The organism is Frankia sp. AvcI1 (assembly GCF_001420875.1).
Taxonomy (GTDB): Bacteria; Actinomycetota; Actinomycetes; order Frankiales; family Frankiaceae; genus Frankia; species Frankia alni.
The window spans coordinates 1-57,671 of the sequence record NZ_LJFZ01000012.1; the positions used below are offsets into that span (position 1 = coordinate 1).

The window sequence follows — 57,671 nt, forward strand, 5'->3', positions numbered from 1 at the left end:
CCGATGCCGCGCTTCACCGCACCACCACCAGTACCCGGAGGTGAGCGGCCGTGACGCATCCCGTCCACATACCCGCCGATGTCGACCGTGAGGACCGGATCGTCGCGAACCTGACCGCCCGNCAGGTGCTGATCCTCGCGCTGACCGCCATGGTGCTCTACCTCGCCTGGGCCGCGACCCGCAGCCTGGTGCCACTGCCGGTGTTCGCGGTGCTCGCCGTGCCGGTCGCGGCCGGCGCCGGCGTCCTCGTGCTGGGCCANCGCGACGGGCTGTCCCTGGATCGGCTGCTGGCCGCCGCGATCCGCCAGCGGACCAGCCCACGTCACCGGATCAACGCCCCCGAAGGTGTGATCGCACCACCGTCNTGGCTGGCCGCCCGTGCCACCAGCGGCGCCGGTGACCGACGGCCGGCCGCGGACGCACAGANCGCGGCGCCGCTGCGGCTGCCGGCCCGCACCGTCACCGGCCAGGCCGGGGTCGGCGTGATCGACCTCGGCGGCGACGGGCTGGCAGTGGTCGCGGTCGCCTCCACGATCAACTTTGCGCTGCGCACGCCGGATGAGCAGGACGCCCTCGTCGCCGTGTTCGCCCGCTACCTGCACTCGTTGACCGCCCCGGTACAGATCCTCGTGCGAGCCATGCCCGCCGACCTGAGCGGCCAGATCCAGCAGCTCGACGACGCCGCCGAGCAGCTTCCCCACCCGGCGCTGGCGCACGCCGCCCGCGAACACGCCACCTACCTGGCTCACCTCGCCGCCGAGATGCAGCTGCTGACCCGCCAGGTGCTGCTGGTCCTGCGCGAGCCGCTGGTCACCGCCGGCCCGGTCGACGGGCTCGGCGGTGCCTCCCCCCTGGCCGCGTGGTCGGGCCGGCGGGCCGCGGCCCGCGACGCTCGCCGTGCCGGACAGGCGATCAGACGGGCCGCGCACACCCGNCTCGCCCGCCGTCTCGCCGAGGCCACCGATCTGCTGGCACCGGCCGGGATCGTGGTCACGCCGCTGGACGCGGGGACGGCGACCAGCGTGCTGGCCGCNGCCTGCAACCCGGCCGGTCTGGTGCCGCCGGCCGCGCTCGCCGCGCCCGACGAGGTCATCACCGCCGACCTCCCCGAGGACTACCCGGCCTACCAGACCGCCCCCGACAACGACGGCGGCTTCCCCGACGACGGGTTCGACGACCCGGACGTGGCCNGACCGGGCTACGACGACCGGTTCGACGACGCCGACGGCCCGCCCGACACCGACGATCCCGACTTCTGGGACCCGCCCGACCTCCGCCCGCCCGCCGGGCGCTCCGACGGCGGCTCCCGACGGCCAACACGACCCACGCGACGGAGGGGACACGCCCGATGAGCAGACGAGCCCGACGCCGGGCCTCCGCGCAGGCCCCCAGCCCGTCCACGGTGGACGCCGCCGCGGCGGCGTTCGTCCCGGACGCGCTCACCGTCAACGCCCGGCACCTGGACGTCGGCGGGGACTACCTGGCCACCATGGCGATCACCGGGTATCCCCGCGAGGTCCACGCCGGCTGGCTCGCCCCCCTGCTGACCTACCCGGGCCGAGTCGACGTCGCCGTGCACGTCGAGCCGATCGACCCGGTCACCGCGGCCCGCCGGCTGCGCCGCCAGCTGTCGAAGCTGGAGTCCGGCCGGCAGGTGGGCGACGAACGCGGCCGGCTGATCGACCCGCAGGTCGAGGCCGCGACCGAGGACGCCTACGACCTGTCCGCCCGCGTCGCCCGCGGCGAAGGCAAACTGTTCCGCCTCGGCCTNTACCTCACCGTCCACGCGANCAGCGAGAACGAGTTGGCCGACGAGGTCGCCGCCGTNCGGGCGCTGGCGGCCAGCCTGCTGCTNGACGCNAAACCNGTCAGCTACCGNTCCCTGCAAGGCTGGGTCAGNACCCTGCCGCTCGGNTTGGACCAGGTGCGGATGCGCCGCACCTTCGACACCGCGGCCTTGAGTGCGGCGTTTCCGTTCACCAGTCCGGACCTGCCGCCCGCCGACCCGACGTCGTTGGCNCCGACCGGGGTGCTCTACGGGCTCAACGTCGCCAGCAACGGGCTGGTGCACTGGGACCGGTTCGGCGACNTCGACAACCACAACGCCGTGATCCTCGGCCGCAGCGGCGCGGGGAAGAGCTATCTGGTCAAGCTCGAACTCCTGCGCAGCCTCTACCGGGGNATCGAGNTCCACGTCGTCGACCCNGANGANGAATACGCNCGGCTGGCCNNCGCGGTCGACGGCAGCTACCTGCACCTCGGCGCCGACNACGTGCGGATCAACCCGNTCGANCTGCCCATCCAGACCACCCCGGACGGCCGTCGGACCGCGCCGCGCGACGCGCTGGTGCGCCGCAGCCTGTTCCTGCACACCGTCATCTCCGTCCTGGTCGGACAGCTGACNCGGATGCGCCGCACCTTCGACACCGCAGCCCTGTCCGCGGCGTTCCCCTTCACCTCCCCGGATCTGCCGCCCGCCGACCCGACGTCGTTGGCGCCNACCGGGGTGCTCTACGGGCTCAACGTCGCCAGCAACGGGCTGGTGCACTGGGACCGGTTCGGCGACGTCGACAACCACACCGCCGTCATCCTCGGCAGAAGCGGCACAGGGAAGTCCTACCTGGTCAAGCTCGAACTGCTGCGCTCGCTGTACCGGGGCATCGAGGTCCACGTCGTCGACCCCGAAGACGAATACGCCCGGCTCGCCGCCGCAGTCGGAGGGACCTACCTGCATCTCGGTGGCGATGGGGTGCGGATCAACCCGTTCGATCTGCCCATCCAGATCACCCCAGACGGCCGTCGGACCGCGCCGCGCGACGCGCTGGTGCGCCGCAGCCTGTTCCTCCACACCGTCATCTCCGTCCTGGTCGGACAGCTGACCCCGGCCGAACGGGCAGCCCTCGACGTCGCGATCACCGCGACCTACCAGGCGGCAGGGATCAGCTCCGACCCGCACAGCTGGAACCGGCCAGCACCCCTGCTGACCGACCTCGCCGCAACCCTAGCCAGCTCCACCGACCCGGCGGCGGCGGCACTCGCCGCCGGGCTGCACCCATTCACCCAGGGGGCGTTCTCCGGCCTGTTCGACGGCCCCACCAGCGCGCCCGGCGACGGCCACCTGGTCGTCTACTCGCTGCGCGACCTGCCCGACGAGCTCAAAGCCATCGGCACCCTGCTCGTCCTGGACGCGATCTGGCGGCGGGTGTCCAACCCCGCCGACCGCCGGCCACGCCTGGTCGTGGTCGACGAGGCGTGGCTGCTGATGCGCCAGCCCGCCGGCGCGGACTTCCTGTTCCGGATGGCGAAGTCNTCCCGCAAGTACTGGGCCGGGCTCACCGTCGCCACCCAAGACACGGCTGACGTGCTGGCCGCCGATCTCGGCAGGGCGATCGTCACGAACGCCGCCACCCAGATCCTGCTCCGCCAGGCACCGCAGGCCATCGACGAGATCACCACCGTGTTCGACCTGTCCCAAGGCGAACGGCAGTTCCTGCTGTCCGCCGACCGCGGACAGGGACTCCTCGCGGCGGGGGCACAGCGGGTCGCGTTCCAGGCCCTGGCGTCACCGGTCGAACACCGCCTCATCACGACGAATCCGGCCGAACTTGCCACCGAACCCGCCGACACCGACGACGGCTTCTTCGACCTCGCCGTACCCGCTGACCCGGATGACCTCGACGGCCAGATCTACCTCGACCTCGCCTGNCCCCTATCCCGCCACAGGGAGATCGCCATGCAGGTTCTCGCAGCAGCGACGTCTACACCGTTGCCGCCGATCATCATCACCTACCTGACCGACCCCGGGAGCGTCCTCCACCAGATCCTGACCCAGCTCCAGGCATGGGGACCCCTCGCCGGCCCACTGGCCATCCTCGACGCCATCGGTGTCGTCGTGCTCCGCCGCTGGCTACGGCGCCGCTACCAGCAGCGGCTGACCGCCGGCGCCNGGCTCGTCACCGTCCTTGCCCCGCCCGTCGTCGACCCGGCGGGCGCGAGTGCGCTGTGGTCAAACCTGCTCGGTCTGCTCCGCCCCGGCTGGCGACGCCTGGTCGGCCAGCCGCACCTGGTGTGGGAGTACCTATTCGACGCCGATGGGGTCCGCATCCAGATCTGGGTCCCCGGCGTCGTCCCCGCCGGGTTCGTAGAACGGGCGATCGAGGCGGCCTGGCCCGGGGCGCACACCCGGACCGTCCCCGCGCGAGCGCCGTTGCCCGTCGTGGCCCCACCCGGCCGGCGGCTGCTCGCCGCCGGCGGCGAACTGCGCCTGGCCCGGCCAGAAGCGCTACCGATCCGTACGGACCATGACGCCGACCCGGTCCGCACGCTGCTCGGCGCGCCCGGCGGCCTAGCCCCCACCCAGCGGGCGGCGGTGCAAATCCTGGCCCGGCCAGTCACCGGCCGCCGCGTCGCCCAAGCCCGCCGCGCCGCCCGCCGGGTCCGTTCCGGCGGCTCGACCACCCTGCTCGGTGGCCTGCTCGACCTGCTCACCCCCCACACGGGCCGCAGCCGGCGCACCCGTCGGACCCCCGCGCCAGCGAAGGTCGACCATCAGACCTCTCTCGCGCTGTCGGCGGAGGACCGCGCGATCGTCATGAAGGGCCGCGGCGCCCAGTTCGAGGTCCGCGTCCGCTACGCCGTCGTGGCCGTTCTCGACGACACCACCGACGAGGACACCGCCGTGCGGGTCGGCGGGCAGCTACGCGGCCGGGCCNACGCCATCGCCAGCGCCTACGCGGCCTACGGTGAACACAACTACTACAAGCGAGCCCGGCTCCGCCGCCCACTGCCTGTCCTTGCCGCCCGCTACCTCGGCCACGGCGACCTGCTGTCCGTCGCCGAGGTCGGTGCACTGGCCCACCTGCCGATCGATGAGGNGACCCCGGGTCTGCAACGCGCTGGTGCCAAAGCGGTCGCCCCGCCGCCCGGCGTCGCCACTGACGGGTCGAACGTCCGCCCNCTCGGCCGTTCCGACGGCGGACAGGCCCNCCCGGTCGGCCTGCGGGTTCCTGACGCCCGCCACCACCTGCACATCCTCGGCGCCACCGGCTCGGGTAAGTCCGAGCTGCTNGCCCGGATGACGTTGGACGACGTCGCCGCGGGCCGGGGCGTGGTGAACGTCGACCCGAAGGGCGACCAGATCATCGACATCCTCGCCCGCTACCCCCTCGACGCCCTCGACCGCCTCGTCCTGTTCGACGCGGAATCGTCGGGCCGGCCACCGTGCCTCAACCCGCTGGACCAGCCCGACCGGGCCCGCGCGGTCGACAACCTGGTGTCGATCTTCAGTCGGGTCTACAGCGACAACTGGGGGCCACGCACGGAGGACATCTTCCGCGCCGGGCTTCTTACCCTCGCCGCTCAGCCCGAGGTCCCCGTCCTGACCCAGCTGCCCCGGCTCCTAGCCGATGGCGCCTACCGGGAGCGCTTGGTCGGCGAGATCAGAAAAGGCGACGGCAACGAGATCCTGGCCGGCTTCTGGCAGTGGTACGAGGCGCTGTCCGAGCCGGCACGGGCGCACGCCGTCGCCCCGTTGATGAACAAGCTGCGCGGGTTCCTGCTGCGCCCGTTCGTGCGGGCCGCGATCGCCGCCGGCCCCAGCACGGTCGACATGGACGCCGTGCTCAACGACGGCGGGGTGTGCCTGGTCCGCATCGCCCAAGACGCCCTCGGGGTCGAGACCGNCGCGCTGATGGGCTCGATCGTCGTCTCCGCGGTCTGGCAGGCCACCACCCGGCGCGCCCGGATGCCCCAGGGGAAACGGCCTGACGCCAGCCTGTACCTGGACGAGGCCCACCATTTCCTCACGCTTCCGTACGCGCTGGAGGACATGCTCGCCGCCGCCCGCGGCTACCGACTGTCGATCTCCATGGCGCATCAGAACCTCGCCCAGCTNCCGCGGCACCTGGAAGAGAGCATCGCCGCGAACGCCCGCAGCAAGATCTACTTCACGATGTCGCCGGCCGACGCGAAACGGCTCGTCCGCCACGTCGAACCTCGCCTGTCCGAGCACGACCTGGCCAACCTCGGGGTCTTCCACGCCGCCGCCCGCCTCGTCGTCACCGGCGAAGAGGCACCGGCCTTCACCCTGCGCACCGAGAAGCTGCCCGCCCCGATACCCGGCCGCGCCGCGCAGATCCGCCGCGAGCTGCGCCGCCGGACGCCCACCCCCGCGCCGACACCGCCGGACCCGGCGGCCCCGCAGCCGCAGGCCGACCCCCGCCGATCCGCCAGCTGACCACATCGGAGCTCTCATGGTCGCCTACCCACAGCCACAGCGTGCCCTGCGCATCCCACCCAGAGCCCCCGGCCGAGTCGTCGCCGACGCCGCACTTGTCACGTTCCTCGCCCNCCACCTCTCCCTCCGCGACCGGTGGATCGCCCGGCTGGCCCACGAACACCGGGTGTTGACCACCCACCAGATCGTCGAGGCCGGCTGGTCCAGCCGACGGNCCGCGAACCGCCGGCTGCTGGAGCTCTACCGGTGGCGGGTCCTCGACCGCTTCCAGCCCCTGGTTCCCGTCGGGCAGGGACTACCCCCAGCGCACTACGTCTGTGACATCGCCGGCGCCAGCGTGCTCGCCGCCGAGGACGGCATCGAGCTGAAGGAGACCGGCTACCGCCACACCCGTGCGATGGCCATCGCGCACTCCCTGCATCTGGCACACACCGTCGCCGTCAACGGCTTCTTCACCGCCCTGATCGCCCACACCCGCCGCCCCACCCCACCCGGCACGCTCACCGCCTGGTGGTCGGAGACCCGGTGCCTGCGCGCGTTCGGGGACCTCGTCCGCCCCGACGCCTACGGCCGCTGGACGTCGCCCCGAGGTGAGATCGAATGGTTCCTCGAACTCGACTGGGGCACCGAANCCCAGCTCAACCGCNTCGCTCTGAAGATCAGCGACTACGGCCGGCTCGCGGCGGCGACGAGGATCAGCACACCGGTCCTGTTCTGGTTCCCCACCGCCCAGCGTGAGACCAACGCCCGCCGCGCACTCGCCGCAGCGCTGACCGGGCTCGACCAGCCCGACATGGTCCCAGTCGCCACCNCCGCCGCCNCCCTCGCACCCGCCGAGGCCCAGCTCGATCCCACCCTTCCCCGCTGGCTGCCCCTGACCGCCACCCCCGGCGGCCGGCTCCCCCTCGACCAGCTGACCCGCGCCTGGCCCCGGCTACGACCCCCCGACCCGGTCGACGGCCGACCCGGCGACACCCCGACCGGGCCGGGCCTGCGCCCACCCGCGCCGATGCCGCCCGAGCAGTACCGGGGGTGAGCGGCCACGACCAAATACCTCGCCGCCGCCGTCGCCGCGGTGGTCCTGCTCATCGTGCTCATGGGCGCCGCCGCCGCCCAACTGGCAGAACGGGTCCTGTGCGCGCCGGTCGTCGGCTGGTTCCTCGGCTGCGGCAGCGGCGGCAGTCCCAGCCAGACCGCGCTTGACGACGTCCCCGCCGACTACCTGACCCTCTACATGCAGGCCGCCGCGACCTGCCCCGGCCTGTCCTGGACGACGCTCGCGGCCATCGGCAAAGTCGAATCAGATCATGGTCGCAGCCGGCTGCCGGGCGTGGCCAGCGGCACCAACAGCGCCGGGGCCGGCGGTCCCATGCAGTTNCTCGCACCGACGTTCGCCGACATCGTCGCCCACCACCAGCTACCAGCAGGCGGCGCCAACCCGCCATCGCTTTACAACCCGTCCGACGCCGTCTACGCAGCTGCGGCCTACCTGTGCGACAACCGCGTCGGGACAGACCTGACCGGCGCCCTGTGGCACTACAACCATTCCGGCGCCTACATCGCCCAAGTCGTCACCCAGGCCACCCAGTACGGCTCGACTGACGGCTTCGGGGCCGACACTGCCCCGTCCGACGCCGGCTACGCCGCCGTCCTCTACGCCCAAGGGCAGCTCGGCATCNCCTACCTGTGGGGCGGTGACGGGCCGNCCGAGGGCGGTTTTGACTGCTCCGGGCTCACCAGGGCCNCCTACCTGGCCGCCGGGATCGACCTGCCCCNCACCGCGCAGACCCAGTATGAGGCCGGACCCGTGGCCCCACCCGGGGACCCACTCCAGATCGGCGATCTCGTCTTCTACGGCACCGCCACCAACATCCACCATGTCGCGATCTACATCGGAAAAGGGCAGATGATCACAGCTCCGGGACGTGGGAAAGTGGTAAAAATCGCCCCGTATAGGTGGCAAGGGGACGACTATTTCGGGGCAACAAGGCCGGTCAACTAGGATTTATTAGGTCTGGGACTTAACCCGCATCTGAACCATGTAGTATTGGGCGGCTAGAGTAGTTGATCTCCAGTGTCGGCGTTACCTGTAGTTTCGCCTCATTCGGGACCGCCAAACTCGGCGGCATAGTACGCGAACGCTTCGTCGTCGAATTCAGCTGGCGCCAGGTTTGGACTGGGTGTCGATTCNAATTTCTCAGTCTTTTCNCTTTGGGCAATAATTTGGGTGACATATGCCATGGAGTCTTTAACAAAGGAGTGGTCGGCGACGGCTACCGCCGACTCGGTGTGCAGGCGTTCGGCTTCCCTAGTCCAATTGGCGCTACCTATCCACACCAAATCCGGGCGGAAGGTGACCCCTGTGAAGAACTCGTCGTCCTCATAGATGCCNCCAAGCACGAGGACCTTGGAGTGCAGCAACGGTAGTGATTCACCGGTAGGGGTGTGGCCATAAACTCGAAGCGGTCCCAGGGAGCTGCCCATCGCATCCCCAGGGCCAACGACGCGGGGGCGACCGCCGAGCTGTTTAGGCTTGAGGCCGCGGAGCGCAGGAAACCATTCCGTCGACACTGGCCTGCCGCTGTGATGTAACGCCTGCGCTGCGGGAGAGGGACTGGATCGGGGTTTGTTGATGACTATGCAGCACGGCATGGCCGCGAGTCGCCTGGCGATTCCTATATGGTTGAACCACGGAACACAGCCGATCGCGGCTGGTCGGAACCAGCCCTCCGGCCTCGCCAGGTGGNGGTCCAGTAGTTCGCACATCCCGGCGACGANCCCCTCCTCTCCGCCTCCGAACCAATGCCAGCGCTGTTCGGACCGCTCGCGACCGTGAACACCCAGGTCCCACCTCTTTAGTGCTTCGGCAGATGCACGCTTCTGCCGTTCGAGTATCGAAGGCGAGCTTTCCTCATCCTGCTGTTCTACATAACGGTCTCCCTGCTTCATCCGCTTGCCTCCTCGTACCTCNCACCATTCCCGGAATCCTAGTTTATCTACTTGATTCTCTCCAAGAGACGCGCGGCGAGGCCCTCGACAAGCCGGCACCGGGTGATGTCTGTGACGCGACCCGTGGGGTTAAGGATCGCACGCGTGGCGGTGGGCGGAACCATGCCCACGATCACGAGACTGCAACTGGCCGTGCCCGCCGNGGCGTGGACGGCTACTGGCGCCATGTCATCGACCCGGTCGGGTCAGCGTGACCTTGCGGACAGCTTCATCAGTGGTCGATCGGCCTCCTGCGATCAAGAAGAGCGCCATGATCGACGAATACCGCAGAACAGCAGTCCGCCAGTCAAAATGAGCTTTATCCGCCAGCGTATCCGCGGCGCACGCTCAAGCTCTGGACGACTGCACCTGTCCGGCCGGCAGGGGATGTTGCGATCCTCGCCGGGCGCCGTGGTTACCCCCACGGGCGTGGGGAGTTTTTTTAATAGACCGTCCGTCTCGAACTGTGATCATCGCTGTTAGTAGCGTCGCNCAGAGCAGACTTGTGATCTGGAATTGTGTCGGCATCGAGCCGAACCCTGCCATGCCAGCAGTCAGCGCTGCCAGCGCGGCGAGCAGGGCGCGAACCACAATGCGATACATCCCCTCGACACAGGCCAGTCACTGACAGTCAGAGTACTCCTCCGCCCGTGGGCATTGCAGCGANCCTGCGGACTCGTCGGATAGGGGCCTACCCAGTCGGCGGCTCGTCCTGACCCTTCAGGCCGCGTCGTTGCGGAAGACTTGGCGGTCGTGCCAGGCGATGTGCTCGGCGTCGATAAGGGGTTCGCCGGAGCGGGGCGAGGCGAGGGGGCGTCCAGCGAGGTCGTAGACCGCCCGTCCGGCTGGTGCCTGCGCGAGGTAGATCTCGGACACTTTGAGCCGGCGGTCGGGGGTGAGGCCGAGGACGCCGAGGTCGAGCAGTGTGTGGTGCAGCGANCACAGTGCCAGACCGTTGGTGACGTCGTCGGGCCCGTGTTGACTGTGCCAGCGAACATGTGCGGCCTCGATNCCGACGGGGACCGTTCCGATCCGGCCGTCGAAGCCGCAGGCGGCGCAGGAGTGGGCGTAGACCCGCAGCACCCGTTCGGTGAACGCGGCGCTGCGTCGGCGTCGGCTCACCACCGCCAGCCGGGAGTCCTCGGATGGCGTGGCGACGTTGAGGCCGACGGTGTCGCAGATGACTGGTGCCAGGGCGGAGGTGAAGTGGCGGTCGAGCAGCATCCTGGTCGCAGCGGCAAGCACCGCCGGATCGGCGAGTAGCCGCTCGACATGCTCGTGTAGCCGGCCGGTCGCATGGAGATCAATCAGCAGCCGACGTCGCTCCGGCGTCTCGGTGCCGAGCGGGCCACCGGTCGCGTTGCGGAGATCCCACAGTTCGCGTTCCAGATGCACGAACGGCATCGCTGCCCGCTGCCGCGCCGCCGCGCGTCGCACCGGTGGACCGAATTGGTTGATCAGGCGGCTGACCGGCTCCTCGGCGTCGGCATAGCTCGCGACGCTGCTTCCCGTCGTGGCGAACCGGCCAAACAGCCACAACAGCAGCAGCGGCTTGTGAGGCACTCGGACCGCACCCACCTGGGCCCGACGCAACCGCCCCAGACGATCAAGTAACTCGACGCTGTCCATCACCGCAATTCAACATCACCCGTGCGACGGCAGCACGNGGCCCGGCGCCTGGTCCCCGGCGNCAGCCCCGATACCCTGGCCACATGCACTCAAGATCGCCGACCTGCGAGGAATACGACGGGGTTCGGATAACAGCACCCTGCCAGTTAACTGAGATCTATTCGAACAATCACCTGTGAGGCGATGACCCGCTTTCATGACGGGAGACTGTGCCGATCTCGGGGCTGTCTCGCCATCAAAAGGATTAGCGGGCGGGCTCGCCAACGTGGATGTAGAAGGTTCGCGGCTCCGCGAGGTCCTCAAACGACAGCCCGAGCCGCTCCCACATCTGGATGATTGCCTCCTCGCCTTCGCGAAGCAGCGCATGTTCCTGCTCCCGGAACTCCGACAGCGTAGGGAGCGGATTCTGTCGTCCCGCACCCAAAATTGCTCCCCACGCTGGCCCAAGGTACAGACAAGTCCCTCGATGGCCGGCAAACTCGGCCTCCAGTGGGCCCGTGCGATCAGTCCCAACCGCCTGGGCCTCGACATGGGCAAGAAGAGTCATAGCTTGGTCCGTCTGGCTGACCAGAGTCGACCACATGCGCTCCAAGTCAATTCGGCGAGTGCGAAANGACTGGACAAGATCTGGCCATCCAGGATAGACGACATCGTCGAGGACCTCTCCGACGCTCAGTCGCTGCCCATCTCCGATCACGTCCACAATTGTCATGGGGCGCGGCGCGCCGTCCTGCGGTGTGGCTGTAAACATCTGGCCGAGCACCATACCAGCCACAAGGTCGGCCCGCAGCTCGTCGAATGCGCAGCGACTGATCGAGCGGGCGTACTCGCTAGGCGTATGCGAGGGAAAATTTACTCCCTCCATCGCTCCGCTAGCCCACCTCAGTCGTTCAAGGAGGGGATGCACCAACTCATGGGCGATCAAGGTGGTTGAATAAGCCCATTCTTGCGGATCGAGGAATTCTCCCAACTGCATGCCGTCGATGACGATGTGGAACCGTGAGCGATCGCTGGTCATCGGAATGGTCTTGGCGACGGCTAGACCGCCACCGACGCGGTCGACCGTATATGGGTGACCGTCGCCCCCGCCAAAGGCATCCGACTCTGCCCAAGTCCGCTCGACCTCCGCCCGGAAATCGTCAGCCACCGCTGCCGTCACGGCGACAGCGGGAACATCCAGACGCTCGGCGAGCGCAGCTAGAAAGTGGCTACAGATCTTGAATGGTCGGGGTCTGGTTACGGGGGTTCCGGGTCGAGGGTCAGGTCGGTCTGGCCGAGGAAGCCGGTGATGAGGTCGGGCCTGTACTGGATGCGTTTGAGCAGGGTCTTGATCGTGGTGGTGAGCTGGTCGGCGGTGACGCGGAGGTGGTTGCCCAGGTCTCGTTTGACGTGGGCCCACACGCCTTCGACGGGGTTGAGGTCGGGGGCGTAGGCAGGCAGGGGCACCACGGTGAGCCAGCGGGTGTGGNGGGTGAGGAACACGCGCATGGCGGCGCTGTGGTGGGTGTTGAGGTTGTCCCAGCACAGGATGATCGGGGCGTTCAGCTGGTGGTGCGCGGCGGCGATCAGGGTGGCGTAGTCGTCTTCGGAGAAGCTGCGACGTTCACCCTTACGGCCGTGGTGGGTCAGGACCCGGTAGAACAATCGGGGCCGCTGGCCGGGCCGGTAGCAGACCAGGGCGGCCATCGAGACCCGCCCCGAGNCCTTCCCCGACACCCGCACGGTCGGGGTGTGTCCCCGCGGTGCCCAGGTCCGGGCCTTCGGGGGTCGCAGGCTCTGCCCGGCTTCGTCCTCGAAGACGATCCACGCGCCGGTCGTCGCCGCTAGCCTCGTACCTTCGCCCAGGTCTCGGCCCGCCACGCGGAGATCTTCTGGTCGTCGCGTTCGGTGGCGCGACGGGCGGGGGCCTGGGGGCTGTATCCCAGGCGGTGCAGCAGATACGACGTACCGCGCAGGGTGTAGCGGGTGTGGAACAGCCGGCCGATCACAGTGGTGACCCGGGCCAGGGTCCAGCGCTGGTCGGGCCAGCCGTGCGCGNCTGGACCGCGGTCCAGTTCCACCCGTAGCCGGTCAAGCTGTCGGTCCGACAGCCGGCACGACGCCCCACTCGGCCCGCGTGAGGCCAGTGCCGCCATGCCACCGGCCTGCCAGCGCCGTTTCCACTGGTAGGCCGACTTCGTGCTCACCCGCAGCCGCCCGGCCACCTCCACCGGGTCGACCCCGGCGGNGAACAGGTCCGCCGCCTGCACCCGGACCGCTTCCCGACGAGCACGACCCTGCGCGGTAAGCCCGCCACCATCCGCATACCTCATGCCAGCGGTAAGGCCCCAACACGGTCAGGTCATACCCGGACAGACCGGATGTGATCAAACAGNCCCCGACCATTCAAAATCTGTACGTAGACAGCCCCGCCTGTTCGCCCACTGGGCATGGGTCACCAGTTTCTGACGGACTGGATGGGAAGAGCGGAGTGACAGGAGACCGTCACGCTCCGTTCTGTGGGGNCCTGGGGGTGAGATCCCCCCGGGCTACCCGGCCCTCCTGACCGACCCCCGCGGCCAACGCGCCCGCCCACAGTCGGAACGTGAGACCAGGAAGGCGACCCCGACCTCGCATCACGAGCCGAAGGGCCTTACAGCGACGGCAAGCACGGCTCGGGCGGGTGGATCCGGGGCTGCTGGCCGCGTGCGTCGCGCGTTGGTGCGCGCGGCTCGACCGCATCGGCTACGCCGCGAGACCAGACCGCCGCACCGTCCAACGGGACGCGGCGGCCGGCAAGGAGGGGAGTGCGTCCCAGCCCTTTCCTTCAACCCGAAAGACGGGGATAAGACCGTGGCCCTTCCGCCTCCCACCGTCCCGCTGCCGTGTCCTCTCCTCCGACCGGCCTGGGCCGACCGCTCCGTGGTGACCGACGAACGGCCCGTGCACAACCTGACGGATCTCGCGCATGCGCTCGGCGAGAACGTGCTCGGCTGGACCNACCTCCTGCTGACTCTCATCGACCGCAGTGACGCACCACGCCTCGCGCTCCTCGCGCAAGTCTTCCCCTGGCACGTCCACGCCTACCAGTGGTGGCGCGGCACCTACCCGTCTCCGACCGTCGGCGCGCTGCGCGCGGAGATGGCCCGCGCGGAACAGTCCCGACCCGACTCAACCGACCCGGCCGGCGACACCGACCGGATCATCACCATCAGCGCGGCGGCGCCAGCCGACCGAGCGGACGCCATACTCGACATGCTTACCTGCGCGGCAGAACGCCTCGGCATCGACGTCATCGGCGCCATCGACAGCCCCGAGGACTGACGGTGACGAAGAGAGAAGCCGCCGCGCGCCGGCCAATCCGACCGCCGCCGGAATGAATCAGCCGAATCGGGGGGTGCAATGGACGATGCTTTCGCGGCATTAACTAATCGAAATTTTCGGCTGTATTTCGTGGCGAAGTGCATCTCGCATGTGGGTACCTGGATGCAGCGAATCGCGCAGGACTATCTGGTGCTGCATCTGGGGGGTGGGGGCACTGCGCTGGGCGTCACCGTGGCCGTGCAGTTCGCGCCGACGGCGTTGGCCGGAGTCCACGCCGGCGTGTCGGTGGATCGACTGGCAGACCGGCGCCGGGCGATGGATTCGGAAAGATCTGATCAGATCTTCCCTGGCCTCGGTCGGGACCCTTGCGAGCACTCGTCGGATCTCTTCTCGGCGCCGACGGGTCACGTCCGTGACCAGCTGGCGTCCAGTCGGGGAGAGCGTCAATCGCACGGATCTGCGATCGTCGCGGGGGCGGGCTCGGCGGATCAGTCCTTTGGCATCGAGCCGGTCGCACATCCGCGTCGCCGTGGAGGGGAGCATCGCCAAGGACTCCACCAGATCGACCATCCTTTGCGGTCCCNGGGACGCGAGAACGACGAGGAGCCGGTACTGCGGAAGTGTGACATCCTCACCGACCTCGGCGAGTGATCGGGCCGCGACGGCGACCAGTGCGNGGGAGGCACTCAGTACAGCGTCGACGACCTCGTCCTCGACGCCGACCTCATTCTGGGCAGCGGATGGGGACCACCCGGCCGACTCCTGCGCAGCCATGACCTCTTCCTCGACGCGTTCTCTACCAGGCCCCGTAGTGCGGCCGAAGGTTAACGTCATGGGCCCTGGCGGGGCGGCCCGCGCGGGTCCGGGTCAGCTCCAGCCTAGGGCGCTGGNGTCGCGGCTGGAGTCGACGCCCGGTTCGCCGCCCGCCCGCGCGAAGGCGCGTAGTGCCGCGACCAGGCTGCCGCGCAGGTGGGGGTCCATCCTCTCGACGATTGCCGCGATCTCGGATCGGCGGCGGCGGGTCACGTCGTCGACGAGCTGCTGGCCGGTCGCCGTGAGCTGAACGATGACCTCTCTTCGGTTCTCCGGGTTGCCGAGGCGGTCGATCAGGTCGGCGGCGACGAGGCGGTCGGCCATGCGGGNGGCGGTGGAGGGATGGACGGCGAGGAGGTCTGCGAGTTCACCGGCGCGCAGCGCGCCGCGGCTCGCGAGAACTACGAGCATCCGGAACTGGGGCAGGGTGACGTCTTCTCCAACGGCCGTCAGCGAACGGGCAGAGACCGCCACCAGCAGGCGGGACGCCGTGAGGACGGCGTCGGTGACCTCGTCCACTCCCCCGTCCGGGCTGCCGGACGGGGGAGTGGAGGCATCCGGTGTCCCGGTCATGCCACCGTTTTACCGTGCGCCGCGACCAGTGTGTCGACCAGGACACCACAATGTCGATCGTCGACGGCAACTCTTGTATCATGCAAATGTGTGTGGGTTGACGCGATGAGCGAGGTCANGGGTGGCTTCCAGGCTTGGATCGAGCGTGCGGCCAGATCGGGTCCGCATTCGGCTCCGGGCTCGGACAGCTCGCTCGGGTCGGGACCGAGCGGCTGCCCGTCCTCGTCGCCTGTGGGGTCGCGGGCGGGATCGCCGCGGCCATCGACGCGCCGCTTGCCGGAGTGGTGTTCGCCCGTGAGCTGATCCCGGCGTCCTTCACGGCGGAGGCGTTCGGAGTCGTGGTCCTGTGCTGCGTGTGCGCCAGCCTCGCCGGGCGGGCCCTGCCGATCAAGATCGTCGCTACCAGTCCGACCATCGGTATCGGCGGGTCTGGCGGGGTCTTTGCACCCTCCCGTTTCGTCGGCGCGATCACCGGGGCGACGTCCGGTGTGTGCGCCCAGCCGTCTCGCGTCTGGTCGTGCCGGTCGGGGCCGAGGCGCTGATCGGCAGGGAGGAGTCCGCCCTGTCGCGTATCCNCTGCCGGCGGTCATCGGCGCGTCCGAGGCCGGCAGAGACCTGACATCGGGAGAGACGTGAGCCACGATCACCAGCAGGCACGGCGCCGGCGGCTACTGCTCATCGATGAAGACACGATTGACGCCGCACTGTTACGAGAGGCGCTGCGTGACCGTGGGCGGGACTGGGATCTTCACGTGTGCCCGGACAGCAAGCGCGCCTTCGACTTCCTGCGGGGCCTTGCGATACCGCCGGATGCCATCCTTCTGGATCTTCACGCGCCGGGTGCGGACGGTGGGGGCCTCGTGGCTTGGGCTCAGGCGGTGCTCGACGTGCGAGGGATCCCCACGATCGTCCTGACGGCGCCCGGCATGGTGGAGGTGCCCCATGGCCCGCCGGATTCCATGATTGTCTTCGTCGCGAAACCCGACGATTTCGACGNCTTCCTGGAACTGGTCCGCAAAATCGAAGATCTCTGCCTCACTCCCGAGTCGTCGGATGGACCACGCGTCCCGGCCGAACCCGGTCGGGAGAAGCGATGTGACGGCCGGGGTCATGGCTGAAGTTCTCCGGGGGCCGCTGTCTGGAGCGGCGATGCGGCTCAGGGGAACCGGCGCACCTGGGGCGTGAGCATGCGGGGCCGACGGCGGGCCCGAGGCGACGTGTGGCGCCGCCCGATCGACGGCCCGACACCTCCGCGCCGGCCAATACTTGCACTATACAATAGTTGCCATGAATGCATGTAGCCGTGCGAGAGATCAAATTCTGCCCTTGGGGGGCATGGTGGACGTGGGTGGCGGATCCGGTGCGGCGAGGACCAGGAAGGGTCGTCGTCCGCGGATGGACCGTCCGATCCGGCGTCTCCCGGCGGGGTCATGACAGGGGATGCCCAGCACACCACTGATCCGGCTGCGTCGGCCAAGCACGTGGAGCCATCCGAGCCCGGGACGCTGAGCCGCCGGGCCGAGCCGAGTGATGCCGGCCGGCGCCCTGGCCGTGCCGGCCCGCTGCTCAGCGGTGCCGCGCTGCCGGTAACGGCCGGCACGGTGGCGCTGGTGGCGCTCGTCGTGCCGGTGACGGTCCTCTGGATGACCCGCCGCAGGCCGGGCACGCCTGTGTTGCCGGTCTCCTGGTGTCGCTGGGGCCAGAGCGANGCGCTGCCTCCCTTCGGCCCGGGCCGTCTGCTCGACGCCTGGCAGCTCGACGCGGTCGCACTGGCCTACCTGCTGCCCTTCACCGTGCTGTATCTGTGGGGAGTCGCCCGGGTCCGCGCGCGGCACCCGGCCCGGCCCTGGCCGTGGCCTCGCACCGGGGCGTTCCTGGCCAGCACCGGGGTCGTCGTCCTGGCCACCAGCAGTGCCGTCGGCGTCTACGACGAGACGCTGTTCAGCATGCACATGGCTCAGCACCTGATGCTGATCATGGTGGCTCCGCCGCTGTTCGTCGCCAGCCGGCCACTCACCCTCCTGCTACACAGCACCGGTAACCCGCTACACGGCCGAGTCCGCACAGCGGTTCGCTCCCGGCCGGTCGGCGTCCTGCTCTCCCCGCCGGCTGCGTTCACCTNCTACACGATCATCATCGTGGGAACCCACCTCACCGGGTTCATGGGCGCGGTGATGACCCGGCCCTGGCTCGGCCAGCTCGAGCACCTGCTCTATCTCGCCGCCGGCTACCAGTTCTTCGTGCTGCTGTTCGGGGACGAGNCGATCCGGTGGCGGTTGTCCATGCCCGGCCGGCTCGCGCTGCTCGTGCTGTCGATGGGGGTTGACACCTTCGTCGGGCTGGTTTTGCTNCAGGCCCGGACGCCGATCGCGATGGCCCCGCATACCTGGGGCAGCAGCCCCCTGCTGGACACCCAGACCGGCGGCGGCGTCATGTGGGTCGCCGGCGACGGAATCATGGCGTTGATGATCGTTCTGGTGTTCCGGGCATGGACCCGCAAACCCGAGGTGGTGCGCCGGGCCCGCACCGGCTGGACGGAACGGGCCCNCACGGCCACCTTCGCCGTCCACACCGGCCACGAACCCGCCCGTACCTCCCCGCTTGCCGCGGGTCCGGGTGCCCGGCCACGGCAGGTCGACATCGACGACGACGAGGCGAGCTGGNAGGCGTACAACGACTGGCTCGCCAGCCTCGACACCCACAGCTGAGCGAAACCGGTCTCGTACGACCTCGTCGACGGCGGACCCGGAAACATCAGGCGGGGTCNTCCCGCCCGGCCGACCGTGGATCGGGGTCGTCGGGGCGGGATCATCCGGCGCACGCGCCAGGTCACCGTTCTCCCGTGCGCAGCAAGCCATGGTCCACTCCGCGCGAGGCAAGCACGCTCACAGCAACTTTTGTACTATGCAAATATGTGACGGGGCTACGCGGGCCCGCCCCGCACGTGATCGGCTGGCCCCGTCGATCCTCGGCCGCACCCTCGAGGGAGGCAACGCGATGGCATTGCAGGNAACGGTCGAGGCGGCCCGTTTCCGATTCACGTGCCGGCGCTGCCAGGCGTGGTGGTGCCGGGAGTACCAGGTGCGGCGATGGCAGGACCTCGACGGCACCCAGTTCGAGTTCTACGAGCAGTACGGGATACCGATGCCCGCGCCGACAAGCGGGATTGCGTGCCCGGCCTGCGGCGGCCCGCGGGTCACCGCCGACACCCGGGTCGGCGTCGTCCCACCGTCGGCACCGCCGCCCCCAGCGAGAGCGCGTCCCGTGCACCGTCGCCAGCGTCTGCCGCTGGTCCGCTGGTTCCCCTGACAGGACCACCCCTACTGACAGGACCACTCCTACGACCTTTGGACGACGTACACATGTGGCAACGCTCCAGATCGGCCGTGGCCCGGTGGGCGGTAGCCGTGGACCTCGGTTCGCAACGGGCGGGAGCCGGCCTGGCCGGCCTGGCGGTGGTCATCGGTGCCGGGGTCGGGCTCGGCGCGGTGGCCTTCCGCTGGTTGATCAAAATCTTCACCGAGGTGTTCTGCGGCCGGGCCGACTGCTCGGTCGGCGGCCGTCTACCCAACCCGCACGTCCCCGGCCTGGGCTACTGGTTCCTGCTGCTGGTACCCGTCCTCGGCGGATGCGTCTACGGCCCGCTGATCCACCGGTTCGCCCGCGAGGCCCGNGGCCACGGCGTACCCGAAGTGATGTACGCCGTCGCCGAACGCGACGGCCGCATCGCACCCCGCGTCTCCGCCGTCAAATCCCTGGCCTCCGCGCTCTGCATCGGCACCGGCGGCTCCGTCGGCCGAGAAGGCCCCATCGTGCAGATCGGCGCCGCCCTCGGCTCCACCCTCGGCCAGCTCGTCCGGGTCGCCCACCATCGACTGCCGATCCTCGTCGCCTGCGGCGCCGCCGGTGGCATCGCCGCCACCTTCAACGCCCCCATCGCCGGAGTCCTCTTCGCCCTCGAAGTCATCCTGCGGTCGTTCACCGCCGAGGCGTTCGGCGTCGTCGTCCTGTCGTCCGTCACCGCCAGCATCATCGGACGCGCCGCCTTCGGCACCGCCCCGTTCCTCACCCTGCCCGCCTTCGAACTCCGACACGGCGGCGAATACCTGCTGTTCCTACTGCTCGGAGCGCTCGCCGGCCTGGTCGGTGTGCTGTTCACCCGCCTGCTCTACCTCATCGAGGACTTCTGCGACTGGGCCTGGCGCTGGCCCGAATGGCTCCGCCCCGCCGTAGGCGGCCTGCTCCTCGGCGCCGTCCTGCTCGCCCTGCCCCAGATGTACGGCGTCGGCTACCCCGTCCTCGAACGCACCGTCCACGGCGGGTACGCCCTGTGGTTCCTGCTCATCCTCATCGGCGGCAAGATCATCGCGACCAGTCTGACGATCGGCATCGGCGGCTCCGGCGGCGTCTTCGCCCCCTCCCTGTTCATCGGCGCCGCGACCGGCGCCGCCTTCGGCACGCTCGCCCACGACGTCGCCCCCGGGCTCGTCGCCCCCGTCGGCGCCTACGCCCTGGTCGGCATGGGTGCGGTCTTCGCCGGCGCCGCCCGTGCCCCCATCACCGCCGTCCTCATCCTCTTCGAGCTCACCGGCGAGTACACGATCATCCTTCCGCTGATGACCGCCGTCGTCATCGCCACCCTGATCAGCCGGCTACTCGGCCACGACACCGTCTACACCCTGAAACTGACCCGCCGCGGCATCGACCTCACCGCCTCCCACGAGACACGCCGCCTGCGCGCCATCCCCGCGACCCGGGCCATGCACCCCGCACCCCCGGCGATCTCGGCCTCCACCAGCCTCACCCAGGCCGCCGAGGCCCTCGCCCGATCCCCACATGCAGCTCTCCCCCTCACCGACGATCAGGACTGCTATCAGGGCGTCGTCACCGCGCACGCCGTCGCCACCGCCCTCGACAGCACCGTCTCCCACAGCGAGGNCGTCCCCGACCCAGCTCTGGGCACGATGCCGCGGACGGTCGGCGACCTCTCCGTCCGCCCGCCCAAGGTCAGCGCCGCCACCAGCCTCGCCGCCGCCCTGCACGCCCTCACCACCACCGACTCCCACTGCCTCCCCGTCCTCGACGNCAGCGGTGAAAAGGCCATCGGATGGATCACCCACCAGTCGATACTCGCCGCCATCTATCCGCCCTCCCGCACCTCCGCCCTCACCACCGCATCACCCTCCCTCACCTCGCAACCTCCCGGCGAGAACCCGCGTCCGCTCCTTACGATCGCCTGACAAGGCACTGCGACGGGCCCCGAGCAGCGGCAGTCTGCCAGCGGCGCCGAGCCCGCGCGTCCCTCGTGGCCCTACCGGTGGCGGAACGGCAATGTGATCAGCGGCGGGGGCCACCCGCCGCGTGGGGTTCTGTCACCTGCATTCGATCCGGTCAGACAGGCTTGCCAGCAGCCGGGCTGTTTGGCGCGTGTCGGGATGCTCTTCGCCGAGCACTCGCCGCCAGCGCCTCAGCGTGTCCTCCGCAAGATCGCGAGCACGCTGCGGGTCGCCGAGGGCGGCCAGCCGGACGGCAAGGTTGAACGCGGAGGCCAGGGTATGGGGATGGTCCTCGCCGAGGACCCGCCGACGGCGGTCCAAAGTGTCCTTGTCCAACACCCGCGCGCCCGTCAGGTCGCCGACGGCGGNCAGCCGAACGGCAAGGTTGTTCGCGGACTGCAGGGCGTCGGGGTGGTCGCTGCCGAGAATCCGCCGACGCCGGTCCAGGATGTCCTCGGCCAGGTCCCGGGCGCCCCGCAGGTCACCGAGTTCCGCCAGCCGGATGGCGAGATTGGACGCGGTGGCCAGGGTGTTGGGGTGGTCGTCGCCGAGGATCCGCCGGCGCCGCAACCAGGTGTCCCTCTCCAGTTCCGACGCGCCCTGCGCGTCGCCGAGGGCGGCCAGCCGGATGGCAAGGTTTCCCGCCGACACCAGCGTGTGCCGATGGTCATCGCCGAGGATCCGCCGGCGCCGAAACCAGGCGTCCTCGTCCAACGTCCGGGCAGCTTGGTGGTCGCCGAGAGCGGCATGGACGGCGGCGAGGGTGGTAGCGGTTTCCAGGGTGTCGTGGTGATCGGGGCCGAGGTCGGCGAGATTCTGCTGATACAGCCGGCCGGCGATCTGACGGGCAGCGCGGTACTCCCCGCGGACGTACAGGTGCCAGCAGAACAGGTCGGCGGCGTGGCGTAGCCGGTGCGGGTCGTCGACGCCGATCAGCCCGGCCTGGGCGTGTAGCAGGTGGGGGCCGAGGGCTGCCCAGGCCGGCCAGGCCGCCGGGTCCTCGGCATCATCGGGGACGGCGGTGCCCAGCAGGCGGCCCAGCATGTCGCCCACGCGGGTGCGGCGGGTGGAGGTGAGCTGGCCGGCGACGACCGTCTGGACCAGACGGTGGACGACGAGGCCGTCCCCGATGCGGCGCGCCAGCGAGTAGTCCAGGAGGGCGGCGATCGTGTCGTCGAGGTCGACGCCGGGATCATCGCCCGCGACGATGCCGGACAGCGGCGGTTCGAGCAGGTCGGGCTGTCCGAGCAGGCCCATCGGGATGTGTTCCGGGGCAAGCAGGGCGCACAGCTCGAGCAGCTGCACCGCGGCCGGCGCCTCGGTCGTCAGCCGCTCCAGAGAGACCGACCAGCAGGTGTCGATCCGCCCGGCATACAACGGGTCGTCGCCCTTCCCGAGGAACGCCTGCCGCCGCCGGCGGAAACGGTCCAGGTAGTCGGCGGCAGGCAGCTGTGTGCGAGTGAGATAGCCCGCCGCCTGTGCCAGCGCCAANGGCAGATCACCCAACTCCGCTGCCAGCCCGTCCGCTACCGCAACGTCCAGTGAGGGTAGCCGCCGGGTCAGCAGGGCAGTCGACTCGGCCCGGGGGAGCAGGTCCACCTCGACGGTCGCGGCCAGGGCGTCCCAGGCCGGATTACGAGAGGTGATCAGGATGTGCCCGAGGCCGGCTGGAAACCAGGAACGCAGCGCGGCAGGTTCTTCGGCGTTGTCGAAGACAAGCAGCCATCTCTGTTGCCGGCCCAACGCGGCCAGCACCCCGNCCGCGACGTCGGGTAGCGGCCCGTCCGACGGCAGGTTCAACGGTCCGGCCAGGGCAGCGAACTTCTCGGCCAGCAGCGCGGTCCGTTCCGCGTCGACCCACCACACCAGCCGGTAGTCGCCGGCATGTCGGTGGGCGTACTCGACGGCCAGCTGGGTCTTGCCCACCCCGCCCATGCCGTGCAGCGCGGTCACCGCCACCGGTCCCGCAGCCAGTTCCCGGCGGATCNGATCAAGGTGGGCCTCTCGGCCGGTGAAATGACGGTTACGTCCCGGCACCTTCCAANCCTCGGGCGTCTGCCCCGGGAACACCGCCCCCGCCCCGCTCCGCGGCCCGGCCACGGTACCGCCGGGGAAGCCGTCAGACCTGCGGGTCGGGCGGGCCAGACCGACCGCCTCCACCAGCCGGCGCCGGGCGGTCGCCTCGTCAACGCCGTGCAGGTCCCGGTAGCCGATCGTGGACAGCACGCTCGGGATCGGGCAGTCGGTGACGCGTAACGGGATGATTTTGTGCCCGGCCAGGGCTCCGGTCCACTCCTGGGTGCACCAGTGCGAGGTGAAGTACGCCTCCGAGCAGAGCGCGACCGTCCGGCCCGCGGCGTCCATCTGAACACTGATCCAGGTCACGAAGTTCTCCCCCGCGGGGGAGTCCCACACCTGCACCGTCACCGATCGGCCCTCGGCCTCCAGNACCTCCGCCGCCCACGTCGCCCACGCCTCATCCGCGCCTGTGTACGAGATGAAGAAGTCCACCGCTGCCGGTGGACCGCTTGTGCCGTCCGATGCCGGGGCCGCCGTTCCCATAGCCGTACAGCCTGCCAGAGTCGCGAACCGTTACGGTCAACGTACGTTGGACACTCCCGCTTCCGACGACCGTCGCCCGAGCTCCGATCGGCGGGCCCACGGGTCAGCGAGCGCCGAACAGCTCCAGGTAGCGCTTCGAAGATTTCGGGTTCAGGTCCGGCCGGTAGAGCGATGACCGGACGTTCGCCGGCTCGGAGTTGTTGTAGTAGGCCTCGTAGNCCAGATGCGCGGCATTCGCCACGAACGTCTCGTGCATCTTGCTGATGTAGAAGGGGTTGTCCTTCCCGCCGCCGTTCGACCAGGCCACCCCCCACTCCGGGACGGCGAACTTCTTGCCGTGAGCACGGGCGAACTGGATCACCGTGCACAGTCCGGACCGCTGGTGGCACTGCCGGTCCCAGCTCTCCTCGTCGGTCGACGGGGGATAGAAGTCGTAGGAGTCGATGCTGACGACGTCGACGTACTGGTCGCCGGGATAGGCATCCCACACGTCCTGCCCGCTGCCGGGCAGCGTGTCGGTGTGGGCGTTCATGTTCCAGTCGATCTTGACCTTCGGTGCGGTCGACCGGATCGCGGTCACCGTTCGACGGAAGCACGTCTTCCAGGTCTCGACATTGCGCACGTGCCAGTAGTTGAAGGCGCCGTTGAACTCCCATCCGAGGCGGACGTAGGCGCCGCCTCGACCAAATTTCGTCAGCGTGGTGCCGAAGGTGCGCCAGTAGTCGTCGTAGGCGCCACTGGCGCAGGTGGCCTCGTCGCCGTCCTCGGGGAACGGCGGTTGCGCGATCGACAGTTCGCCGGGGAACTTGTCCCCGGCGAAGGCCGCCGTCGGCCAGTCCGCCGAGACGAGGTTGTACCAGTCCTTACGGCTGGTGAAGACGACCGCAACCCCGATCTCGCGGCCGGTGAACGTACCCCAGGCGTTCACGTCGGCCGGGTAGTTGCCGTTGGTGCCGGATACCCAGTGCACTCCCGCCGGCTTCGGCTCCGGCGAGCGGGAACAGGCCCCGAGTCCCGCGGCCAGCAGCCCGATGATCAGCAGCAGCGACAGTGACACGAGCCGCGACCGGCGGCGTCGGCCACACCCCCGCAGATGCCGGCCTGGATCCACCATCAGAAGGAACACCATGACCGCGGCGACCCCCCACAGCCCGGTCAGTGCCGGNGGCTCCGGCTTCGTCGACGGCGGCCGACGCCACCCCGGCGGGGCCGCACTGCGCCCCGCGGCCTCCCGTGCAGTCCCCACGACCGAACACCCCCCTTGATCGACAGCGGCCTGCGTCGTCCCGCCCATGTCTCGACGAAACCGCACCGAGAGGAAGACGCTAACGTAAGGGTTGATTTGGGTCATTTCCGGGTTCGCGTGGGATGGCCCCCACGCGACGGGCAGGGCACGATCGGATTCGGTGCGGCGCCCTTGGACGTCACCGGCCGACGATGTCGGAGCGGGCCTGTGTCCGTCCGGCACTTTCGACTGCGGCAGCGCGCATGTCCTCTTCGATCCGACTACGGTAGGAAGTAGTGGTGCGCCGGGAAGTCTGGTCGGCAGCGTGTGACCTGACCCCTCGGCTAGGAGCCCCGCCATGAGCCAGACCCCGCCTCGCCGGTTCAACCTGTTCGACCGCGGGTCGTGGCCCGAGACCCGCCGCATCGCCGCGATCCTGCGCAGGGAGACCATCGGTGGCGCGCTGCTGCTCACCGCCACGGTCCTGGCCCTCGCCTGGGCGAACTCACCGTGGTCGGACTCCTACCAGTCGATGCTGTCCTACCAGCTCGGCCCGTCCTGGGCGCACCTGAACCTCACCCTGGCCCAGTGGGCCGCCGACGGCCTGCTGGCAATCTTCTTCTTCGTCGNCGGCCTGGAACTCAAACGCGAGTTCGTCGCCGGAGATCTCCGCGACCCTCGGCGGGCCGNCGTCCCGGTCGTCGCCGCGCTCGGTGGCGTCGCCGTCCCGGCCATCCTCTACACGCTGATCAACCTCGGCGGCGGCGCGTCGCGCGGCTGGGCGATCCCGACCGCCACCGACATCGCCTTCGCCCTGGCCGTGCTCGCGGNCATCGGCCGGCATCTGCCTTCCGCGCTACGCACGTTCCTGCTCACCCTCGCGGTCGTCGACGACCTGCTCGCCATCGTCATCATCGCCGTCGTCTACACCCGCCACCTCTCAGTCCTCCCGCTGCTGGGCGCCCTGGTGCCGCTGGCGGTGTTCACCCTGCTGGTGCAACGCCGGGTGCGCTCATGGTGGCTCCTGCTGCCCCTTGCCGCCGCCACCTGGACACTGGTCCACGCCTCCGGCGTCCACGCCACCGTCGCCGGCGTGCTGCTGGGCTTCGCCGTGCCGGTACTACGCAGCCAGCGGGCCGGCGGGCCCGATGCAGGCCCGGGGCTGGCCGAGCACTTCGAGCACCGCTGGCGGCCCCTCTCCGCCGCAGTGGCGGTACCGGTCTTCGCGTTCTTCTCCGCCGGGGTCACCCTCGGCGGCCTGAACGGACTGACCCACGCCCTCTCCGACCGCGCCGCCGTCGGCATCGTCATCGGCCTCGTCGTCGGAAAGCCGCTGGGAATCATGACCGCCACCTACCTGGTGGCCCGCTTCACCCGCGCCACCCTCGACGACGGGCTGGCCTGGGTCGACGTCGTCGGCCTGGCGGTCCTCGCCGGTATCGGGTTCACCGTCTCTCTGCTCATNGGCGAACTGGCCTTCGGCACCNGCAGTGAACGCGACGACCATGTCAAGATTGCCGTCCTGACCGGTTCCCTGCTCGCCGCCCTGCTGGCCGCCGTGGTGCTTCGCCTCCGTAACCGTGTCTACCGCCAGATACACGAAGCAGAATGAGGTGCCCCGGATATAGGACCGAAGAAGAGGCGCGGACGGACGCGGAGAAGGAGATCGTCAAGATCCGCGCCGGTCGGCAACACGTTGAGCAATCGACCGTCGGCCAGTAAGTGGACACCTGGCTCGCGGGAAAACGGCGCGTGAGAACAACAGGACTCGCATTGGTCGGCGAGTGGCCGAAGGATGNGGCTGCCCGCCCACATACCCAGCGCAGCGCCGAACAGTGATGGGGGCCGGTGGCGGCCGGTGAGGTGCCCCGAACTCGCCCGGCAGATGCCGCCAGGCACAGCCCGCGGTCAGCACGTAGACCACCGCGGTGAACACCGCCCGATCGGAGATCGGAGCGGTCCCCCACCCTGATGACGGGTCTCGAACCCGGGAGGATACGAACCGCGGTCAGCTGCTATTCAAGGATGAGCAGCTTACCGCGGCCTCGGGCTGGCGGTGCGCGCTTTCAGCCCGGGTGATGGGTGAAGCTGAGCGTGTGCTGGCTGGCTTTTTCGACCGCGATCACGAAACAGACGCGGTCACGGCCGCGGCTCGGGAAGGGCATGTTGGTGTACTTCACGCTGATCGGATCCATGTAGCGGCAGCCCTCGTCGGGGCGTTCGTCGACACCACGGCCCTTCAGCGTGGCCATGCGATAGGGATTGAGGAGATCGACGACGGACAGNCCCACCCGGGGGTCACGGCGCATGTCCATGGCCTTCCAGCTCCGGTCGGAGGTGCAGACGAGTATGTGATCGCTCTCGACGCCGACCCACACGACCTGGTTCCGGGGGGNGCCGTCGGCGCGCAGGGTGGAAAGGTGCACGTAGTTGGGCGCATCGAGCAGCACTCGAATCCCATCGGGAATGGGGATCATGGATAGTCGCCTGTCGTCGTGAGCACAAGAATGAGCAGTCCGGCGCTGGTAGGCCGGCGCGGGGCCGCCGCGGTCGCGGACTCATCCCGCGCGGACGCGGCGAGCTCATCGCCTTTGCCGGGTTGGGCGTCGGGTAGCGCGACGATTCCCAGTCGCGCCGTGATCGCCTGCCTCTCTGTTCCGCGGATGGTGTGGTGAGCGCGTCGGCGGTCAGAGGGCGAGCTGGTCGAGGGCATCGAGGATCTGTCGGGGTTCGGAGCGGGTGCTGTAGTCGGGGTGGACGTCGATCCAGCGGAGCACATGATCGGCGTCCAGGATCACTGTGGTCGGCATCGGCAGGGTGACCGTGGCGTCGGCGTTCACCATCGTCAGGTCCAGGCCTAGTTGCAGCTGGGCCGCGCGGGCGTCTCTCGATGGCGCGGTGAGGATGCCGAGCTGTCCGGCGATGCTGTTGCCAGGATCGGAGGTAACCGTGAAAGCNAGGTGGTTCTTGTCCTGCATGGACAGCGACCCGTCCGGCGCTTGCGGGCTGATCGCGACGAGGGTGATGCCGCGATGCGTCAACTGGGGTAGCAGCTGAGCCTGGTAGGTGGCCAGGGTGATGTTGCAGTAGGGGCACCAGGCACCCCGGTAGAACGCCAGCACCGCCGGCCCGGTGCCGGTCGCGGCGTACAGGGTGATCGCGGCGCCGTGTGGGTCGAGTAGGGCCGCGTCGGTGACGACGGTGCCGACCGGCGCGATCCCGGCGGGAAGCCCAGCGGTGGCCAGCTCGGCGCGCTCCCGACCGAAGGCGCCCATGGTCTCGTTCGCCGGCTGGGTGGCCATCGTGGCGTGCATCTCCGCGACGCGGTCGGTGATGGTGGTGGTGGCAGTCGTCATGGTCCGGCTCCCGATCCTGTGAGGTCNTGGCTGTCGGCGATGGAACTCCTTCGACGAATGAGCCTCGGGAACGGGCCGGTTCTTACCTGCGTCGACCAGAAAAGTTCAGCCGGAGCGCGGTACCGGGCCGGTGGGGAGGGCCGGAGTCGATGTGGCTGGTTGGCTGCTGCGGCGAGGGCGAGGGCGCGCGGCGGTTCAGGTGCTGAGTCCGGCCGCGGCCAGCAGACCCTGGAAATCGTCGCTGCAGGGTCCGCACGCGCTCAGGTGCGCCGCGACCCCGGGGCAGCGCCGCGCCGCCTCGTCGGCGCCGTCGGCCAGAACCAGTTCGACGTACACGTGCAGAACACGCATCGCCTGCTCGCAACCGACGTCGCGGGGATCGGTGCGTAGGAACCGGTCCAGCTCCGACCAGCCGGTCATGCTCGCCCCCCTGCATCCCCGTCAGCGGCAGCTGCTACCGCTGCATCACCGGAGGTGATCAGGTACCCGTTGGCCGCGAGTGCGGCCCGCAGCTTACGTCGCGCGTCGAACATCGTTTTGTAGATCGCGTTACGGCTCGATCCCAGCTGGAGCGCCAGAGCGTCGAGTGGCACGCCGTTGAGCACGATCGCGACGAACACCCGCCGCTGCCGCTCGGTCAGATCGTCCTCGACGGCCCGGCGCAGCGCTGTGATCAGACTCTGCCACTGGGCCTGATCGGCCGGGCCCATCCCGAACCGGTCGGGCAGCCGTTCCCAGTCCTCGGCATCGAGCGCGACGGGCGCCGTGGGGTGCTGCCAGAAGTGCCTACCGATCTTGCTGGAGATCTCGAAGATCACAAACTTGTAGGCCCAGGTCGTGAACCGGCTCTCGCCACGGAACTGGTCGAGTTTGCCGGTGATCGCCAGCAGTGCGTCGGCCGCCGCCTGGTGGGCGAGATCGTCGAGTTCCGGGCCGGTGATCCGTAACTGACCGCCACGGCGATGTATCTCGGCGCGGGCGACGCGCAGCAGCAGCGCGTGCAGCCGAGCCAGCGCCTGGTCTCGTTCCGCTCCGGCGCCGCCGAGGGTTCGTATCCACTCCGCGGAGGCGGGGTCCGGCCTGCCGGGAGGAAATGCCTGTCTGTTCACAGGCGGTTCCGCCGACGGCATGACGCCGATCCTACGTAGCGGTGGCTCTGACAGCCCGGAGCCGGCCAGGTGAACGAGGCAGGCCGTCGGGCTCACCTGGNCGTTGACGCGGGGCGGCGGGAGGTACGGCAGCGCGGCGCCGGCCGTGTCCGGCGGGGCTGCGGCAGCCTTCCAGGCTGGGCGTGACGTGCCGCCTCGGGAACGCAGGCTGTTCACGGGCCCCGCGCAGGTCGTCACTCGCCTTCGGTGGGTGCCACGGAGGGGTAGCTGTCCCAGCCAGCACGCCGCCATGCCGGCCCCCATGGCGTCCGTCTCCGCGTCCGGCGATCCGGCGGCCGACTGGCGNCCGTCCGCACGCCAACCTATTGTGTCTGTAATAGAGATAATCTGATACAGAGGTTCTGGNGGTGCCCTGGACAGGCGACGTCCGTCTCCGAAGGAGCGAGCCACGATGAGTTCCGGCGTACNCATCCCGGGACACCAGTGCACGCTGGTGCACCTNCTCACCCGCGAGAACGCGCGTCCCCGCACGGTCCGCGAGCATCCGGCTGGCTGGTGGCTGNCTGTCGCCACGGTCTGCTTCGGCGCGTTCATGGGGCAGCTCGATGCCAGCATCGTGACCCTCACCTACGGGCCGCTGCGCACCCAGTTCCACGCCCCTCTCGCTGCCGTCGAATGGGTGTCCCTGGACTATCTGCTCACCCTCGTCGCCCTGCTCGTCCCGGTCGGCCGGCTTTCCGACACCCACGGCCGCAAGCTGTTCTACCTCTACGGATTCCTCGTCTTCACCGCCGCGTCCGCGGCCTGCGGCCTGGCCCCCACCCTCACCGTCCTCATCGGCTTCCGGGTCGTCCAGGCCGTCGGCGCCGCGATGCTGCAGGCGAACAGCGTCGCCCTCGTAACCACCAGCGCCCCCCGCCCCCGCATGCGCGCCGCCCTCGGCGTCCAGGCCGCCGCCCAAGCCCTCGGTCTTGCGCTGGGACCCACCATCGGCGGCCTACTGGTCACCACCATCGGCTGGCGCTGGGTCTTCGGCATCAACGTCCCCATCGGCGTCATCGCTCTCATCGCCGGTTACTACCTGCTACCCCGCACCCACCAGNGCGCCCGACCGGCCCGCTTCGACTGGGCTGGTCTGGCCCTCCTCGCTACCAGCACGACTGCCCTGCTGCTGGCCGTCTCCGCCGTCTCCGGCCTGAACCTGCCCCTCGCGGCCACCGCCGCGCTCACCGCACTCACCCCCCTGGCGGCCTACGGTCTGGTTCTCCGCGAACGTCGCACGGCCGAACCTCTGATCGACCTGCGCCTGCTGCGCGCCGGTGCTCTCGGTTTTGGTCTACTCGGCGCGCTGTGCGGCTACCTCATCCTGTTCGGGCCGCTCGTTCTCGTGCCCATCGTCCTCGTCGGCCACGGCATCTCCCCCCTATGGGCGGGCCTGGTCCTCACCGCCCTCCCCGCCGGCTTCGCCATCGCCGCCAGCGGCGCTGGCGCGGTCCTGCCCGGCCGGTGGACCGACCNCCGCTGCTGCGTTGTCGGCGCCGTCACCTGCATGGCCGCTCTCGCCGCCATGCTCGCCGCGCCGCTGGCCACACCCTGGCTGATCCCGCTGCTCATGATGCTGGGACTCGGCCTTGGNCTCTACNCCCCCGCCAACAACACCATGATCATGAGCGGTATACCCGCCCACGCCACAGGCGCCGGCGGCGGACTGGTCAACATGACCCGAAGCCTGGGAACAGCCATTGGCGTCGCCATGGTCACGCTCGCCCTGCACCTCGCGACCGGTACCGTCGGACCCCGCCTGGCAGTCGCCGNCCTCACCGCAACTTCTCTCTTCATGATCATCCCGATTGTCATCCACCCGAGGAGCCGAGGTGCCNCAGGCGGCGATGTGGGCGGGCAGTGAGGAGTTCAGGCGAAGGAGACGAAACAGNGCAGCCACAGGTAGCACGAACGTGACGCCAGTGGCGAGGCCATGAACATCGGCGACCAGAACCGCGGTGATCGGGGCCATGGCGACGTGGGGGATAACGTAGGGGATATTGTCCACGGCTCCGGAGAGGCCGCCGTCCGACAGCGTTCTCGCCTGTCTGCGGCGCCCGCCGCTTTCAACGCTGTCCCCCTGTCGCCAGGGACGATCCGGGAGCCGGGACCTCCTGCCGGGCCGGAGAACATGATGTCGATGGTCATGCGATGACGGGCCCAGGCCATGTCATCAGGAACGCGGCGACCCCCGGCGCCGACTACTTCACCCGACGCCGCGACCCCGCCCGCCAAGCCCAGCGCCTGATCAGCCAAGTCACCTCGCTCGGCTAACAGGTCACCGCCACACCACAACCAGCCGCCGAACCAGGCGTCGAAGCCGCCTAATGGGAGCTACCGGGTCGCCGTAGGGCAGGCTCGGTGCCGGTAGCCGCCGGTAGGTGAGCACTCTCGCCGCCTGGACTGAAGTTCGAGTCCTTGTGTCAGATCGTGCCCCTGCCGGTGGTCGGGAGAGCGGACCACCGATGGGATGTCNTGCCCGTGATCGTGCGTGAGCACTTGACCATTAGGGCGTGGTGGATCTCCCGTGGGCTGCCGGTCCTGCTGCCGGAGCGTGGGGAGGCCTGGGTGCTGTTCGTCGGGGACGACTGGGCGGAAGATCATCACGATGTGGAGGTGCAGGACGCCACCGGCCGGCGCCTCGCGAAGGCGAGGCTGCCAGAGGGGCTGGCCGGGATCACCCGGCTGCACGAGCTCGTCGGCGCGCACCTGGCCGAGGACGCCGGCCCGGACCAGGTGGTGGTCGGGATCGAGACGGACAGGGGGCCGTGGGTGTCGGCGCTGGTCGCGGCGGGTTACCAGGTGATCGCGGTCAACCCGGTGCAGGCGGCCCGCTATCGGGAGCGGTACTCGACTTCGGGTGCCAAGAGCGACGCCGGTGACGCGCACGCGCTGGCGGATATGGTCCGTACCGACCGTCACCAGCTGCGCCCGGTCGCCGGCGACAGCGACCTGGCTGACGCGGTGAAGATCGTGGCCCGGTCGCACCAGACCCTCGTCTGGGACCGGACCCGTCAGGTCCAGCGGCTGCGCGCCGCGCTCGTCGAGTCGTTCCCGGCCACGCTCGCCGCGTTCGACGACCTCGACGCCGCCGACACGTTGGAACTGCTCGGCAAGGCCCCGACCCCGGCCGCGGCGCGGCGGCTGACCGTCGCGCAGCTCTCGGCCGCTCTGAAGCGGGCCCGCCGCCGCGACATCGCCGAGAAATCACGGAAGATCCGGGCCGCGTTCCAGGCCGCCCAGCCGCCCGTTCGCCCGGCCACCGCCGCCGCCTACGGCGCGGTCGTGCGCGCCCAGGTCGGGCTGATCGGCACGCTCAACGCCGAGATCGACCGGCTCGGGGAGCAGGTCGAGGCCCATTTTGGCCAGCACCCGGACGCTGAGATCTACCGGTCCCAGCCCGGACTGGGAACGGTCCTCGCCGCCCGGGTGCTCGCCGAGTTCGGAGACGACCCGAAGCGCTACGCCCACGCAAAGGCCCGCAAGAACTACGCCGGGACCAGCCCGATCACCCGCGCCTCCGGGAAGAAGACCGTCGTGATGGCCCGCTACGCGCGTAATGACCGGCTCGCCGACGCCCTGCACCAGCAGGCCTTCTGCGCGCTGAACGCCTCACCCGGCGCCCGCGCCTACTACGACACGCTGCGCGCCCGCGGCACCGGCCACCACGCCGCCCTACGCCAGCTCGCCAACCGCCTCGTCGGCATCCTCCACGGCTGCCTCAAGACCCGGACCCCCTACAACGAGGCAACCGCCTGGCCACAGACCGTCACACTCGACGCCGCCGCTTGACATCTAAAAACATGGGATGTCTGACAGCCGGGGCGCCCACTGCGGTCACCTGACCGGACAGGTCACCTTTTCCCGCTAGGTTCTTTTCTCTCCGTTGGGTTCTTTCCGGCCGCGGNCACATGCCTTTCACACGATCGCGTCAAAGACTGCCGCGGACGGAGTTGACCGAGGACGGGAGTGTGGATGTCGGACTGGAGGCAGGTCCCATCGAGGCTTGGAGAAGGTTGGACTCCGCCGCGCTCTGGTCGGTGACGATGCGCGACGACGAGATGTTCCTCATGCCGACCGTCCTCCGAACGGCGCGCTCTGGGGTTCGCAGCGACCTCGCGAGGAACCCGGACGGCTCGATTGACAGCGGCCGGCGTTTTTCCACCAGGAACCAGCGAAAGGCGGCTGATGCGCCCGCACACCGACCGGCAGCTCGTCCTCTCACCACTCCGCACCTTCCGGCGCCGTCGCTCGGCCGGTCGTCCCGGCACCGGCCGGCTGACCGGCAGTCCCCGGACCAGGACAAGGCTCGAGGATCGCAGCACGGTTCCTCGCTGACAGCACCACCAGCACACGATCGACCCGGACAACGCCGTTCTTGGAAGGAAACCGAGTGGACCAACGAGATCAGACCGTCCAATGGGGCGTCACGGCGGACGACGACAGGCGATCCGCCGGCTGGCAACTCCCGCGGTCCTTCCGGTGTTTGCTGGCGCTCGCGATGACCCTCCTCATCGGGCTTGGGGCCACCGCCTGTCGAGCCGCCACCGCCTCGACAGCGCAGCCTGCGACTGCGACTGCGACGACCTTTCCGACTGCGGCAGACGCCGCGGTCGTCGCCAGTGCCGCCCCGACGCGGTCATCCATGCCACCGGGAAGTGCGGGCGCAGGCGGTCCTGGGTCCCTGGCCGTCGACATCACCTCTCCGGTCGCTGTTGCTGGCCATGCCTCCACGGCTGTCAGCTGCCAGTCCACTGCGCGGCGCTACGTCGAGTCCGGGACCACGACCGTCAACGGCAGGACGGTGTCGCAGAGCGTCCGGGTCATCGNCTACAACGGGTCTGGCAGCTACCCGGCTGTGATCACGGTGTCCGTCGTCGCGCCGGATTCCGGCCATTACGCGATCGACGCGGTCCCAGCGACCGTCGACATCACCTCGGCGGGTGGCTCCATGTCGTTCAGCGCGAGCACGACCGCCGGACCCACCCTCGCTGGCTCGATCAGCTGGGCCTGTGCCGGCTGATCCGTCAGCCGGCCGGCGCGGAGGGCGTCGATCCGCGCATCCACCCAGCCGCATCGAGTCCGGTCACCGTGCGGCCGATGCGCACGTGGGGTGCGGCGTACATGGCTGGCCGGCCCGACGGTGGCAGCGGGGCCAGGACAAGTTGGCGGCCGGCGTGGGGCGAGGATGNGGGATCTTTCCGGTTCTACGTGTGAAGAAAGGCGAGCCACCAGTTCCCCTCGGCATCGACGAGCGGTTCGGCTCCGCCCGGCCCGACACCCGCGTTCCCGGTGCGCAGGAAGGGTTCGGTGTCGCGGTGCAGGGTTCGAGCGGCCCGGCGCGGGCGGCGGTCGCGGTGACGTAGTCGGGGACGTGCCAGTCGCCGGCAGAGTAGATCAGATCGAATCGGCCGCCGGTCGGACGGTTGTCCGGGTGTGCCGCCGGCCGGTGTTCCGCCGGTGGCCGTACCCGCCAGGCCCGTCGCGCCGCCCGACGGCCCAGGGGCGGTAGTCCCCGCGCCGGGTGCGCCGGCCCACGCGGTCGACGAACCGGTCGAGACAACCCGGCCCACCAGCACCATCCCGGCTGCGGCGAACGCGAGCACCACCACCACGACCATCGCCATCACGGGGGCCGCGGTCGGTGCCCGGCGCGAGACCCCCCGGGCGTCGGTCTGGGGCTACATCGACCTGCTGCGGCAGGGTGCGGTTCCGCCGTCAGGGGCGGGCGCCGCGCTGCGTCGGATTCAGGAAGAGACCCGACGGATGAGCGCGCTCGTGGACGACCTGCTGCACCTGGCCCATCTCGACGAGCAGCCTCCGCGTGGAGGGTCCGCCACTCGCCGGCCACGGTCATGCTCACCGCGGCGTCGGTCGGGCAGATGGCAGACGGAACGCCGATGTGGCTGACATCGAACTCGAGTGTTGGCGCGGTCTGCTGGTCCCATGTCGGNCTACACCGTAGAGCTTCCCGCGCCGGCCCGCCCGCCGGGCCACCGGTTCCGGCTGGTGGTCGGCGTGGTCGTGCTGGCCGCCACCGTCCTGGTGGTGACCGACCGCCTGCTCGTCCGGGTCGTCGAGCACCGACTGGCCACCCGGCTGGCCTGCCTGGGGATGCTGAGTGACGGCGTTACGGTGCACGTCGGCGGATTCCCGTTCCTGACCGAGGTGGCTACCGGGCAGGTTTCGTCGGCACGGGTCACGGCGGGCGCAGCCGGCCCGAGGGCGCGGCTGGTCGCTGTGACGATCGACCTGCGCGATCTGCGGCTCCCCCCGATGGCCGGCCTGGTCGGCTCGGGCGGCGGGGCGAAACTCGCGATCGGGTCCGCGACGCTAGGCGCGACGGTCCCGTACGGGACGCTGCGCAATCTGATCAGTGCCGGTGCCGGCGGCCTGGACGTGGGCGGCGGTGCCACCGCGCGGACAACCGCCACCGGAACCACCGCCAGCGCAGTCGCCGCCCCCGGAGCCGCCGGCGGCGGCGTGAGATCGCTCGGTGGTCTTCCGTTCGGCGCGCACCTCGATGCCGTCACGTCGAGCGGGCAGGGCGTGCGGGTCCAGATGTCGATCAGTGGCGTCACATTCGACCAGCAGACGGTCGCCCACCCGTCGTGCGGAGGTGCCTGACATGGCCCGCTCGGACACACATACCGCCGCTGCCGGCCGCGTCGACGACTCCGGCTCCGGCCTGGCGGCGGGCGGGCGCGCCTTCGCTCTGGCCGTCGTGGGCCGGCGGCTGCTTCTCGTTCCGGCCGCCCTGCTCGTCCTGCGGGGCAGCGAGGCGGCGCTCGCCGCAGCCACGGTCGGCTTGTTGCGGCTGATTCCGGTCAACCAGGCTGCTGCCCGTCTCCACGTTTCGGGACTGGCCAAGGTCGAGGTGTACCCGCACACGGCCGCGACGGCGCTTGTCACCCTGGCCCTGTCGGCCATGCTGGCCGCCGTCCTGCTGCGGTCGCGGTCCACGCTCGCGCAGTTCGTGGCGATCAAGGTGTTCGCGCTGGTGGTGGCGACGGCGATCACCGGCGTGTACGCCCCGGGGTCGCTGCGAGCACAGATCGCTGTCGCCTGCGTCGGCGCCGGCGCGGTCGTCCTGATGTGGTCACAGATGCGGGTGGCGGTGCCGCGGGTACTGGAAACGGTCAACATCCGCCATGTCGACGATCGCGCCGCCGACATGCTGCTCGTTGTAAAAATCAGCGTCCTCGTCGCCTTGATCGTCCTGCTCGGATGAGCCCGCCGACCGGCCGACCGGCCACCAGGCCACCATGCCAACCAGGAAAGGTTCCGATGACCGCTATCCCGATCTTCCCCGACTCGCGGGACACCGGCCCCCGACCGGCCGAGGAGGTGCCCGGGCCCGCCGGCGGCCCGCTCTCGGCGATGCGTCTGATACGCGCCGATCCACTGGCCGGCCTGACCCGCCTGCGCCGCGAGTACGGCCCGGTCGTGCGCCTGAGTTCCCGGCCGGTCTCGGCGTTCCTGGTCGCGGACCCGATCGCGATCGGCGACGGGCTCGTCGGGTCGAACCGCACCCACGCCAAGGGCGCGGTACGGCGCGGGTTCGGGTCGAACGAGACCGTGGTCCAGCCGTTGGCGATGCTACTCGGACAGGGCCTGCTCACCTCGTCCGGCGAGGTCCACCGCCGGCAGCGCCGACTGATGCAGCCTCTGTTCCACCGCGAGCGCATCGCCNGATACGGCGAGACGTTCGCCCGCATCGCCAACGAAACCGCCGCCACCTGGCGTGACGGCCTGNGGCTCGACGTCCATGCCGAGATGACCGAGATGACGTTGGCGATCGTCGCCCGCACTCTGTTCGGCGTCGACCTCGACAGCGAGGTGATCGCCGTCGTGCGTACCGCGATCAGCGCGAACATGCCGGCCGCCAGGTCGGCCCGGATGCCGGGGTTTGAGACGTTCGAACGGCTCCCGCTGCCCGGGCCCCGGCGGCGGCGCGCCGCGCGCGAATCGCTCGACCGGGTCGTCTACGACCTGATCGAGGACCGGCGCAGGGCCGGCGCAGGCGGCGACGATCTCCTGTCGCTCCTGCTGTCCACCCGCGACGCCGACACCGGCGCCGGCATGGCCGACGAGGAGGTGCACGACGAGGCCCTGACGATCATGCTGGCTGGACACGAGACGACGGCCAACGCGCTGAGNTGGACCTTCCACCTGCTGGGCGGCAACGCGGAGGTGGCGGCCCGGATGCACGCCGAACTCGACTCGGCCCTGGCCGACCGGATCCCGGCGATGGACGACCTGCCCCGGCTGCCCTACACGGACGCGGTGCTACGCGAATCGATGCGGCTCTACCCGCCGGTGTGGGCGATGGGCCGCCATCTGACCGAGGACCGCGACGTCGGCGGCTACCTGCTGCCGGCCGGTTCGACGCTGCTGTTCAGCCAGTGGGTGGTGCACCGCGACGAACGCTGGTGGCCGGACCCGGAGCGCTTCGACCCGACCCGCTGGCTGGGCCCGGCCAGCGGCGTCGGCGCGGCTCCGCCCAACCAGCCGCGCTACTCCTACTTTCCGTTCGGCGGCGGGCCGCGCCAGTGCATCGGCAACACGTTCGCCCACGCCGAGGGGGTTCTCGCCTTGGCCGCGATCAGCCGTCACTGGTCGTTCGAGCCGATCGCGGGCGTCGAGATCGTCCCACAACCGCTCGTCACGTTGCGCCCCCGTGACGGCCTGCCCATGACCGCGCACCACCGCAACTGAAGGGCCGGGGCCATCGCCGGCCGGTCCTCGGCGGCGGGCCCGTCGGCGGCCCACCTGGCCAGGTTGAGGTTCAGGTGCTGCCAGGGCAAGCTGACCCGGTGGGACAGCATCGACTGGTACGACTCTGACCACGGCGAGTTCGCCCACCCCGGGGCCAGAACCGTGGCGGCGAGCAGCAGCGCGCCACCGATGACCTCCCGGCGCAGGATGGCGGCGATCCGGCGGGCCTCGGGCCACGACCTGCGGTCAAACACGCTGAACCTGCGAGGTGCGGTCTGGGCCACGGCGGCGCTTCTAGCCAAGAGGTTTGGTCACACGCTGCCGACCAGGCTTCCCGACGGACCGGCCCGCTGCCCCAGCCGCGCCAAGGAGACCGCGCGCGTCGCCGCAGTCGGTACCCCCGCCTTTCTCCCTCCTTTGCTCCTTCGGCCGGGGCCCCCACCCCCTACGCCACCCTGGCCGCCGACGCCTGCACCGCCGATTAGCCGCAGGCCGGCCTCGACGCTGCGCTCACATGCAATCCGAACGGAACGTACAACTACGACAAATCCGGAGGAAGCAGTCTCGGTTGTGGAGAATCCACCGCTTCCGAGAGTTCTGAGGAGTGCAGTGATGGGATGTCATCGCAGACCCGCCAGTCGCCGCGCCGGCGCCAGGATGGCGGGTCTGACCGCAGTGGTCGGCGCCACCGTGGCGGTTGGTCTCACCCCCGCGGCGAACGCCGCAACACCGGCGGCGGTGGGGACCGGGACCGGTTCGGTCACGGTGTCGATCCTCGAACCGGTGGCCGTCAACGGCACCGTGAACACGACCGTCACCTGCACGACCGGCCATGTGTACCAGGCGTCCGTCACCAGCGTGCCGATCGGGGGCGACGTGCTGTCGTTCACCGTCCGGGCCCCCGGCTACCACGGACCGGGCACCTACCCCGCCGTCGTCACCGGGCAGCTGACCGAGGCCGACGGCACCGTCATCACCCTGCCCGCCGGGCCGGTGCCGACCACTGTCACCACCGGCGGCGGCTCTTTCACCGTCGCCGGGCAGACCCCCGGCGGCACCGCGATCGACGGCTCGGTCGCCTGGACATGCTCGCCGTGAGCACATCACGGCTGCGGCGCGGTTGGTCGCTGAGCCTGATGACGATCACGGCGACCGTCCTGGCCATGCCGGCGCTGGCCAGCGCAGCGACGCCGACGTTGACCACGCCCGCCTGTGCGTGGCGGTTGGAGACCACGCCGTCCACCACCAACGTGGCCTTCCCTGACAGCGACGCCACCTACTGGACGACCCCGTTCACCGTGCAGGACGGCCTACAGGTCACCGTCTCGGGTTCNTATGCCGACGCGCGCTACACATCCCTGACGGTCTATGACAGCAACCGATCGCCTTTCATGACCAACGGCGTCAGCTCCAGCCTGCCGGACTACCTGACAGCACCGGATGCGGGCAGCACCAATCCCTGGCAACAGACCGCCGCGCCCAGCGGACACTTCNCCGTCNCCCTGAGCCAGAACGCGGCGACCGGTGAGACCAACACCGTGCCTCTCGCCCCCNCCGGCACTCCGTCCGGCCGGACCGGGTATCTCATCTACCGCGCCTATCTGCCGGCCGACGGTAACCCCTCCAGCATCCCCCTGCCGACCCTGACATTCGACCAGGACGGCACGTCGGTCACCCCGCCAGCCTGCGGTTCCACCCCGTCGTCCGACCCGCCCACCGTCGCCGAGGCGACGGTGTCGAGCGCAGCCGACTCTGCGGGACCCCAGTTTGCCCGCGGTTCCTCCGGCACCGGCGGTCTGTTTCCCAATCCGGACAACGCCTACCTGTCGGAGGAGCTGACCCCACCCACCGGCAACACGGTTCTCGTCATCCGCGGGAAGGCTCCGCGAACACCGCAGTCCAACGACCCGATGCCATGGCCCTCCGCCNCCTCGGACATCCGCTACTGGTCGTTGTGCGACAACCTGGCCATCCCGCCTCTGCCGGTCGTCGTCAACACCCTGCCCGACGGCAGTCTGGACTACGGCTGCCGGGCCGACTACAAGACCGGCCTCGACTCGACCGGTTACTACACGTTCGTGGTCGGTACCGAGGCGCAGCGATCGGCGATCGAGAACATCCCGGGAGCAACGTTCGTACCGTTCTCCAACGCCGACCCGACCACCCAGCACATACTGCTGTTTCGTAACCTTCTCGGCGGCGGGTTCGATGAGTCGGTCCAGGACGTGCCATCTGACAACAGACCCGCCTCGGCCGCAGTCGTCATGAAGGACTACTACCCGCGGTCAGCCCTCTGCTCGCTGTCCACCCTTTCCGCCGACGGCCCGCAGGCATGCCTCCGCAGCTCCTGACCATCGGGACAGCAGGCGAACGGGTTCCGACTGGTGCGTTTCAAACGTCGGCACCGCAGGTGCCGGCCGGGATGGTTGCTCAACCACAAGGGTTGTCATGCTTTGTCGAGATCGACAGGTCTCCTGCCTTGAACTGCCGTCCGTGTCGGCTGCCGTACCCAACTTCAGTCGTTGGTGGCGGCCCTCGGTACCGATCACACTTGCGTTGCTGATGCTTGTCCTGGCCGNCTGCAGGTCGTCGTCCACCGGCGTCCCTGCCGGCGCGTCCACGACTTCCGCAGGCACTCAGGCCATCCCGCCCGGGTCCTCGACCCAGACCCTCACCGTCGGCGGCGTCACCCGCACCTTCCACCTGTACCGCCCGGCGACCATGGCCGGGCCGGCGCCGCTTGTCGTGATGCTGCACGGCGGCTACGGCAGCGGCAGCCAGGCCGAGAAGTCGTACGGCTGGGACGCCGAAGCCGACAGCGGGCACTTCCTCGTCGCCTATCCTGACGGCCTCAACAGGGCCTGGAACGTCGGCGGCGGCGGCTGTTGCGGCCAACCAGCCCGGGACAACGTCGACGACCTCGCCTTCCTCACCCGAATGGTCACCACCATCGAACACGCAACCCCGATCGATCCACGACGGGTGTATGCCACCGGGATCAGCAATGGCGGCATCATGGTCTACACGCTGGCCTGCAAAACCCGGATCTTCGCCGCCATCGGCCCCGACTCGGCCACTGAGATGGCCGACTGCCCGTCCCCCGCGCCCATCTCGGTCATCCACATCCACGGCACCACCGACATCCGTATCCCCTACAACGGCGGACCAGGCCACAANCGCGACGCGACCATCGACGGACCGGCCGNCCCCNCCCTGAACGCCGCCTGGCTCCGGACCGACCACTGCGCCACGCCCACCGTCACCACCGCCGGTGTGGTGACCACCTCCGAAGCGACCTGCGCCGACCACCGCGGCGTCAAGCTCATCACGATCGCCGGCGCCGGGCACCAGTGGCCCGGCGCGAAGCCAAACGTCCTCGTGCAGAAGCTGCTGAACAGCGACCCGCCGTCCACCGCGCTCAACGCGACGCAGGTCATCTGGCGGTTCTTCAGCACCCATCCGCAGCCGTAGGGACACCCCGGCGCCCGACGAGCGGCGGGCGGCGCCCTCCTACCTGCGATGATGTGGCTGACGGTGCGGCCGAGTCATGCCTGACGTGACCCGATGCACCGATATCTGTCGAGCCGTGGGGCGTCGCGCGGATCGGCGACGCAGCCGGCGCCGCGCTGCCGTACCTCCCGCCGCTCCACGTCAACGGTCAGGTGAGCCCGACGGCCTGCCTCGCTCACCTGGCTGGCTCCGGGCTATCTGACGATGGTGAACGCCGACGCCACGGTCACACTGCCGATGCCGACCACGGCGATCCTGGATGCTGATCATGTGCTCCGCTGGCTCGACGTTCACCCCGACTACAGCACCCGCTCNGAAGCCCGAGGCAGGCGATTAGTCCCTGGCCCCTTCGATCTGGGTGTGGGTGTCGCTGCGTAGCTGCGCGACCAGCTTGCGAGCGGTGGGAGCACCGACGTGGAGCCGTTTGCGCAAGGTTTCCGCAGAGATCGGGCGCTGGTGCTNCTGCCAGTGCAGCACGTCCTCGGCGCGCGCCCGGTGGAGCAGATCTTGCTCGCGAGCATTGCTCCGACCCCGGCACTGCCCTGTCTTTCCTTCCCCTACCTCGGTCGTCGGCGATGAACTTGCTGGCGTGCCTTGCTCCAGATCGGAGGCGGCATCGTCTGCCAGCGATCCTGACGGTGTGCTGTTCGGCCCGGCTGGTTGAACGCTCTGGAGGGGGTTGGCGCCGTCGTCTGGCTGCCTTGTGTGGGGTACCGCTGGCACGGGTGCCGTGGGGCCGAGGTCTCCCGGTTGCCCGGATGCTTCGTTCGCTGCGAGTGGGCGATTGGTGGATGTGGGCTGGACTGCCACGGTCTCGATGGCCTTCATGGTTTGGACCAGGCCCGGCCCGACCTCGNCCCAGCCGATCAGTAGAAGGGGACCGACGGCGTCGAAGGCCGCTCTTCCGTAGTTCCGTTCGATGAGAGGTTCGGCGACGTTCAGCGCCAGCGTGACGAACCCGGCGAACACGAGCAGCCGCAAGGCCGGTCCCATCTGTCGAGCGCTCGCGCCGCCGAGTGCCAGCTGGTGGATACCGATCAAGAGACCGATCACGGACAGGTCCACTGCTGGAGCAACCAACGGCGCGACGTACGGTGNCACACCGAGCTGAATCCCCAGCGTCCACGAGTTGCCGAACCCGAACAGGAAGCTAAGTCCCATCACCAGCACCATGATCATGGTGACGCCAGAGGTGGCGGAGTGTCCCCTCCTGCCCGCAGCGCCGTCGGCAGGTCGGTCGCTGGACGCTATCATCGGCTGCCTCNACGTGCGGGAAGCTCAAAATCGCGTTCGATGGTGAGCCGGCCTGACGCCGAAGTGCTGGTCAGTTCTGCACGGGTCTGCTGCGTATCCCGTTGGGGGCACACCTCGTCGACCAGCCTCAAGTGCCCGCCTACCAGGCACTGTGGTCTGGTGTATCCCCTGGGACCGGCCGGCTGTGTCCGGCTCGGGCTGGTGAACTCCGGTGGTCCGCGCCGAACTGGCGCCGAAATTCGGCGGCTACGTCTGGTCGGGCTCGCCTGGCCCGCCCCTCTGCTCAAGGCAGGCCGGCTTCCAGCCGAGGGTCTTCTCGATCCGGCCTCTCATCCGCAGCTCCTCCCCGTCGAGGCACTTCACGTAGATCTTGTTGTCCTCCTGATCGCCGCCACATTCATCGGAATCGGCCAACTGATCACGTGTGATCAGATCCTGANGGGCTGAGGCCGAGGCTGCGTCGAGGGCCGGTCACCGATCCGGCGGCCACGTTGGGAAGTCGGGGCAAAAGGTCGAGAACGACCTGGCGGTGGCAGGCCGACTCGTCATGCTCGACACACAGGACGGCGGTGGGGTGCTCGCGACCGCGGGACGCGAGGAGGTCGAGCGCCTGGGTGGCGTCTGGATGGTCGATCTGCTGTCGGTAGACGCGGCAGCCTTCATCGACGCGGCCGGTGCGAAACGGTTCGCGGTTGTGCTTGGGGTTGCCGAGCGCGCGTAGGTGCAGGTAGTCGATGCCGGCTTCATGGAGGGCATCGCGTAGGCGGGTCTTGCTGAAGCCAGGGCGACGGCTGACGGCGTTGAGGCGGATGTCCGCGACGGTGCCGACCCGCCAGTCAAGGAGGTAGCTGACGAAAGCATCGAGGGTGCGGCCCTCATAGCCGACCGACACGAACTGACCCGCTCGGGGTGCCATGGCGGCCGCGAGGAGGTCGTCAAGGGTGGTGTCGAACGTGGCGGCAAGGGCGGCAACCGTGAACAGCCGGGGGTTGACAGTCCGCTGCTGCTCGATGCGTGCCAGGGTCACCGGAGAGATGCCGGCTGCTTCGGCAAGCGCGGCACGACTGAGGTTGAGCTCCTCGCGCCGTGTACGGATATGGGCACCCAGCCGACGGCCGGCATCGACGTTGGGCCGGTCTTCTTCGCGGGTTCGTCCAGNCACGCTCGGTAGCCTACCCTCGGTGATCAAAGTGGTAAAGGAAACTCTGCTCGGGTCAGAAGAGGGATAGCTGGGGTCTTGCTGGTGGCCACACGACTCCGAGGACCATGAACGAGTTGGGGAACTGGTGAGCATTTCCGATCATGAAGTAGGTGTCCCGCTTCGGACTGGCGAGCTCTTTGAACCACTTCTGGCGGATCTTGCCCAGGACCTGCTCGTCGCCGTATCGGGCCCGCCAGGAGCGGTATGCCTGCCCGATCTCCCAGTCGATGATCGAGTGGNGGTGGCCGCTACAGGTGCTCACCTGACAGTAGTACCGGTAGCGGAACTTGAACGGCAGCTCCTCCAGAGACTCCCGGCTGCGTTCGGGCTCACCGAGACGCATCTGGTCGATCACGCCACGTTGGCTCGCGGTCCAACCGGCCGCCGGCTCCACGGAGAAGTCGAAGACCTCGCGCGGCTCGATGACGGCCAGTGAGGTGTTGTCGGCGCGACGACGCTCGTGGACGCCACCAGGGCCGCAGACGCTGGGCTGGAGGAACGGTTCGAGGTGCCAGCGGCGTTCCGCCCAGTCCTTCCCCGTCTCCATGAACCTCCCTCGCTGAATGGTGTCAAGGATCGGCCGATAGCTCTCGGGTCGTCGGTCTTCCGATCCGCGTCGGGCTTCGAGCTCGATGAACTCCCACTTCCGGAACTGCTGTTCGCGAGGAAGATCGCGAAAGTGCACCGGAAACAGCCGAACCCACTCGTGGGGGATCACATCCGTCCGGATCCCCGCCACACACACTGCCTCGCCGTACTTGTCCGAGACGGTCGGGTACGCCTTCACCGTCACGAACACGGTCATCCGGATGCGACCATGATGCGCAATCCCGTCGTGACCCACATAGCGACGATCACATGCCGCACGCCTCTATGTAGTCCTTTCGTGTCGATCGGGTAGAAGTTGACGCTCGATCCCTTGGACTTGTTTGCTGGTCGTCACGTGGTGGCTGTGGGTCGGGGAATGCGCCGGTAGCGATGCTGCCCGGGGGCAACGGCGACGATCTCGGAGTCCGTCCGTTCCGCGAGCTGCTCGCTGAACACGGTGTCGGCGTCGATGGGGGTCAGGATCGGCGGCGGGGGGTGTGCCAGGCGCCGACGGCGATGNGGGCGGCCAGCCCGAACAGCCAGAACAGCGCTAGGCCGAACAGGGAGGACACTATGATCGCGGCAAACAGCGGTGCGGACTGGAGGCGCTGGGTGTAGTCGTCGATGAGGCTGCCGATGCCCGGCTGCCCCTGCCGGAAGAAGAAGTCGCCGACGATCGCGCCGATGACCGACAGCCCGGCGGAGATACGCAGCCCCGTGAACACCGCGGGCAGGGCGCTGGGGAACTCGAGGTGGACGAGCCTTGCCCACCGGCCGGCCTGGCGCAGCGTGAACAGGTCATGCTGCTCGGCGTCGGTCGACCGGAGCCCGAACAGGGTGTTGGTGATGATGGGGAACAAGGCGACCAGGACGCACACGACGGTACGGGACCAGAATCCGTATCCCAGCCAGAACCCGATCAGCGGCACGATCGCGAGGATCGGGATCGTCTGGAGCGCCACCGCCCAAGGGTAGAACGACCGCTCGACCCAGCCTGCCTGGCTCATCAGCACGGCGAAGACCATCCCGAGGGTGGCGGCGATGGCGAGCCCCACGAGCGCGACCTTCGCCGTCGCGCCCAGTCCCCTCAGGGTCTCGTGGAAGGTGGTCCAGTCCCCGAAGCCGTCGGTGACGACCTCGTGCGGCGGCGGCAGGAGGAAGCGGCGGCGGGGGGCCAGCGCGAGGTAGGTCACGGCGTACCAGACGCCGACGACGGCGGCCAGCACGACCAGCGGCGGCCCGGCCCCGCGGGCCGTGCGGTGCAGGCGGCCAGGGCGGCGAGGGCTCTCGGCCGCCGGGGCCGCGAGCGGTGCCCGGGCAGTCGCCGTCATGTGAACGACTCCTGCAGCGCCGCCGAGACGGTCCGGGCGACGTCGCCGAAGGCGGCGTCGAAGCGCAGGTCGGCGGGCCGCGGGTAGGCGAACGGGACGTCGACCTGCGCGAGGACCCGCCCCGGTCGGGCTGACAGGACGACGACCCGGTTGGCGAGCCAGACCGCCTCCACGACCGAGTGCGTGACGAACAGGCCCGCGAACCGCTCGCGGGCGTGGAGCCGCTGCACCTCCTCGCCGAGCCGCTGCCGGGTGATCTCGTCGAGCGCGCCGAACGGCTCGTCGAAAAGGAACAGCGACGGCCGCACCGTGAGCGCCCGGGCGAGCGAGACCCGCATCCGCATGCCGCCGGACAGCGCCGTGGGCCGGTGCCGCTCGAATCCCTCGAGCTCGGTGAGGGAGATTGCCGCGGCCACGAGTTCGCGCCGCCGTTTCTTCGGCACGCGGTCGAGTTGGGCGAACAGGCCGACATTGCCCTCAACGGTGCGCCACGGCAGTAGCGTGGGATCTTGAAAAACGTAGCCAGGGGTGTTGGGCCCAACGGCAATCGTCCCACTGGAGGGCTCGGTCAACCCCGACGCGATCCGCAAGAGCGTGGATTTCCCTGNACCCGAAGGCCCGACCACCGTCACGANCTCGCCGTCGGCGACTTTAAGTGACACTCCCCGCAACGCGTCAGTGCCATCGGGGAAGGTCTTTCCCACGTCGTCGAATGCCAATGNGATCCCCGGCATAATGGGCATCGGCTCTCCCTTCCTGGCCCGGAGCCGGGCCGTCGGCGACCTGTCGGCGTCCTTTCTGACCGAATCGTAGCCCGCTGGCACGGGGCGTTACCGGGCGCACCCTGACGTCGTCCCGGTGTCAGGGCCGGGAAACAGTCCCGGAGCGAGGGCCGCCAGCTCGGTTGTCCCGGCGCTGTGTGGTGAACCCGGCTACCTGACTTCCATCATCATCCGGTACGCTGAAGAGAACGTGGCCGGATGAAGGCGGGGGAATGACGCTGCAACGGGCAGGCGGCCCGATAGTGCGCCGCATTGTACTGGGCACGCAGTTGCGGAGACTCCGNGAAGCGAAAGGCATTAGCCGGGTGGATGCTGGCTACAGCATCCGGNCATCCGATTCGAAGATCAGCCGGTTGGAGTTGGGTCGGGTCAGTTTCAAGGAACGCGATGTGGCCGACTTGCTGACACTGTATGGAGTCACGGACGAGAGGGACCGCTCGCCGCTGCTCGAACTCACCCGTCAGGCTAACGAGCCCGGTTGGTGGNAGGGTTTCACCGACGTGGTGCCGGGGTGGTTTCAGCCATACCTGGGCCTGGAGGAAGCGGCGGTCCTGATCCGGACCTACGAGCTTCAATTCATCCCNGGCCTCCTCCAGACCAAGGATTACGCCCGTGCCGTCATGGCCGGAGCTCGCCAGGTCGACGGCGCCGACGCCGTCGAACGTCGGGTCCAGGCGCGGATAAGTAGGCAGGCCATTCTCGACCGGCCAGATCCGCCCCGGGTATGGGCGATCATTGACGAGGCGGCACTGTGGCGCTCGGTCGCCGGGCCGGCCGTCATGNAAGGCCAGCTCGAACACCTGATCGCCCTGAACGCGAACCCGAACATCACCATCCAGGTGATTCCATTCAACGTCGGCCCCCACCCCGCCGAAGGGGGCGCTTTCAGCATTCTGCGGTTCGGTGAGCCGGACATCACCGATGTCGTTTACCTGGAGCACCTCACGGGCGCCGTATATCTCGACAAGCCGGACGACGTCACCCGCTACACGCTCGCCATGGACAATCTGGTGCTCAAGAGCACGACGCCCGACGACACGGCAAAGGTCATCGAAAAAATCGCCTCGCAGCACGTCGCGTGACGCCCGCTTCCGACCGAAAGGCGGAAGTCAGGGCTTCCGGCCGACGCCACACAGGTCGTCGATCGCCCGGGGCGGTTCGGCCGAGGGGCCTGGCCGCCACAACGGCGTCGAGACCAGACCCGGCTCGACGAGTTCGAAACCGTCGAGAAAACGGGCCACCTGCTCGGGGGTGCGCATGTGGTACGGAAAGCTCTCGTGCTCGTGGAGATCGTGGATGGCGTCGGCACGGTCCTCGCCCATCACGGCGTAGGTGCCGTCCTTGAACACAAGATAGCTGCCGGCGGGCAGGGATTCNCACAGCTCGCGCACGATCGCGTATGCCTCGTCGAGGTCGGCCACGTTTCCCATGATCCCGAGCATGATCAATCCGATCGGCTGGGTGAAGTCCAGGGTCTCGCGGGCGGCCTGGAGGATCTTCTTCGGCTCGCGGACGTCNGCATCGACGTAGTTGGTAGCCCCCTCGGGCGTGCCGACCAGCAGGGCCCGCGCGTGCGCCAAGACCAGCGGATCGTGGTCGACGTAGACGATCCGCGAGTCGGGGACGATCCNCTGCGCTACCTCATGGGTGTTGTCGGCCGTCGGCAGGCCGGTACCGATGTCGAGGAACTGCCGGATACCCACCTCACCGGCCAGGTAGGTGACCGCGCGGCCGAGAAAGGCCCGAGCCTGCCGGGCGATCTGCACAATCTCGGGGAGCAACTCGTAGAGCCGGTCGCCGAACTCGCGGTCCACCGGATAGTGGTCCTTCCCGCCCAGCCAATAATTCCACACCCGCGCCGAGTGCGGCACGGTGATGTCGACAACGGGTGTCGAAGCGTCGCTCATGAGTAACGTTCCCTTCGCCGCGTGGTCACAAGGACCCGATGCTCATCATAGGGACCGTCCGGGGCGGCCCCGCCCCGGACGGCGCCCTTCTTCCGTCGCCGCTGGCGTCCCCTACTTCAACGCCACCGTCTTGTCGAGGAACTCGTTGGTCACCAGGTCCGAAGGAACCAGCACCGCCTTCGGCGTACTGCCCTTCGCAGTGAAGACCGGGACCAGCCGGCCGATCAGCTTCCCTACCCGGGCCGTGTNGAAGCTGCCCAGCACTCCGTCACTACCGTCAGNGATCAACCCGAGTTGCTTCTGCGTGGCGTTGCCGTACGCGAGCAGCCCCGACGAGAGGGTGAATCCGCCCGTGTGCAGCGTACTGACGACCTTCAGCAGGAGCTGGTTCACCGGTGCCGGATTAGCGACGTAGTCCCGCTGCGCCCNCTGCAACAGCGGCACCAGCTTGGCCAGGCAGGNGCGCTGGGTCGACACCTTGTCCGGCCGAACGGCCAACGCGGATATGTACGCAGGGTATTCGTCCTGCAGAAGTAGGTGCTTCACCGGCTTGCCCCACGCCTTGACGTCGTGCTGGAGCAGGTAGGGCTCGTTGGTGACGAAAGCCTGCTGCACGATCTTGCCGTCGGCGGCGACGAACCGGTCCGGGGACCCCTGATAGGAGGTGTCGACCTGGGACTTGGTCAGCGACCCCTCCCGGACGAAGACATCGGGAAAAGACGTCCCGCTCGCGCTGGCCAACACCGTCGCGCCCGACTGGCGGATCTCGGCGACGTTGGTGAAGTTCCACGCCGGGTTGCCCCAGATTAGCGCCAGCGGAGACTTCTCGTAGGGCGCGAAGACGGCGACCGGCGGCCGCCCCCCGGAGGCCTGCACAGCCTCGTCCGTTCCCACATAGCCGGCCAGGATGCTATCGTCCTGAGCCAGTAGCGAGGTCACCGGCTGGAAACCCGTCGCCGGCCCGCCGGCGCGCACTTGGAGCCTCACACCGGTAGCACCCAGCGGTCCCTCAACTCGGTTCTTGCTCACGTCGATCGTCGGGTTAGGGCCTAGAAGCTGGTACAGGTACCCGTCGGGAAGGCCAGGCCACCAGTTCGCCTGAATGACGACCGTGGACGGGCAGATCCCCTTCAGCGGCGTCGCGTAACTCGACTCGGCAGCGGACCCCGTGGCCNATGGGCTCACCCCATCGGACCCTCCGGACGAGCCGGAACACGCGGTCAGGCTGAACGCCAGCACCGCGGCGCACCCCGCCGCCCAGCGGCGGCAAAATATTGAAACTCGCACCAGTCCAGATCTCCTCAACACTGCGAAAGATGCGGGCACCCACGGTGAGAACGTCGGGCTTGCGATGCTCCTGACATCACGGCGGGCAGTCTCCGCCCATCGTCAGGATTCCACACCGCTGAGGGTGGGATGGCACGAGGTGCCAATTCCCCGTACAGCTTCAACCCCCGGCAGAATCGAGAGTTCGACGCGCAGTAACCGTAGCCGGAGCCGGCCAGCTCCACGTGCCGCACCGTCGGCCGCGACATTCCGCCCGGCACGGTGGTCGCATCGCTGCTCCAGTGGTTGTCGAACCAGAATTCACTGTCCGNCGCGACCAGCCCAGTCATGCCCTTGACCAGCGGTAACGCTGGCCGTAGTAGCTTGTTGTAGCCGGCCTGGCCCGGCAGGTGAGAGAACGCCCTGAAGACGCTGGGTGCCCGATGTCTGCCGGTGTGCGCGATCAGGCGACGGCTTCGGCTGACTACAGCCGGTCACAGTCTGCGACCTAGACGCTGCCATAGGCTGGTCCTGGTCCTGGTCCTGGTCCTGGTCCTGGTCCGACTCCGACGAGGAGCTCGACGAGTTCCTCGCGTTCACCCACGCCGAGCGTCGTCGCGACGTCGCCCGAGCCGCCGCCGTGCAAGATCCCGGCGCGCCCGGTTGTGCTCCGTGGTAGTCAGTGAGGCTGAGGATGGTCANCTCGCTGGCGGCAACGGCGGCTGTCGGCGTGGGCGTCAGCGTGGCGCCCCCGGCGACCGGGTCGTCGGCGGCGATCTACCGGCGGACGATGTCAAGGACAGGCCGCAGCACCTCGACGTTGACGCCCTGGTCGAGGCTGGCTGTCACGAGGGAAGCCGACGCGGCTGCGGTGAACTCCAGGCTCTGCTGGCCCGTCCCGGTGCTGACGGGTAGGGCTCGCCGCCGAGGGCGCGCTCGAATCCGCGTCATCAGTCGCGCTTCACTGAGGCCGCATTGGTCCCCCGACAGCAAGACCTCGGCTAAGGACCTGCGCCTCCTCATCGAACGGTTCGACGTCGGCGCCTGCACGGCCTGACTGTGCCGTACTCGCGGTCGGTGCGGGCGGAGTCCCCATCAACCCCGCGGGGCGCNCACGACGCACCGGTGCTCCCGGCAGGGACCGACCGGGTCTCCTGGCTGCGGTGTGCGACCGGTGGTACATGANGAGCGATATGGGTGCTGACGAGCAGGCGCAGAGCGCATGGTCGCGGGTGGACACGAGCGTGCCGCATTCCGCTCGGGTCTGGAACTACTGGCTGGGGGGCAAGGACAACTTCCCCGCCGACCGGGAGCTGGGCGACAAGGTCTTCGAGGTCTACCCGGACATCGTGCACGTCGCCCGCGCGCAACGGGAGTTCCTGGTCCGAGCGATCACCTTTCTCGCGGGCGAGGTGGGTATCCGCCAGTTCCTGGACATCGGCACCGGCCTGCCGACCGCCGACAACACCCATGAGGTCGCGCAGCGGATCGCGGCGGACTCCCGCATCGTCTACGTCGACAACGACCCGCTGGTGCTGGTGCACGCCCGCGCGCTGCTGACCAGCGCACCCGGCGGCGCGACCGCCTACGTCGACGCCGATGTGNGCGACCCCGACACGATTCTCGCGCAGGCCGCCGAGCTGCTGGACTTCAGCCAGCCGATCGCCCTCGTGATGTTCGGGATCGTCGGGAACGTGGCCGACAACGACGAGGCGAGTGCGATCGTGAAGCGGCTGCTCGACGGGGTGCAGCCGGGAAGCTACCTCGCCCTCAACGACGGCACCCACGGCGAGGACGTGGACAAGGCCATCGAGATCACCCAGGCGGACGGGCACCCCTACAACCTGCGCACCCCCGAGCAGGTCACGTCCTTCTTCGACGGCCTCGAGCTCGCCGAGCCCGGCGTGGTCTCGACCCCCCTCTGGCGGCCCGCGCCCGGCCCGGCGCCGCAGCCGCTCCACATCTTCGGCGGAGTCGGCCGAAAGCCGTAACCGTCCTGCCGGCTGCCGGCTGCGGCCAGCACGTCGCGTCGCGTTGCGTCGTCGGCTCACACTTGGGCCGGGTGAGGCGTTCTCCTGNCATGGGGCGAGAACCGTTCGAGGTCGTCNTCGAACGCTACGGGCCGATGGTGCTGCGGGTCTGCTGGGCCGTCGTCGGGCCGATGCTGGCCGAGGACGCCTGGTCAGAGACGTTTCTCGCTGCGCTGCGGGCCTACCCGGAGCTGGCGCCGGGCAGCAACGTCGAGGCGTGGCTGGTGACGATCGCCCGGAACAAGGCGATCGATCAGCTTCGTGCCCAGTCGCGGCGTCCCGCGCCGACGGAGCGTCTCCCGGAGACGATCAGGTGGGAGGAACGCGACGCCGGCCTGGACCTCTGGGACGCCCTGCGGCGACTTCCTCGCAAGCAACGGGAGACCGTCGCCTACCACTTCCTGGCCGGCCTCCCGTACACCGAGGTCGCCCGACTGCTCGGCGGCAACCCGGCGTNCGCGCGGCGAGCCGGCGCCGACGGCATCGCGTCGCTGCGGAGCATGCTGCTCGGCCCTTCGGCGCAGGAGGAACGGTCACGATGACTGGTCAGGACAGTCCGGAGTTCGACCCGTTGGCCACTGTGCTCGGCGCCGAGGTGGATCTGAGCCGGCTGCGTCTGCGGCTGCTGGCCGAGGCGGAGCGAGACGGCCTGCTCGACGTGGTGTACCGCACCGTGGATGCGCCGGTCGGGCGGCTCCTGCTCGTCGCGACCCGCCGGGGCCTGGTGCGGGTGGCGTACGAGGTGGAGGGCCACGACACCGTCCTGGCGACCCTCGCCGAGCGGATCAGTCCTCGCCTGCTGAAGGCAGGTGGCCGGCTTGACGCCGNCGCCGGGCAGCTCGACGACTATTTCTCCCGGGTCCGGTACCGCTTCGACGTGGATCTCGACCTGCGGCTTGCCTCCAGGTTCCGGCTCACGGTGTTGGAGCACCTGCGGGAGATCCCGTACGGCGGCACGGCCAGCTACGCGGCGGTGGCCGCGCTGGCCGGAAGCCCGCGTGCGGTCCGGGCTGTCGGCACGGCCTGCGCGACGAATCCGCTGCCCGTCGTCATCCCCTGCCATCGCGTGGTGCGCAGCGACGGTGGGATCGGCAGGTACGTCGGGGGTGACGACGCCAAGCGGACCCTCCTGCGGCTCGAAGGAGCGATCTGACGACGGCGAGCCGCCGGCCGAGGATCCCCGGATCCCTGGAGTGCCGGAGTCCGGGGTGCGACCAACACCTCACGTTCTGGCCGGTGCCGGCGTCTTCCGGGTGAGCGACGCACCGGCGCTCTCGCCGCCGACGCCACGGCGGCGTGCCGACCCTCGGAGGGGACACGTATGTCTGTCGCACTCGTCACGGGAAGCAACCGCGGGCTGGGCTTCGCCACCGCGCAGGCCCTCGGCCGCCTCGGCCATCGGGTCATCGTCACCGCACGCGACCAGGCCTCGGCCGACAAGGTTGCGGCCGACCTGAGGACGACGGGATACGACGCCGAGGGGCTGATGCTCGACGTCACATCGCCCGACAGCGTCGAGGCGGCCGCGAACCGGGTCCTGGAACTGGACGGTCGGCTGGACATCCTGGTCAACAACGCCGGAGTCCTGCCCGAGGCCACCGACGGAGAGCAGCACGAGTTCGCCTCCCTGAGGCTGTTCAAGGAGACGTACGCGACCAACGTCTTCGGCCCNGTCGCGGTCACTGAGGCGTTCCTGCCCCTGCTGCGCAGGAGCCAGGCCGGACGGATCGTCAACGTCTCCACGACGATGGGTTCGCTCCACGACCAGGCCGATTCCGCATCGCCGTACTACTCGATGGTCGTGCCGGCCTACCAGAGTTCCAAGGCGGCGCTCAACAGCGTCACGATCGCCTTGGCCAAGAAGCTCGCCGACACACCGATCAAGGTCACCTCTGTCTGCCCCGGTTTCGTGCAGACCGACCTGACGCCCGTCAACAGGGAGCAGGCCCCGCTGACCGCGGAGCAGGCGTCGGAGGTTGTCGTCCGGGCCGCGACCCTGCCCGCGGACGCGGCCTCGGGCACGTTCTTCGACCGACGCGGCGCGGTGGCCTGGTAGACGGGCGAGTTCCCGCTGGGCGCCTTCCGCGATGGCGAATCATCACGCTTCGAGTGGGCACAGTAGCAGTGAGTTGTTATTCGTGTGGTCGATCCGTGGCCGTCAGGGAGATGCGATGAGCGCCTCGATCGGATCAGCGGGCGGAGCGGCCGGAGTGGGCAGAGCGGACAGCGCCCCCGCGTCGGGCCGTCCTGCCGCGGCCGACGAGGCGCGCGCCGCCCTGGCCACGCAGGGCGCGCCGGGGTTGGCGGTGCGGCGGGTCGACGGCAGCTGCCCGCTTGCACTGTGGCTCGCCTGGCGCGGCGCCGGCCCGCCGCTGGCCGACGTCGTCCCGATGCTCGCCAATCTCGGCCTGCGGGCCGAGGACCAACATCCTCTTGAGTCAGCCGGCCTCGGCGATGGGTGCATAACCGGCGAAACCGTCAGCGTCGACGAGTATCGGATTCTCGGCCCCCCCGAGCTGGCAACCCAGGCGCTCGCCCAGGTCGGCGAGCTGGGCGAGACGCTGAGGGCGATCTGGGCGGGGCGGGCCGACAGCGACCCACTCGACCGGCTGGTGCTGACCGCGGGGCTGGCCGCCGGCGAGGTTGCGCTGCTACGCGCCCTGCTGCGGTACCTGCTGCACGCCGGGCTGCCGCTGAGCGAGGCGTACGGGCATCGGATGCTGACCGCGCGCGCGTCCTTCGCACGGGACCTCGTCGCGCTGTTCCACGCTCGGATGCGTCCCGGTGCCNAAGACCCGGACGGCGCTGCGGACCTGGCGGCCAGCCTTGACCGCGACCTGGACACGGTCGCCGGTGTCGATGAGGACCTGCTGCTCACCCGCCTGCGCGACGTCGTCCTCGCCGTCGTGCGCACCACCTACTACCTGCCGGGCGAGGCGCTCGCGGTGAAGCTCGACCCAGGCCGGCTGCGGTGGCTGCCGCGTCCCCTTCCCGCGGCCGAGGTCTTCGTGAGCACGGCGCGCTTCGACGCCCTGCACCTGCGCGCCGGGCTGGTCGCCCGCGGCGGGATCCGCTGGTCCGACCGTACTGAGGACCTGCGTGCCGAGATCGCCGGGCTGATGAAGGCACAGCGGGTCAAGAACGCGCTGATCGTGCCCGACGGGGCCAAGGGCGGCTATGTCCTGCGGCACCCCCCGGACGACCCGCGGCGACGGGAGGCCGAGGGCCGCGCCTGCTACACGGCCTTCATCCACGCGTTGCTGGCACTGACCGACAACCGGGTCGACGGGGTCACCGTCCGCCGGCCCGGGCTGGTGTGTCATGACGGCGAGGACAGCTATCTCGTCGTCGCGGCGGACAAGGNCACGGCCCGGTTCTCCGACCTCGCGAACGCGATCGCCGTCGAGTCCGGCTACTGGCTCGGCGACGCGTTCGCCTCCGGCGGCCGGACCGGCTACGACCACAAGGCGCTGGGGATCACCGCCCGGGGCGTCTGGGAGTCGGTGTGGCGCCACTTTGCCGAGCTGGGGGTGGACGCCGACGGTGAACCGATCACCGTCGTCGGGATCGGGGACATGTCGGGGGACGTGTTCGGCAACGGGCTGCTGCAGTCGGACCAGCTGCGCCTCGTCGCCGCGTTCGACCACCGACACCTCTTCCTCGACCCCGACCCCGACCCCGGCCGCTCGTACGCGCAGCGGCGGCGGCTTGCGGCGCTGCCCACCAGCAGCTGGGACGACTACGACCGGTCGGCGCTGTCCGCCGGTGGCGGAGTGTTTCCGCTGTCGGCCCGACGGGTCCCGCTGTCCCCGCAGATCCGGGCCCGACTGCGGGTGGACGCCGAATGCCTGACCGTGGACGAGCTGATCCGGTCGATCCTGCGGGCGCCGGTCGACCTGCTGTGGAACGGCGGAATCGGCACCTGGGCCAAGGCCTCGCGCGAGGACCACCACGCGGTCGGCGACAAGGCACGCGACCGCTGCCGGGTCGACGCGTCCGAACTGCGTGCGAGAGTCGTGGCCGAGGGTGGCAACCTCGGCCTGACGGAGGCGGCCAGGGTCGAGTACTGCCTGGCGGGCGGCCGGTGCAACACCGACTTCATCGACAACTCGGCCGGCGTCGACTGCTCGGACCGCGAGGTGAACCTCAAGATCGGTCTTGCTGCCGCCGGCCGCGTGCCCGGGCCGATCGGTGGGAGCTCGCCGGGTGCTGGCCCGGTGGACCCGTCTGGGCGGGACGATCTGCTGGCGGCGGCCACGGACGAGGTCGTGCAGCTGGTCCTCGCCGACTCTGCCCGGCAGGTGCTGTCGCTGAGCGTCTCCGAACGGCAGGCCGCCGAGTCGGTCGAGGGCATGGCTCGGCTCACCGGTCACCTCGTCTCNGCGGGCATCCTCGACCCGTCCGTCGACCCCGTCCCGGACCAGGAGGTGATGCGCGCGCGGATGGGCAGGGGCCCGGTGCTGACCCGTCCCGAGATCGCCATTCTGCACGCCTACGGCAAACGCGAGGTCGTCGGCGAGCTCGTCGGGTCGGACCTGCTGGCCGAGCCGGCGACCGCCGAGGCGCTGGACGCCTACCTGCCGGCCACGCTCCGTCCCCTGATCGGTCCGCGGTTTGACCGGCATCCGCTGTGGCGGGCGATCGCCGCCTCCCAGCTCGCCAACGACCTCGTCGACCGGGTCGGCGCCGGCTTCCTGTTCCGGCTGGAGGAACTGACCGGTGCGCTGCCGGTTGACGGTGTCCGTGCCTTCCTCATCACCCGGGACCTGTTCGGGCTGGCCTGGGTCTGGGAGGCGGTCGACGGCCATCACCAGCCGGCCGCCGGAACGCCGTCGCGGGCCCGCCGCCGTGGCGACGTGCCCGGCGGCGACCGGGTCGACGCCGCCGTCGAGGCCCTGCTGCAGTGCCGCATGCTGCAGGAGTACGCGGCCCAGTGGCTGTTGCGGCGGCGGCCGAGGCCGCTGGACCTGACCGCCGAGACCATGCGGTACTACGACGGCGTCAGCGAGGTGGCGATGGCACTGCCGGAGACGCTGCGCCGCCTGGGCGCCCGGGAGGAACTCGACGCCATCGAGACCGTGCGGCGCCGCCTGCTCGGCGCGGGTCTGNCGCTGCGCGCGGCGGAGCAGGTCGCGAGGCTGAAGGTGATGGTCAACGCCCTCGACATCGTCGACGTGGCGCTGCAGCACGACATCGCGGTGACCGAGGTGCTGACCGAGTACTTCGACCTCGGCGTTCGGCTCGGGCTGGGCCGGCTGACCACCCGCATCGTCGACCGACCCGGGGACTCCTACTGGGAGACGATGGCGAAGGCGTCGCTGCGGTCGAAGCTTGCCAGCAGCCATGCCCGGCTGGTCGAGGCGCTGCTGGCGAGGGCGGGCGGCGATCTGGACACGGCGGTCAGGCGGGCCGCCCGCAGCGGCGGCGTCGGCCGGGTCCGCGCGGTGGTGGACGAGGTGGAGGAGGCGTCGGAGGTCACCAGTGCCATGGTGGCCGCGGTCGTGCTCCGGCTCGACGACCTGGCGGACCTCGTCTCCTGAGGGACCTCGTCTCCTAAGGGATCGCGGTCTCCTGAGGGATCGCGGTCCCCTGAGGGAGNGCGCCCTAGGCTGAGTGGGTGTTCGTGGCGTATCTGTCGGCTTTCGCGTGCGCCGTCTGCTATGGGGTCGGTTCGATCCTGCAGAGCGTCGGCGCCCGCCGGACCGCGACGACCGCCGGCGCCCTGGATCCCCGCCTGCTGGTGCGGCTTGCGACGCAGGCTCCCTACCTCGCCGGGATGGGGCTGGACCTGATCGGCTGGCTGCTCTCGCTGGTCGCGGTGCGGGCCCTGCCGCTGTTCGCCGTCCAGGCGATCCTGGTGGCCAGCGTCGGCGTGACGGCCGTGCTGGCGAGGGTCTTCCTGGGGCTCCGGCTGCGCCGGGCCCAGGTGGGCACTCTGGTGGTCCTCGGGCTCGGGGTGGTGCTGCTCGCGGT

At 69.6% G+C, this 57,671-nt stretch carries 29 protein-coding genes and 62 pseudogenes (1 of these 91 running past the window's edge); 58 read left to right on the plus strand and 33 right to left on the minus strand.

The window, feature by feature from the left end:
- Window positions 1-50: 50 nt before the first annotated feature.
- The 15 genes and pseudogenes from UK94_RS73760 to UK94_RS51725 form a co-directional block, all read left to right on the plus strand.
- Window positions 51-121, plus strand: a 71-nt coding sequence (locus UK94_RS73760; RefSeq protein WP_268761352.1) for a hypothetical protein, incomplete at its 3' end; no start/stop codon positions are given.
- A gap of 1 nt (window position 122) precedes the next feature.
- Window positions 123-259: pseudogene (locus UK94_RS51675) on the plus strand (PrgI family protein); the annotation flags it as partial.
- A gap of 1 nt (window position 260) precedes the next feature.
- Window positions 261-364, plus strand: a pseudogene (locus UK94_RS73765) (hypothetical protein); the annotation flags it as partial.
- A gap of 2,178 nt (window positions 365-2,542) precedes the next feature.
- Window positions 2,543-3,309 (plus strand): DUF87 domain-containing protein (locus tag UK94_RS51680; protein WP_235487958.1); only part of this gene is annotated, 767 nt, incomplete at its 3' end.
- Between the two features lies 1 nt (window position 3,310).
- A pseudogene (locus UK94_RS51685) lies at window positions 3,311-3,705 on the plus strand (conjugal transfer protein TraC); the annotation flags it as partial.
- A 28-nt stretch (window positions 3,706-3,733) separates the two neighbouring features.
- On the plus strand, window positions 3,734-3,946 hold a 213-nt coding region (locus tag UK94_RS51690; RefSeq protein WP_235487888.1), incomplete at its 3' end, for a hypothetical protein.
- Between the two features lie 1,797 nt (window positions 3,947-5,743).
- Window positions 5,744-5,892, plus strand: a 149-nt coding sequence (locus UK94_RS73770) for a TraM recognition domain-containing protein (protein ID WP_268761353.1), incomplete at its 3' end; no start/stop codon positions are given.
- Between the two features lies 1 nt (window position 5,893).
- Window positions 5,894-6,235, plus strand: a pseudogene (locus tag UK94_RS73775) (hypothetical protein); the annotation flags it as partial.
- A 114-nt stretch (window positions 6,236-6,349) separates the two neighbouring features.
- A pseudogene (locus UK94_RS73780) lies at window positions 6,350-6,449 on the plus strand (hypothetical protein); the annotation flags it as partial.
- 1 nt (window position 6,450) lies between these two features.
- A pseudogene (locus UK94_RS51700) lies at window positions 6,451-6,866 on the plus strand (replication-relaxation family protein); the annotation flags it as partial.
- A 16-nt stretch (window positions 6,867-6,882) separates the two neighbouring features.
- Window positions 6,883-7,046: pseudogene (locus tag UK94_RS73785) on the plus strand (hypothetical protein); the annotation flags it as partial.
- Between the two features lie 10 nt (window positions 7,047-7,056).
- A pseudogene (locus UK94_RS51705) lies at window positions 7,057-7,271 on the plus strand (hypothetical protein); the annotation flags it as partial.
- A gap of 198 nt (window positions 7,272-7,469) precedes the next feature.
- A pseudogene (locus tag UK94_RS51710) lies at window positions 7,470-7,612 on the plus strand (hydrolase Nlp/P60); the annotation flags it as partial.
- A gap of 22 nt (window positions 7,613-7,634) precedes the next feature.
- Window positions 7,635-7,913, plus strand: a pseudogene (locus tag UK94_RS51715) (hydrolase Nlp/P60); the annotation flags it as partial.
- A gap of 98 nt (window positions 7,914-8,011) precedes the next feature.
- Window positions 8,012-8,237 (plus strand): annotated as a pseudogene (locus UK94_RS51725) (NlpC/P60 family protein); the annotation flags it as partial.
- Window positions 8,238-9,943: 1,706 nt separating this feature from the next.
- Here the strand turns inward: UK94_RS51725 and UK94_RS51730 are convergent.
- From UK94_RS51730 to UK94_RS73800, 12 genes and pseudogenes are all read right to left on the minus strand, one after another.
- Window positions 9,944-10,162: pseudogene (locus tag UK94_RS51730) on the minus strand (restriction endonuclease); the annotation flags it as partial.
- 934 nt (window positions 10,163-11,096) lie between these two features.
- Window positions 11,097-11,465, minus strand: a 369-nt coding sequence (locus tag UK94_RS51735) for a hypothetical protein (RefSeq protein ID WP_235487889.1), incomplete at its 5' end; no start/stop codon positions are given.
- Between the two features lie 623 nt (window positions 11,466-12,088).
- Window positions 12,089-12,320: transposase (locus UK94_RS51740; protein WP_235487891.1), on the minus strand; the 232-nt coding region annotated here is incomplete at its 5' end.
- A 1-nt stretch (window position 12,321) separates the two neighbouring features.
- Window positions 12,322-12,554: pseudogene (locus UK94_RS51745) on the minus strand (DDE endonuclease); the annotation flags it as partial.
- A gap of 1 nt (window position 12,555) precedes the next feature.
- Window positions 12,556-12,712, minus strand: a pseudogene (locus UK94_RS51750) (hypothetical protein); the annotation flags it as partial.
- Window positions 12,676-12,889: winged helix-turn-helix domain-containing protein (locus UK94_RS51755; RefSeq protein ID WP_268761346.1), on the minus strand; the 214-nt coding region annotated here is incomplete at its 5' end. The gene UK94_RS51755 and the pseudogene UK94_RS51750, both read right to left, overlap by 37 nt.
- A gap of 1 nt (window position 12,890) precedes the next feature.
- Window positions 12,891-13,079: pseudogene (locus UK94_RS51760) on the minus strand (helix-turn-helix domain-containing protein); the annotation flags it as partial.
- 1 nt (window position 13,080) lies between these two features.
- A pseudogene (locus UK94_RS73790) lies at window positions 13,081-13,164 on the minus strand (DNA-binding protein); the annotation flags it as partial.
- A 1,090-nt stretch (window positions 13,165-14,254) separates the two neighbouring features.
- A partial coding sequence (locus UK94_RS51765) for a MarR family winged helix-turn-helix transcriptional regulator (protein WP_268761347.1) occupies window positions 14,255-14,738 on the minus strand: 484 nt, incomplete at its 5' end.
- A gap of 1 nt (window position 14,739) precedes the next feature.
- Window positions 14,740-14,827: pseudogene (locus UK94_RS73795) on the minus strand (MarR family transcriptional regulator); the annotation flags it as partial.
- A gap of 219 nt (window positions 14,828-15,046) precedes the next feature.
- Window positions 15,047-15,297 (minus strand): annotated as a pseudogene (locus UK94_RS51770) (MarR family transcriptional regulator); the annotation flags it as partial.
- A 1-nt stretch (window position 15,298) separates the two neighbouring features.
- Window positions 15,299-15,541 (minus strand): annotated as a pseudogene (locus UK94_RS73800) (MarR family transcriptional regulator); the annotation flags it as partial.
- A 134-nt stretch (window positions 15,542-15,675) separates the two neighbouring features.
- Between UK94_RS73800 and UK94_RS14130 the strand changes: the two are divergent.
- The 5 genes and pseudogenes from UK94_RS14130 to UK94_RS73810 form a co-directional block, all read left to right on the plus strand.
- Window positions 15,676-16,083, plus strand: a complete 408-nt coding sequence (locus tag UK94_RS14130; protein ID WP_055750208.1) for a chloride channel protein — start codon at window positions 15,676-15,678, stop codon at window positions 16,081-16,083.
- A 2,820-nt stretch (window positions 16,084-18,903) separates the two neighbouring features.
- Window positions 18,904-19,214: pseudogene (locus UK94_RS73805) on the plus strand (chloride channel protein); the annotation flags it as partial.
- A 1-nt stretch (window position 19,215) separates the two neighbouring features.
- Window positions 19,216-20,479 (plus strand): annotated as a pseudogene (locus tag UK94_RS14150) (chloride channel protein); the annotation flags it as partial.
- Window positions 20,480-20,505: 26 nt separating this feature from the next.
- The coding region (locus tag UK94_RS51780) for a hypothetical protein (RefSeq protein ID WP_235487967.1) at window positions 20,506-20,626 on the plus strand (121 nt) is incomplete at its 3' end.
- A gap of 1 nt (window position 20,627) precedes the next feature.
- A pseudogene (locus tag UK94_RS73810) lies at window positions 20,628-20,781 on the plus strand (hypothetical protein); the annotation flags it as partial.
- A gap of 132 nt (window positions 20,782-20,913) precedes the next feature.
- Here the strand turns inward: UK94_RS73810 and UK94_RS51785 are convergent.
- The 7 genes and pseudogenes from UK94_RS51785 to UK94_RS73820 all read right to left on the minus strand — a co-directional run.
- Window positions 20,914-21,185 (minus strand): tetratricopeptide repeat protein (locus UK94_RS51785; protein ID WP_235487892.1); only part of this gene is annotated, 272 nt, incomplete at its 5' end.
- A gap of 1 nt (window position 21,186) precedes the next feature.
- Window positions 21,187-22,308: pseudogene (locus UK94_RS51790) on the minus strand (tetratricopeptide repeat protein); the annotation flags it as partial.
- 1 nt (window position 22,309) lies between these two features.
- Window positions 22,310-22,576: pseudogene (locus UK94_RS51795) on the minus strand (ATP-binding protein); the annotation flags it as partial.
- 1 nt (window position 22,577) lies between these two features.
- Window positions 22,578-22,804 (minus strand): annotated as a pseudogene (locus UK94_RS51800) (ATP-binding protein); the annotation flags it as partial.
- Window position 22,805: 1 nt separating this feature from the next.
- Window positions 22,806-22,854, minus strand: a pseudogene (locus tag UK94_RS73815) (hypothetical protein); the annotation flags it as partial.
- Window positions 22,855-22,862: 8 nt separating this feature from the next.
- A pseudogene (locus tag UK94_RS51805) lies at window positions 22,863-23,265 on the minus strand (toll/interleukin-1 receptor domain-containing protein); the annotation flags it as partial.
- A gap of 1 nt (window position 23,266) precedes the next feature.
- A pseudogene (locus UK94_RS73820) lies at window positions 23,267-23,379 on the minus strand (toll/interleukin-1 receptor domain-containing protein); the annotation flags it as partial.
- Between the two features lie 1,583 nt (window positions 23,380-24,962).
- Here UK94_RS73820 and UK94_RS51810 point away from each other — a divergent pair.
- The 5 genes and pseudogenes from UK94_RS51810 to UK94_RS51835 form a co-directional block, all read left to right on the plus strand.
- Window positions 24,963-25,233 (plus strand): Na+/H+ antiporter NhaA (locus UK94_RS51810; protein WP_235487894.1); only part of this gene is annotated, 271 nt, incomplete at its 3' end.
- Between the two features lies 1 nt (window position 25,234).
- Window positions 25,235-25,293 (plus strand): annotated as a pseudogene (locus UK94_RS51815) (hypothetical protein); the annotation flags it as partial.
- Window position 25,294: 1 nt separating this feature from the next.
- Window positions 25,295-25,434, plus strand: a pseudogene (locus UK94_RS51820) (Na+/H+ antiporter NhaA); the annotation flags it as partial.
- A 1-nt stretch (window position 25,435) separates the two neighbouring features.
- Window positions 25,436-26,068, plus strand: a pseudogene (locus UK94_RS51825) (Na+/H+ antiporter NhaA); the annotation flags it as partial.
- A 23-nt stretch (window positions 26,069-26,091) separates the two neighbouring features.
- Window positions 26,092-26,216 (plus strand): annotated as a pseudogene (locus UK94_RS51835) (hypothetical protein); the annotation flags it as partial.
- Between the two features lie 454 nt (window positions 26,217-26,670).
- On the opposite strand, the gene UK94_RS51840 reads toward UK94_RS51835, so the two are convergent.
- The 4 genes and pseudogenes from UK94_RS51840 to UK94_RS14185 form a co-directional block, all read right to left on the minus strand.
- Window positions 26,671-26,889: hypothetical protein (locus UK94_RS51840; protein WP_235487895.1), on the minus strand; the 219-nt coding region annotated here is incomplete at its 5' end.
- A gap of 402 nt (window positions 26,890-27,291) precedes the next feature.
- Window positions 27,292-27,561 (minus strand): annotated as a pseudogene (locus tag UK94_RS51845) (hypothetical protein); the annotation flags it as partial.
- A 594-nt stretch (window positions 27,562-28,155) separates the two neighbouring features.
- Window positions 28,156-28,380, minus strand: a complete 225-nt coding sequence (locus tag UK94_RS14180) for a hypothetical protein (protein ID WP_055750216.1) — start codon at window positions 28,378-28,380, stop codon at window positions 28,156-28,158.
- Window positions 28,377-29,069 carry a sigma-70 family RNA polymerase sigma factor gene (locus UK94_RS14185; protein ID WP_055750217.1) on the minus strand — a complete coding sequence of 231 codons (693 nt, stop codon included), beginning with the start codon at window positions 29,067-29,069 and terminating at the stop codon, window positions 28,377-28,379. Before UK94_RS14185 ends, UK94_RS14180 begins: the two co-directional genes overlap by 4 nt.
- A 563-nt stretch (window positions 29,070-29,632) precedes the next feature.
- Between UK94_RS14185 and UK94_RS51850 the strand changes: the two are divergent.
- From UK94_RS51850 to UK94_RS51890, 12 genes and pseudogenes are all read left to right on the plus strand, one after another.
- Window positions 29,633-30,171, plus strand: a pseudogene (locus UK94_RS51850) (MFS transporter); the annotation flags it as partial.
- A 99-nt stretch (window positions 30,172-30,270) separates the two neighbouring features.
- Window positions 30,271-30,586, plus strand: a pseudogene (locus UK94_RS51855) (MFS transporter); the annotation flags it as partial.
- Window position 30,587: 1 nt separating this feature from the next.
- Window positions 30,588-30,704: pseudogene (locus UK94_RS51860) on the plus strand (hypothetical protein); the annotation flags it as partial.
- A gap of 8 nt (window positions 30,705-30,712) precedes the next feature.
- A pseudogene (locus UK94_RS51865) lies at window positions 30,713-30,883 on the plus strand (MFS transporter); the annotation flags it as partial.
- A 379-nt stretch (window positions 30,884-31,262) separates the two neighbouring features.
- A complete protein-coding gene (locus tag UK94_RS73825) occupies window positions 31,263-31,385 on the plus strand; it encodes a hypothetical protein (protein WP_256790017.1) in 123 nt (40 codons plus the stop codon).
- 294 nt (window positions 31,386-31,679) lie between these two features.
- Complete coding sequence (locus UK94_RS14195) at window positions 31,680-32,903, plus strand: IS110 family transposase (RefSeq protein WP_055750315.1); 1,224 nt, start codon at window positions 31,680-31,682, stop codon at window positions 32,901-32,903.
- Window positions 32,904-34,769: 1,866 nt separating this feature from the next.
- Window positions 34,770-34,934, plus strand: a pseudogene (locus UK94_RS51870) (histidine kinase dimerization/phospho-acceptor domain-containing protein); the annotation flags it as partial.
- 805 nt (window positions 34,935-35,739) lie between these two features.
- A complete protein-coding gene (locus UK94_RS14210) occupies window positions 35,740-36,342 on the plus strand; it encodes a hypothetical protein (protein WP_055750221.1) in 603 nt (200 codons plus the stop codon).
- 56 nt (window positions 36,343-36,398) lie between these two features.
- Window positions 36,399-36,803, plus strand: a pseudogene (locus UK94_RS51875) (cytochrome P450); the annotation flags it as partial.
- 1 nt (window position 36,804) lies between these two features.
- A pseudogene (locus UK94_RS51880) lies at window positions 36,805-36,866 on the plus strand (hypothetical protein); the annotation flags it as partial.
- A 1-nt stretch (window position 36,867) separates the two neighbouring features.
- Window positions 36,868-37,270 (plus strand): annotated as a pseudogene (locus UK94_RS51885) (cytochrome P450); the annotation flags it as partial.
- A 1-nt stretch (window position 37,271) separates the two neighbouring features.
- Window positions 37,272-37,829, plus strand: a pseudogene (locus UK94_RS51890) (cytochrome P450); the annotation flags it as partial.
- Here UK94_RS51890 and UK94_RS51895 read toward each other — a convergent pair.
- Entirely contained in the window at window positions 37,724-38,113 is a 390-nt protein-coding gene (locus UK94_RS51895; protein WP_308203130.1) for a Na+/H+ antiporter NhaA, read from the minus strand. The pseudogene UK94_RS51890 and the gene UK94_RS51895 sit on opposite strands and share 106 nt — an antisense overlap.
- A gap of 373 nt (window positions 38,114-38,486) precedes the next feature.
- Between UK94_RS51895 and UK94_RS14220 the strand changes: the two genes are divergently transcribed.
- Both UK94_RS14220 and UK94_RS51900 read left to right on the plus strand, forming a co-directional pair.
- The gene (locus UK94_RS14220) at window positions 38,487-38,927 is read left to right on the plus strand and encodes a hypothetical protein (protein ID WP_157734252.1); all 441 of its coding nucleotides are present in this window, start codon (window positions 38,487-38,489) and stop codon (window positions 38,925-38,927) included.
- A 1,605-nt stretch (window positions 38,928-40,532) separates the two neighbouring features.
- Window positions 40,533-41,005 (plus strand): PHB depolymerase family esterase (locus UK94_RS51900; protein WP_313949508.1); only part of this gene is annotated, 473 nt, incomplete at its 3' end.
- Between the two features lie 796 nt (window positions 41,006-41,801).
- Here UK94_RS51900 and UK94_RS51905 read toward each other — a convergent pair.
- The 5 genes and pseudogenes from UK94_RS51905 to UK94_RS51915 all read right to left on the minus strand — a co-directional run.
- A pseudogene (locus tag UK94_RS51905) lies at window positions 41,802-42,195 on the minus strand (hypothetical protein); the annotation flags it as partial.
- A 1-nt stretch (window position 42,196) separates the two neighbouring features.
- Window positions 42,197-42,436: pseudogene (locus UK94_RS51910) on the minus strand (hypothetical protein); the annotation flags it as partial.
- A gap of 2,466 nt (window positions 42,437-44,902) precedes the next feature.
- Window positions 44,903-45,713 (minus strand): annotated as a pseudogene (locus tag UK94_RS14255) (ABC transporter permease); the annotation flags it as partial.
- Window positions 45,710-46,320 (minus strand): ABC transporter ATP-binding protein (locus UK94_RS14260; RefSeq protein ID WP_235487902.1); only part of this gene is annotated, 611 nt, incomplete at its 5' end. The gene UK94_RS14260 and the pseudogene UK94_RS14255, both read right to left, overlap by 4 nt.
- Before the next feature lie 28 nt (window positions 46,321-46,348).
- Window positions 46,349-46,417, minus strand: a pseudogene (locus UK94_RS51915) (hypothetical protein); the annotation flags it as partial.
- Window positions 46,418-46,707: 290 nt separating this feature from the next.
- Between UK94_RS51915 and UK94_RS73830 the strand changes: the two are divergent.
- From UK94_RS73830 to UK94_RS51935, 6 genes and pseudogenes are all read left to right on the plus strand, one after another.
- A partial coding sequence (locus UK94_RS73830) for a hypothetical protein (RefSeq protein WP_268761354.1) occupies window positions 46,708-46,778 on the plus strand: 71 nt, incomplete at its 3' end.
- Window position 46,779: 1 nt separating this feature from the next.
- Window positions 46,780-46,824 (plus strand): annotated as a pseudogene (locus UK94_RS73835) (hypothetical protein); the annotation flags it as partial.
- A 1-nt stretch (window position 46,825) separates the two neighbouring features.
- Window positions 46,826-46,980 (plus strand): annotated as a pseudogene (locus UK94_RS51920) (transcriptional regulator); the annotation flags it as partial.
- A gap of 1 nt (window position 46,981) precedes the next feature.
- Window positions 46,982-47,078: pseudogene (locus UK94_RS51925) on the plus strand (transcriptional regulator); the annotation flags it as partial.
- 1 nt (window position 47,079) lies between these two features.
- Window positions 47,080-47,277, plus strand: a pseudogene (locus tag UK94_RS51930) (Scr1 family TA system antitoxin-like transcriptional regulator); the annotation flags it as partial.
- A 1-nt stretch (window position 47,278) separates the two neighbouring features.
- Window positions 47,279-47,577 (plus strand): annotated as a pseudogene (locus UK94_RS51935) (DUF5753 domain-containing protein); the annotation flags it as partial.
- Between the two features lie 27 nt (window positions 47,578-47,604).
- On the opposite strand, the gene UK94_RS51940 reads toward UK94_RS51935, so the two are convergent.
- The 4 genes and pseudogenes from UK94_RS51940 to UK94_RS51955 all read right to left on the minus strand — a co-directional run.
- Window positions 47,605-47,871, minus strand: a 267-nt coding sequence (locus tag UK94_RS51940; protein WP_235487904.1) for an SAM-dependent methyltransferase, incomplete at its 5' end; no start/stop codon positions are given.
- Window position 47,872: 1 nt separating this feature from the next.
- Window positions 47,873-48,012 (minus strand): annotated as a pseudogene (locus tag UK94_RS51945) (SAM-dependent methyltransferase); the annotation flags it as partial.
- A 1-nt stretch (window position 48,013) separates the two neighbouring features.
- A pseudogene (locus tag UK94_RS51950) lies at window positions 48,014-48,125 on the minus strand (SAM-dependent methyltransferase); the annotation flags it as partial.
- 1 nt (window position 48,126) lies between these two features.
- Window positions 48,127-48,402 (minus strand): annotated as a pseudogene (locus tag UK94_RS51955) (SAM-dependent methyltransferase); the annotation flags it as partial.
- 2,459 nt (window positions 48,403-50,861) lie between these two features.
- Between UK94_RS51955 and UK94_RS51960 the strand changes: the two are divergent.
- The 13 genes and pseudogenes from UK94_RS51960 to UK94_RS14310 form a co-directional block, all read left to right on the plus strand.
- Window positions 50,862-51,272, plus strand: a 411-nt coding sequence (locus UK94_RS51960; RefSeq protein ID WP_235487906.1) for an SAM-dependent methyltransferase, incomplete at its 3' end; no start/stop codon positions are given.
- Window position 51,273: 1 nt separating this feature from the next.
- Window positions 51,274-51,659: pseudogene (locus UK94_RS51965) on the plus strand (SAM-dependent methyltransferase); the annotation flags it as partial.
- A gap of 117 nt (window positions 51,660-51,776) precedes the next feature.
- Window positions 51,777-52,154: pseudogene (locus UK94_RS14290) on the plus strand (sigma-70 family RNA polymerase sigma factor); the annotation flags it as partial.
- Between the two features lies 1 nt (window position 52,155).
- Window positions 52,156-52,240, plus strand: a pseudogene (locus UK94_RS73840) (RNA polymerase subunit sigma-24); the annotation flags it as partial.
- Window positions 52,241-52,575: 335 nt separating this feature from the next.
- Window positions 52,576-52,851, plus strand: coding sequence for an MGMT family protein (locus tag UK94_RS51970; protein ID WP_313949509.1), 276 nt, complete (start codon window positions 52,576-52,578; stop codon window positions 52,849-52,851).
- 168 nt (window positions 52,852-53,019) lie between these two features.
- Window positions 53,020-53,369, plus strand: a 350-nt coding sequence (locus UK94_RS51975) for an SDR family NAD(P)-dependent oxidoreductase (protein WP_235487908.1), incomplete at its 3' end; no start/stop codon positions are given.
- A 1-nt stretch (window position 53,370) separates the two neighbouring features.
- Window positions 53,371-53,754, plus strand: a pseudogene (locus tag UK94_RS51980) (SDR family NAD(P)-dependent oxidoreductase); the annotation flags it as partial.
- Between the two features lie 115 nt (window positions 53,755-53,869).
- On the plus strand, window positions 53,870-54,487 hold a 618-nt coding region (locus UK94_RS51985), incomplete at its 3' end, for an NAD-glutamate dehydrogenase (RefSeq protein WP_235487910.1).
- 1 nt (window position 54,488) lies between these two features.
- Window positions 54,489-55,061: pseudogene (locus UK94_RS51990) on the plus strand (NAD-glutamate dehydrogenase); the annotation flags it as partial.
- 1 nt (window position 55,062) lies between these two features.
- Window positions 55,063-56,079, plus strand: a pseudogene (locus UK94_RS51995) (NAD-glutamate dehydrogenase); the annotation flags it as partial.
- A 1-nt stretch (window position 56,080) separates the two neighbouring features.
- Window positions 56,081-56,806: pseudogene (locus UK94_RS52000) on the plus strand (NAD-glutamate dehydrogenase); the annotation flags it as partial.
- Window position 56,807: 1 nt separating this feature from the next.
- Window positions 56,808-57,238 (plus strand): annotated as a pseudogene (locus UK94_RS52005) (NAD-glutamate dehydrogenase); the annotation flags it as partial.
- A 77-nt stretch (window positions 57,239-57,315) separates the two neighbouring features.
- Window positions 57,316-57,671 carry the 5' end (the start) of a hypothetical protein gene (locus tag UK94_RS14310; RefSeq protein WP_055750235.1) on the plus strand. 607 nt of this gene lie beyond the right edge of the window, so 356 of the gene's 963 nt are visible here — the first part of the coding sequence; the start codon lies at window positions 57,316-57,318; the stop codon falls past the right edge of the window.

Excerpts from the sequence above, each read along its gene's own strand:
- UK94_RS14180 (WP_055750216.1), bottom strand. The coding sequence starts at position 28,380 with ATGACCGGCTGGTCGGAGCTGGACCGGTTCCTACGCACCGATCCCCGC.
- UK94_RS73825 (WP_256790017.1), top strand. The coding sequence starts at position 31,263 with ATGACGGGCCCAGGCCATGTCATCAGGAACGCGGCGACCCCCGGCGCC.
- UK94_RS14210 (WP_055750221.1), top strand. The coding sequence starts at position 35,740 with ATGGCCCGCTCGGACACACATACCGCCGCTGCCGGCCGCGTCGACGAC.
- UK94_RS14220 (WP_157734252.1), top strand. The coding sequence starts at position 38,487 with ATGGCGGGTCTGACCGCAGTGGTCGGCGCCACCGTGGCGGTTGGTCTC.